The organism is Paenibacillus sp. sgz302191, assembly GCF_057749925.1.
Map to the genome: position 1 here is coordinate 1 of NZ_JBYLHY010000025.1, position 54,082 is coordinate 54,082.

74 protein-coding genes and 2 pseudogenes (1 of these 76 cut by a window edge) are annotated in these 54,082 nt (G+C 45.0%); 11 read left to right on the forward strand and 65 right to left on the reverse strand.

What is annotated here, in order from left to right:
- A partial coding sequence (locus tag AC3G2T_RS27795) for a hypothetical protein (protein WP_488437576.1) occupies nt 1–238 on the forward strand: 238 nt, incomplete at its 5' end.
- A gap of 390 nt (nt 239–628) precedes the next feature.
- The gene (locus AC3G2T_RS27800) at nt 629–1,378 is read left to right on the forward strand and encodes a YdcF family protein (RefSeq protein WP_488437577.1); all 750 of its coding nucleotides are present in this window, start codon (nt 629–631) and stop codon (nt 1,376–1,378) included.
- 176 nt (nt 1,379–1,554) lie between these two features.
- On the opposite strand, the pseudogene AC3G2T_RS27805 reads toward AC3G2T_RS27800, so the two are convergent.
- The 5 genes and pseudogenes from AC3G2T_RS27805 to AC3G2T_RS27825 form a co-directional block, all read right to left on the reverse strand.
- A pseudogene (locus AC3G2T_RS27805) lies at nt 1,555–1,905 on the reverse strand (manganese catalase family protein); the annotation flags it as partial.
- A 139-nt stretch (nt 1,906–2,044) separates the two neighbouring features.
- Entirely contained in the window at nt 2,045–2,743 is a 699-nt protein-coding gene (locus AC3G2T_RS27810) for a hypothetical protein (RefSeq protein ID WP_488437578.1), read from the reverse strand.
- Entirely contained in the window at nt 2,700–3,284 is a 585-nt protein-coding gene (locus AC3G2T_RS27815) for a phage holin (protein ID WP_488437579.1), read from the reverse strand. The genes AC3G2T_RS27810 and AC3G2T_RS27815 overlap by 44 nt, the downstream gene beginning before the upstream one ends.
- Nucleotides 3,285–3,453: 169 nt before the next feature.
- The gene (locus AC3G2T_RS27820; RefSeq protein WP_488437580.1) at nt 3,454–7,044 is read right to left on the reverse strand and encodes an LPD38 domain-containing protein; all 3,591 of its coding nucleotides are present in this window, start codon (nt 7,042–7,044) and stop codon (nt 3,454–3,456) included.
- Nucleotides 7,045–7,055: 11 nt separating this feature from the next.
- Nucleotides 7,056–8,483 (reverse strand): hypothetical protein, encoded by a 1,428-nt coding sequence (locus tag AC3G2T_RS27825; RefSeq protein ID WP_488437581.1) that lies wholly within the window; start codon nt 8,481–8,483, stop codon nt 7,056–7,058.
- A 304-nt stretch (nt 8,484–8,787) separates the two neighbouring features.
- On the opposite strand from AC3G2T_RS27825, the gene AC3G2T_RS27830 reads away from it, so the two are divergent.
- Nucleotides 8,788–8,868: a putative holin-like toxin gene (locus AC3G2T_RS27830; RefSeq protein WP_488437685.1), complete on the forward strand. Its 81-nt coding sequence runs from the start codon at nt 8,788–8,790 to the stop codon at nt 8,866–8,868.
- 175 nt (nt 8,869–9,043) lie between these two features.
- Here AC3G2T_RS27830 and AC3G2T_RS27835 read toward each other — a convergent pair whose 3' ends face one another.
- The 3 genes from AC3G2T_RS27835 to AC3G2T_RS27845 all read right to left on the reverse strand — a co-directional run bounded on the left by AC3G2T_RS27835 (nt 9,044) and on the right by AC3G2T_RS27845 (nt 10,490).
- On the reverse strand, nt 9,044–9,259 hold the full coding sequence (locus AC3G2T_RS27835; RefSeq protein ID WP_488437582.1) for a hypothetical protein: 216 nt from the start codon (nt 9,257–9,259) through the stop codon (nt 9,044–9,046).
- A gap of 328 nt (nt 9,260–9,587) precedes the next feature.
- Entirely contained in the window at nt 9,588–10,232 is a 645-nt protein-coding gene (locus AC3G2T_RS27840; protein WP_488437583.1) for a BRO-N domain-containing protein, read from the reverse strand.
- Nucleotides 10,233–10,286: 54 nt separating this feature from the next.
- Nucleotides 10,287–10,490 carry a helix-turn-helix transcriptional regulator gene (locus tag AC3G2T_RS27845; protein ID WP_488437584.1) on the reverse strand — a complete coding sequence of 68 codons (204 nt, stop codon included), beginning with the start codon at nt 10,488–10,490 and terminating at the stop codon, nt 10,287–10,289.
- A gap of 78 nt (nt 10,491–10,568) precedes the next feature.
- On the opposite strand from AC3G2T_RS27845, the gene AC3G2T_RS27850 reads away from it, so the two are divergent.
- Together AC3G2T_RS27850 and AC3G2T_RS27855 are read left to right on the forward strand one after the other, a co-directional pair.
- The gene (locus AC3G2T_RS27850) at nt 10,569–10,928 is read left to right on the forward strand and encodes a helix-turn-helix domain-containing protein (RefSeq protein ID WP_488437585.1); all 360 of its coding nucleotides are present in this window, start codon (nt 10,569–10,571) and stop codon (nt 10,926–10,928) included.
- A 36-nt stretch (nt 10,929–10,964) separates the two neighbouring features.
- A complete protein-coding gene (locus AC3G2T_RS27855; protein WP_488437586.1) occupies nt 10,965–11,183 on the forward strand; it encodes a hypothetical protein in 219 nt (72 codons plus the stop codon).
- 18 nt (nt 11,184–11,201) lie between these two features.
- Here AC3G2T_RS27855 and AC3G2T_RS27860 read toward each other — a convergent pair whose 3' ends face one another.
- Nucleotides 11,202–11,804, reverse strand: coding sequence for a stalk domain-containing protein (locus AC3G2T_RS27860; protein ID WP_488437587.1), 603 nt, complete (start codon nt 11,802–11,804; stop codon nt 11,202–11,204).
- Between the two features lie 142 nt (nt 11,805–11,946).
- On the opposite strand from AC3G2T_RS27860, the gene AC3G2T_RS27865 reads away from it, so the two are divergent.
- Entirely contained in the window at nt 11,947–12,162 is a 216-nt protein-coding gene (locus AC3G2T_RS27865; RefSeq protein ID WP_488437588.1) for a hypothetical protein, read from the forward strand.
- Here AC3G2T_RS27865 and AC3G2T_RS27870 read toward each other — a convergent pair.
- The 47 genes from AC3G2T_RS27870 to AC3G2T_RS28100 form a co-directional block, all read right to left on the reverse strand.
- Complete coding sequence (locus AC3G2T_RS27870; protein ID WP_488437589.1) at nt 12,159–12,329, reverse strand: hypothetical protein; 171 nt, start codon at nt 12,327–12,329, stop codon at nt 12,159–12,161. The two genes, AC3G2T_RS27865 and AC3G2T_RS27870, sit on opposite strands and share 4 nt — an antisense overlap.
- Before the next feature lie 27 nt (nt 12,330–12,356).
- On the reverse strand, nt 12,357–13,028 hold the full coding sequence (locus AC3G2T_RS27875) for a hypothetical protein (RefSeq protein WP_488437590.1): 672 nt from the start codon (nt 13,026–13,028) through the stop codon (nt 12,357–12,359).
- A 58-nt stretch (nt 13,029–13,086) separates the two neighbouring features.
- Nucleotides 13,087–14,502: a hypothetical protein gene (locus AC3G2T_RS27880; protein ID WP_488437591.1), complete on the reverse strand. Its 1,416-nt coding sequence runs from the start codon at nt 14,500–14,502 to the stop codon at nt 13,087–13,089.
- Entirely contained in the window at nt 14,499–15,065 is a 567-nt protein-coding gene (locus tag AC3G2T_RS27885; protein ID WP_488437592.1) for a phage adaptor protein, read from the reverse strand. The genes AC3G2T_RS27880 and AC3G2T_RS27885 overlap by 4 nt, the downstream gene beginning before the upstream one ends.
- A gap of 29 nt (nt 15,066–15,094) precedes the next feature.
- On the reverse strand, nt 15,095–17,119 hold the full coding sequence (locus AC3G2T_RS27890) for a glycosyl hydrolase family 28-related protein (RefSeq protein ID WP_488437593.1): 2,025 nt from the start codon (nt 17,117–17,119) through the stop codon (nt 15,095–15,097).
- A complete protein-coding gene (locus AC3G2T_RS27895; RefSeq protein ID WP_488437594.1) occupies nt 17,106–17,792 on the reverse strand; it encodes a phage adaptor protein in 687 nt (228 codons plus the stop codon). Before AC3G2T_RS27895 ends, AC3G2T_RS27890 begins: the two co-directional genes overlap by 14 nt.
- 17 nt (nt 17,793–17,809) lie before the next feature.
- Nucleotides 17,810–18,520, reverse strand: coding sequence for a hypothetical protein (locus AC3G2T_RS27900; RefSeq protein ID WP_488437595.1), 711 nt, complete (start codon nt 18,518–18,520; stop codon nt 17,810–17,812).
- Nucleotides 18,510–18,698, reverse strand: coding sequence for a hypothetical protein (locus AC3G2T_RS27905; protein WP_488437596.1), 189 nt, complete (start codon nt 18,696–18,698; stop codon nt 18,510–18,512). Before AC3G2T_RS27905 ends, AC3G2T_RS27900 begins: the two co-directional genes overlap by 11 nt.
- 58 nt (nt 18,699–18,756) lie before the next feature.
- A complete protein-coding gene (locus tag AC3G2T_RS27910) occupies nt 18,757–18,951 on the reverse strand; it encodes a hypothetical protein (protein WP_488437597.1) in 195 nt (64 codons plus the stop codon).
- Nucleotides 18,951–19,286 (reverse strand): hypothetical protein, encoded by a 336-nt coding sequence (locus AC3G2T_RS27915; protein ID WP_488437598.1) that lies wholly within the window; start codon nt 19,284–19,286, stop codon nt 18,951–18,953. The genes AC3G2T_RS27910 and AC3G2T_RS27915 overlap by 1 nt, the downstream gene beginning before the upstream one ends.
- Nucleotides 19,287–19,313: 27 nt before the next feature.
- The gene (locus tag AC3G2T_RS27920; RefSeq protein WP_488437599.1) at nt 19,314–20,285 is read right to left on the reverse strand and encodes a phage major capsid protein; all 972 of its coding nucleotides are present in this window, start codon (nt 20,283–20,285) and stop codon (nt 19,314–19,316) included.
- A 16-nt stretch (nt 20,286–20,301) separates the two neighbouring features.
- Entirely contained in the window at nt 20,302–20,736 is a 435-nt protein-coding gene (locus AC3G2T_RS27925) for a hypothetical protein (protein ID WP_488437600.1), read from the reverse strand.
- 12 nt (nt 20,737–20,748) lie between these two features.
- A complete protein-coding gene (locus AC3G2T_RS27930; RefSeq protein ID WP_488437601.1) occupies nt 20,749–21,669 on the reverse strand; it encodes a hypothetical protein in 921 nt (306 codons plus the stop codon).
- A gap of 91 nt (nt 21,670–21,760) precedes the next feature.
- Entirely contained in the window at nt 21,761–21,949 is a 189-nt protein-coding gene (locus tag AC3G2T_RS27935) for a hypothetical protein (protein WP_488437602.1), read from the reverse strand.
- On the reverse strand, nt 21,942–24,128 hold the full coding sequence (locus tag AC3G2T_RS27940) for a portal protein (protein ID WP_488437603.1): 2,187 nt from the start codon (nt 24,126–24,128) through the stop codon (nt 21,942–21,944). The genes AC3G2T_RS27935 and AC3G2T_RS27940 overlap by 8 nt, the downstream gene beginning before the upstream one ends.
- 37 nt (nt 24,129–24,165) lie before the next feature.
- On the reverse strand, nt 24,166–24,381 hold the full coding sequence (locus AC3G2T_RS27945; protein WP_488437604.1) for a hypothetical protein: 216 nt from the start codon (nt 24,379–24,381) through the stop codon (nt 24,166–24,168).
- 9 nt (nt 24,382–24,390) lie between these two features.
- Nucleotides 24,391–25,917, reverse strand: a complete 1,527-nt coding sequence (gene terL, locus AC3G2T_RS27950; protein ID WP_488437605.1) for a phage terminase large subunit — start codon at nt 25,915–25,917, stop codon at nt 24,391–24,393.
- Nucleotides 25,889–26,422, reverse strand: coding sequence for a terminase small subunit (locus AC3G2T_RS27955; RefSeq protein ID WP_488437606.1), 534 nt, complete (start codon nt 26,420–26,422; stop codon nt 25,889–25,891). Before AC3G2T_RS27955 ends, terL begins: the two co-directional genes overlap by 29 nt.
- A 299-nt stretch (nt 26,423–26,721) precedes the next feature.
- Nucleotides 26,722–27,186, reverse strand: coding sequence for a sigma-70 RNA polymerase sigma factor region 4 domain-containing protein (locus AC3G2T_RS27960; RefSeq protein WP_488437607.1), 465 nt, complete (start codon nt 27,184–27,186; stop codon nt 26,722–26,724).
- Between the two features lie 89 nt (nt 27,187–27,275).
- Complete coding sequence (locus tag AC3G2T_RS27965; RefSeq protein WP_488437608.1) at nt 27,276–27,551, reverse strand: hypothetical protein; 276 nt, start codon at nt 27,549–27,551, stop codon at nt 27,276–27,278.
- A 2-nt stretch (nt 27,552–27,553) separates the two neighbouring features.
- The gene (locus tag AC3G2T_RS27970) at nt 27,554–28,597 is read right to left on the reverse strand and encodes a hypothetical protein (RefSeq protein WP_488437609.1); all 1,044 of its coding nucleotides are present in this window, start codon (nt 28,595–28,597) and stop codon (nt 27,554–27,556) included.
- Nucleotides 28,598–28,706: 109 nt separating this feature from the next.
- Nucleotides 28,707–28,895 carry a hypothetical protein gene (locus tag AC3G2T_RS27975; protein ID WP_488437610.1) on the reverse strand — a complete coding sequence of 63 codons (189 nt, stop codon included), beginning with the start codon at nt 28,893–28,895 and terminating at the stop codon, nt 28,707–28,709.
- Between the two features lie 298 nt (nt 28,896–29,193).
- Nucleotides 29,194–29,547 carry a RusA family crossover junction endodeoxyribonuclease gene (locus tag AC3G2T_RS27980; protein ID WP_488437611.1) on the reverse strand — a complete coding sequence of 118 codons (354 nt, stop codon included), beginning with the start codon at nt 29,545–29,547 and terminating at the stop codon, nt 29,194–29,196.
- A gap of 5 nt (nt 29,548–29,552) precedes the next feature.
- Complete coding sequence (locus AC3G2T_RS27985; RefSeq protein WP_488437612.1) at nt 29,553–29,681, reverse strand: hypothetical protein; 129 nt, start codon at nt 29,679–29,681, stop codon at nt 29,553–29,555.
- Between the two features lie 96 nt (nt 29,682–29,777).
- Entirely contained in the window at nt 29,778–30,302 is a 525-nt protein-coding gene (locus AC3G2T_RS27990; protein WP_488437613.1) for a replicative helicase loader/inhibitor, read from the reverse strand.
- Complete coding sequence (locus AC3G2T_RS27995) at nt 30,280–31,077, reverse strand: hypothetical protein (protein ID WP_488437614.1); 798 nt, start codon at nt 31,075–31,077, stop codon at nt 30,280–30,282. The genes AC3G2T_RS27990 and AC3G2T_RS27995 overlap by 23 nt, the downstream gene beginning before the upstream one ends.
- An 11-nt stretch (nt 31,078–31,088) precedes the next feature.
- Nucleotides 31,089–31,487, reverse strand: coding sequence for a YopX family protein (locus AC3G2T_RS28000; protein ID WP_488437615.1), 399 nt, complete (start codon nt 31,485–31,487; stop codon nt 31,089–31,091).
- Between the two features lie 157 nt (nt 31,488–31,644).
- Entirely contained in the window at nt 31,645–31,860 is a 216-nt protein-coding gene (locus AC3G2T_RS28005) for a hypothetical protein (protein ID WP_488437616.1), read from the reverse strand.
- Complete coding sequence (locus AC3G2T_RS28010; RefSeq protein ID WP_488437617.1) at nt 31,857–32,120, reverse strand: hypothetical protein; 264 nt, start codon at nt 32,118–32,120, stop codon at nt 31,857–31,859. The genes AC3G2T_RS28005 and AC3G2T_RS28010 overlap by 4 nt, the downstream gene beginning before the upstream one ends.
- Before the next feature lie 105 nt (nt 32,121–32,225).
- Nucleotides 32,226–32,384 carry a hypothetical protein gene (locus tag AC3G2T_RS28015; RefSeq protein ID WP_488437618.1) on the reverse strand — a complete coding sequence of 53 codons (159 nt, stop codon included), beginning with the start codon at nt 32,382–32,384 and terminating at the stop codon, nt 32,226–32,228.
- Between the two features lie 47 nt (nt 32,385–32,431).
- Entirely contained in the window at nt 32,432–32,713 is a 282-nt protein-coding gene (locus AC3G2T_RS28020) for a DUF7352 domain-containing protein (protein ID WP_488437619.1), read from the reverse strand.
- Between the two features lie 18 nt (nt 32,714–32,731).
- Entirely contained in the window at nt 32,732–33,037 is a 306-nt protein-coding gene (locus tag AC3G2T_RS28025) for a hypothetical protein (RefSeq protein ID WP_488437620.1), read from the reverse strand.
- Between the two features lie 23 nt (nt 33,038–33,060).
- Nucleotides 33,061–33,648, reverse strand: coding sequence for a BC1872 family protein (locus AC3G2T_RS28030; protein ID WP_488437621.1), 588 nt, complete (start codon nt 33,646–33,648; stop codon nt 33,061–33,063).
- 281 nt (nt 33,649–33,929) lie between these two features.
- The gene (locus AC3G2T_RS28035; RefSeq protein ID WP_488437622.1) at nt 33,930–34,199 is read right to left on the reverse strand and encodes a hypothetical protein; all 270 of its coding nucleotides are present in this window, start codon (nt 34,197–34,199) and stop codon (nt 33,930–33,932) included.
- Nucleotides 34,183–34,350: a hypothetical protein gene (locus AC3G2T_RS28040; RefSeq protein ID WP_488437623.1), complete on the reverse strand. Its 168-nt coding sequence runs from the start codon at nt 34,348–34,350 to the stop codon at nt 34,183–34,185. The genes AC3G2T_RS28035 and AC3G2T_RS28040 overlap by 17 nt, the downstream gene beginning before the upstream one ends.
- A 57-nt stretch (nt 34,351–34,407) precedes the next feature.
- The gene (locus AC3G2T_RS28045) at nt 34,408–34,704 is read right to left on the reverse strand and encodes a hypothetical protein (RefSeq protein WP_488437624.1); all 297 of its coding nucleotides are present in this window, start codon (nt 34,702–34,704) and stop codon (nt 34,408–34,410) included.
- 226 nt (nt 34,705–34,930) lie between these two features.
- Nucleotides 34,931–35,338: a hypothetical protein gene (locus AC3G2T_RS28050; RefSeq protein WP_488437625.1), complete on the reverse strand. Its 408-nt coding sequence runs from the start codon at nt 35,336–35,338 to the stop codon at nt 34,931–34,933.
- A 12-nt stretch (nt 35,339–35,350) separates the two neighbouring features.
- A complete protein-coding gene (locus AC3G2T_RS28055; protein ID WP_488437626.1) occupies nt 35,351–36,163 on the reverse strand; it encodes a hypothetical protein in 813 nt (270 codons plus the stop codon).
- 501 nt (nt 36,164–36,664) lie between these two features.
- Entirely contained in the window at nt 36,665–37,249 is a 585-nt protein-coding gene (locus AC3G2T_RS28060; protein ID WP_488437627.1) for a hypothetical protein, read from the reverse strand.
- Complete coding sequence (locus AC3G2T_RS28065; RefSeq protein ID WP_488437628.1) at nt 37,246–37,578, reverse strand: hypothetical protein; 333 nt, start codon at nt 37,576–37,578, stop codon at nt 37,246–37,248. The genes AC3G2T_RS28060 and AC3G2T_RS28065 overlap by 4 nt, the downstream gene beginning before the upstream one ends.
- A 9-nt stretch (nt 37,579–37,587) precedes the next feature.
- On the reverse strand, nt 37,588–38,256 hold the full coding sequence (locus AC3G2T_RS28070) for an ERF family protein (protein WP_488437629.1): 669 nt from the start codon (nt 38,254–38,256) through the stop codon (nt 37,588–37,590).
- Nucleotides 38,240–38,482 (reverse strand): hypothetical protein, encoded by a 243-nt coding sequence (locus AC3G2T_RS28075; protein WP_488437630.1) that lies wholly within the window; start codon nt 38,480–38,482, stop codon nt 38,240–38,242. Before AC3G2T_RS28075 ends, AC3G2T_RS28070 begins: the two co-directional genes overlap by 17 nt.
- A gap of 45 nt (nt 38,483–38,527) precedes the next feature.
- Nucleotides 38,528–38,668 carry a hypothetical protein gene (locus tag AC3G2T_RS28080; protein WP_488437631.1) on the reverse strand — a complete coding sequence of 47 codons (141 nt, stop codon included), beginning with the start codon at nt 38,666–38,668 and terminating at the stop codon, nt 38,528–38,530.
- Between the two features lie 247 nt (nt 38,669–38,915).
- Entirely contained in the window at nt 38,916–39,182 is a 267-nt protein-coding gene (locus tag AC3G2T_RS28085; RefSeq protein WP_488437632.1) for a hypothetical protein, read from the reverse strand.
- A 270-nt stretch (nt 39,183–39,452) separates the two neighbouring features.
- The gene (locus tag AC3G2T_RS28090) at nt 39,453–39,599 is read right to left on the reverse strand and encodes a hypothetical protein (protein ID WP_488437633.1); all 147 of its coding nucleotides are present in this window, start codon (nt 39,597–39,599) and stop codon (nt 39,453–39,455) included.
- 58 nt (nt 39,600–39,657) lie between these two features.
- Entirely contained in the window at nt 39,658–40,476 is an 819-nt protein-coding gene (locus AC3G2T_RS28095) for a phage antirepressor KilAC domain-containing protein (RefSeq protein WP_488437634.1), read from the reverse strand.
- A 36-nt stretch (nt 40,477–40,512) separates the two neighbouring features.
- The gene (locus AC3G2T_RS28100) at nt 40,513–40,719 is read right to left on the reverse strand and encodes a helix-turn-helix domain-containing protein (protein WP_488437635.1); all 207 of its coding nucleotides are present in this window, start codon (nt 40,717–40,719) and stop codon (nt 40,513–40,515) included.
- Nucleotides 40,720–40,887: 168 nt separating this feature from the next.
- Between AC3G2T_RS28100 and AC3G2T_RS28105 the strand changes: the two genes are divergently transcribed.
- Nucleotides 40,888–41,268, forward strand: coding sequence for a helix-turn-helix domain-containing protein (locus tag AC3G2T_RS28105; RefSeq protein ID WP_488437636.1), 381 nt, complete (start codon nt 40,888–40,890; stop codon nt 41,266–41,268).
- A gap of 204 nt (nt 41,269–41,472) precedes the next feature.
- The gene (locus AC3G2T_RS28110) at nt 41,473–41,682 is read left to right on the forward strand and encodes a helix-turn-helix transcriptional regulator (RefSeq protein WP_488437637.1); all 210 of its coding nucleotides are present in this window, start codon (nt 41,473–41,475) and stop codon (nt 41,680–41,682) included.
- 341 nt (nt 41,683–42,023) lie between these two features.
- Here AC3G2T_RS28110 and AC3G2T_RS28115 read toward each other — a convergent pair whose 3' ends face one another.
- Nucleotides 42,024–42,311, reverse strand: coding sequence for a LytTR family transcriptional regulator DNA-binding domain-containing protein (locus AC3G2T_RS28115; RefSeq protein WP_488437638.1), 288 nt, complete (start codon nt 42,309–42,311; stop codon nt 42,024–42,026).
- A gap of 115 nt (nt 42,312–42,426) precedes the next feature.
- Between AC3G2T_RS28115 and AC3G2T_RS28120 the strand changes: the two genes are divergently transcribed.
- Both AC3G2T_RS28120 and AC3G2T_RS28125 read left to right on the forward strand, forming a co-directional pair.
- The gene (locus AC3G2T_RS28120; RefSeq protein ID WP_488437639.1) at nt 42,427–43,290 is read left to right on the forward strand and encodes a hypothetical protein; all 864 of its coding nucleotides are present in this window, start codon (nt 42,427–42,429) and stop codon (nt 43,288–43,290) included.
- A gap of 243 nt (nt 43,291–43,533) precedes the next feature.
- Nucleotides 43,534–45,123, forward strand: coding sequence for a recombinase family protein (locus tag AC3G2T_RS28125; protein WP_488437640.1), 1,590 nt, complete (start codon nt 43,534–43,536; stop codon nt 45,121–45,123).
- Nucleotides 45,124–45,141: 18 nt separating this feature from the next.
- Here the strand turns inward: AC3G2T_RS28125 and AC3G2T_RS28130 are convergent.
- The 3 genes and pseudogenes from AC3G2T_RS28130 to AC3G2T_RS28140 form a co-directional block, all read right to left on the reverse strand.
- Nucleotides 45,142–45,372, reverse strand: a pseudogene (locus tag AC3G2T_RS28130) (manganese catalase family protein); the annotation flags it as partial.
- Nucleotides 45,373–45,392: 20 nt separating this feature from the next.
- A complete protein-coding gene (locus AC3G2T_RS28135; RefSeq protein ID WP_488437686.1) occupies nt 45,393–45,647 on the reverse strand; it encodes a spore coat protein CotJB in 255 nt (84 codons plus the stop codon).
- 5 nt (nt 45,648–45,652) lie between these two features.
- On the reverse strand, nt 45,653–45,877 hold the full coding sequence (locus AC3G2T_RS28140; protein WP_474679753.1) for a spore coat associated protein CotJA: 225 nt from the start codon (nt 45,875–45,877) through the stop codon (nt 45,653–45,655).
- 306 nt (nt 45,878–46,183) lie between these two features.
- Here AC3G2T_RS28140 and AC3G2T_RS28145 point away from each other — a divergent pair, with 306 nt between their 5' ends.
- Nucleotides 46,184–46,867 (forward strand): C40 family peptidase, encoded by a 684-nt coding sequence (locus AC3G2T_RS28145; RefSeq protein ID WP_488437641.1) that lies wholly within the window; start codon nt 46,184–46,186, stop codon nt 46,865–46,867.
- A gap of 761 nt (nt 46,868–47,628) precedes the next feature.
- Here the strand turns inward: AC3G2T_RS28145 and AC3G2T_RS28150 are convergent.
- The 5 genes from AC3G2T_RS28150 to AC3G2T_RS28170 form a co-directional block, all read right to left on the reverse strand.
- Entirely contained in the window at nt 47,629–48,327 is a 699-nt protein-coding gene (locus AC3G2T_RS28150) for an HAD family hydrolase (RefSeq protein ID WP_474679755.1), read from the reverse strand.
- A 21-nt stretch (nt 48,328–48,348) separates the two neighbouring features.
- Complete coding sequence (gene ytvI / locus AC3G2T_RS28155; RefSeq protein ID WP_474679756.1) at nt 48,349–49,395, reverse strand: sporulation integral membrane protein YtvI; 1,047 nt, start codon at nt 49,393–49,395, stop codon at nt 48,349–48,351.
- A 23-nt stretch (nt 49,396–49,418) separates the two neighbouring features.
- The gene (locus AC3G2T_RS28160) at nt 49,419–50,744 is read right to left on the reverse strand and encodes a hemolysin family protein (protein WP_474679757.1); all 1,326 of its coding nucleotides are present in this window, start codon (nt 50,742–50,744) and stop codon (nt 49,419–49,421) included.
- Between the two features lie 25 nt (nt 50,745–50,769).
- Entirely contained in the window at nt 50,770–51,903 is a 1,134-nt protein-coding gene (gene yfkAB / locus AC3G2T_RS28165; protein WP_488437642.1) for a radical SAM/CxCxxxxC motif protein YfkAB, read from the reverse strand.
- A gap of 119 nt (nt 51,904–52,022) precedes the next feature.
- A protein-coding gene (locus AC3G2T_RS28170) for an MMPL family transporter (protein ID WP_488437643.1) crosses the window boundary here: on the reverse strand, nt 52,023–54,082 show its 3' portion. 160 nt of this gene lie beyond the right edge of the window; the window shows 2,060 of its 2,220 coding nt (coding positions 161–2,220); its start codon lies beyond the right edge, outside the window — the gene reads right to left on this strand; the stop codon is at nt 52,023–52,025.

A 54,082-nucleotide genomic window follows, 5' to 3' on the forward strand; every position in this document is an offset into this window, starting at 1 on the left:
GTTACCCATGCTGGTCTCCTTTGTAAATGGAGTGGGTAACACGCCCTCTACATTCACAATAGGAGATTTTTTAATGATCCACCAGATAAAAGTATCAATAAAATACAATTTTAGGAACATTTTGAAAAAAAATTTTCATGTCAGGTTTGTTGCAAAGCTAGTGGCACTTTTGCAGGAATTCAAGCTGCCAGGCCGATTATCTACTTTTCAGACAAGCGGAAACCACCGTTTCAGCTAAGTCAGCTACATACTGCATACGCCAATACGTCTTCTCAAAACACAGAAAACTCCCCCGTTAACACCTCTCTGACCAACTTCCCACGCTAAAAAGCTGCAATAGTACATCTCGCGAAAGTTTGGTGTTCGGGGTTCGGCGTTCAGTGGGGGTTCGGGGTTCGGGGTTCGGGGTTCGGGGTTCGGGGTTCGGGGTTCGGGGTTCGGGGTTCGGATTCCAGGACAACAAGGCTCCGGTTTCCAGGGTTCGGGTTTCAACCGCTCAGGTGCTTCATAAGCACTTCACCTCCCCGGGCGAACATTTCAACGTTCTTGCAGGATTGGTGCGAATGCCGTCGAAGTTAAGTAGTCGACCGATGCTGTTTTTTTAATCGCAAAGAAAGGAATTTTGCCCATGCTTTACGTGATCAAAACCGCATATACGCTGCTGTTTCCTCCCGGCATTATTATTGTGCTGCTTGTCTTCACCGCCCTTTGGCTCCAGCAAAAAAAAGAGCTTATGAGCTCTTTTTTGGTCGGCTTCGCGGCTTTGCTGCTCTATGCATGCTCGACGCCTTATCTCGGCAATTCTTTTTTGCATACGATTGAAAAAAGATATTCGCCTCCGGCCGAGGTGGCCGGCGATTCGCTCGTCATGCTGACCGGCGGTGCGGTTGCGGGCACTCCTGATCCTTTGACCGGCGGCACCGGCCATCCTAGCCCGAGTACAGCCGCACGCGTGCTTACCGTCGCCGAGCTGTACCGGCAGACGAAGCTGCCGATTGTGCTGTCCGGCGGGCAGGTTTTTGCCGATACGGGCAACGAATCGCAAATCGCCAAGCGTCATTTGATCGCCTTGGGCGTGCCTGAGTCGGCTATCAAGCTCGACGATACGAGCTGCAATACGGAAGAAAACGCCGCCAATACGAAGGCGATTTTGGAGCAAAACCACTGGAAAAAGCCGATTTTGGTCACTTCCGCTTTTCATATGGCCCGATCGGTCAAACAGTTTCAAAAGCAGAAAATCGATGTTCTGCCCTACCCGACCGACTATCAAAGCAGCGCCGACCTCCAGGCGTATGCCTATGCCTTTATTCCCTCCTACTCGGGATTGTCGGCTACGGCTTTAGCTCTGAAAGAGTACCTCGGCATCCTCGCTTCCTAGGAGTCTGTCTGACGGAGTTACTTTTGTGCATACCCACTGAATAATAACTGCATATATTGCCGCTTACGCTGCATAATTACTGTCATTTTGTATATATACCTCTGGTCAAACTCCTAGCTGAACAAAGGCTGTCCGCGGCAGCAGTTCGACCGCAGGCAGCCTTTTCTTTACACTCTTCAGTAAAATTTCTTCTGCTCCCTGTCCTCCTTCAATATTTCCACCGCTTCCCGGAACCGCAGCGAATGCACGATTTCCCGTTCGCGCAAAAATTTCAGCCCATCCTGCAAATCCACATCGTCGGTCATGTCGATAAGCCACTGGTAAGTTGCCCGCGCTTTCTCCTCTGCGGCAATATCCTCGTACAAATCGGCAATCGGGTCGCCTTTTGCTTGTATGTAGGCGGCAGTCCAGGGCACACCTCCGGCATTTTGATAGAACAGCCCCCTGTCGTGGGAAACGTAATGATCGGCCAATCCCGCTGCTTTTAGCTCCTCGATTGTGGCGTCTTTTGTAAGTTTATTAACCATTAATTGATATCTATTTTTTATGTCCATTTTATGTCTTGATACAACACAAACAAAAAAAGCCTTGCAGGATACTTTCCCACAAGGCTCTTTGACCGATGCTTTCGGATAGGTATATATTACCATACGTTTCGGATTCTGTCTACACATATCCTTTTTCTTTCATCACATCATAAAGGATCATCTGCTGCTCTACAGCCCATTGGGCATTGCCGTCAGCGGGGCCTTGCTTAACCAAATCGTTGAAATAGTTAAATTGGTTAACCATCTGTGCAATCTTCGTTATTTTCGCGGCCCATGTGTCCTGCTGCTGCATCTTCATTTGTATGTTCTTGATATCCGATCGTACTTGATTCATATCAATACATGGACATGATGTGTTATTCTGCGGATACTCGTTATGACCTTTCACATTCTCCACAGGAATGCCGAAAATGCCCATTAAAGTTAGAATTGTAGCATACAAACAGTTTCGTTCATCCGAGGTAAGATGGCGTTTAGAAAGGTCACCAGACACGCTCACAGACACCGTATACGAGTTGTTAGATGATGTATGATAGGAAAAGGTGAGCAGGTCGTTGGTCTGGTAAATTTGATCCCCTTTTATGACTGTATGGTAACTGATGTGCGCCCATTTCTGAACGTTCACATGGTAGTCTGCATAGGATTGAATCGTTGCGCCTTCGACGGCTGAATGATGCACAGCAATGTGTGTAATTTGCTCTTTCGTACGATATGGCTCGGGATCGGGCAGCCGGCTTGGTAATGTATCGGTAATATCGATGATTTCCTTTACATTAAACGGCAGACCCTGAATCACCTTTATATTGCGTAGTGTCATTGGAAGTATCTCCCTTCGCTTTACTGAAATGGTCCACTAAAATTCCTATGAATACTGCGACACCAGAGACGCCATTTGCGAAATTGTTAATCTGATCATCAGTAATGATGCTTAAGTCTAGGCCAAAAGGTTGTAATATAAGCTTAATAGCTCCAAAACACGCTGGTATCAGCGTCACCCATTTAATGCTTCTCCAATCCACTTTTTCCACTCTCCTTTGGTAAATTATGAGTCTGTTTGCAAACTGGGCAATACAAAACCCCGCCGAGAAAGATATAGAGATACCTTTGCCTAGCGGGGCTGAACGTTTTTTTGTAGGAATCGAGGTATTTGCACATTGTTCCTTCACTCCTAAATGTTGCTTGATCGATTGGATATCATCGTACATTTCAATTGCGCGGCGCTCTCGGCGCTTCTTCTCGCGCCATTTCAGCACCATTGTGGCTATCGTAATGACGGGTACGGCCCACTTCACGAGCCATGGCACTTGATTTTCAATATGCCGGAACAGATCGCGCAGAGCTTCGAGGACTTCGACCATGGATCACCCCGCCAATGGGAACAGGACCCGGCAGCAATAGCGCATCCTTGACCGCGGGGCCGTATGTCTCTTGGATGAAGCGCAGGTGATCGTCAGTGAAGTCGGATTCGAGATACATAGATTCGTCGAATTCAATCATAGGTATTCCTCCAATGCAAATACCACTCGTTTACCGAGTGGCTTGTAGTTGTTCTAGTGCTTGCTTTTGCAAATCACTAATCTGTATTTGTAAATCTTTCAATTGAGCTTTTTTCTCATCTTTTGATAAGGAATCATCGTTTTGTACATAGTCCATAAGCTTTCTAATTCTGGATATCTGAGTTGTAACTTTAGTAAAGTATTTCGTCAGGCCGGCATCTTCAGACACATCACCCTGAGACTTCGCATCTGCCTTTTTGGTATCATACTTGGTTTTCTCGTCGTAGAAGTTACGGGATATATCGTTTGAATATGTCGGATCGGCAGTTACTTGTGTTCTAAGTGTATCCGCTATTGAACCAGTTTTTGTTGTTAATGGAATGCCTAATTGTCCCAATATACCAGTGTAAGACTTGGCAAGATAATCGAGTTGCTTAGGAGATGTGTTTAAAATATTGCCGATAAATTTAGCCGGTTCGCTTGTTTTATCATCATATTGAAGTCGTGGTGAAAGCTGAGTTAGATCCTGTGGGACAATAGGTCGATTAGCGAAGTCTTTATTTGATGCCAAACTTTGAATAGGCCCCGCTATTGTGTCTCCTATCATTCCCGGGAGTACGCCAGTTACTCCTTTTGATTCAAGCCCTTCAATTGCTCCCCCAATACCAGGAGGAGACATATTCTGAATAAAATTGTGAGCAAAGTCCTGGAATGCTCTTGGATCATCTTCATTCCACGATCTCAGTATTCGCTCTAATGTCGTGCTGAACATCATCCCAAGCTCCCGCGCTTTAGGAACCTTTAAAAAGGTACCATCCCCTTTGGGTATGAGGAAGTTATTATCCTTTACAAAGTTGCTTAGTTTTTGATAATCAGGATTATTATAATTCAAGACATACATTAGTATCGTAGGGATTGTGACGGCTCCAGCAGCCTTAATCGTAGACTGAACGGGATTATCCTTGATTACCCTAACCGTCTTGTCTAGTCCCTGTACAGCGGCGTTTAAATAAGGGAAAAGAGCATCGGCTTGTTTTGTGTTGTTACCAAATTTATTGAAGTTGGTGGTAACATCATTGGCTTCAAATAATCCTTTAATCTTGCTGTCATATGTGCCATCTTTAGAAAGTCGTTTGAATTCACCCAGACGTGGCGCTACTTCTAAAGTGTTGTTTAGGTTTTCTAAAGCATGGTATGGCTTTGTAATAAGATTTCTTTTCAATGTTTCTCTTACGCCTGATGATGGTAATAATGTTTCTTTACTTTGTGCCAATAGATTACGATCAGCAGCAATCGAACTTGAGTGTCCGCCGCCTACATTTTTGTAGGTATTATACAATTCACCCTTCTTCTTCAACCAACTTTGCATGTACTCAGGTAGTTTTCCTGATATTTTGCTCCCTGACGCTGTGTCTGCCATTACACTCATTACAGAATCAAGCAAATCAACTCCGAACCTAATAGGATTGTTCGTTGATTTTGAGTTAACGAAAGCTGTAGGTATATCACGAGCAATATTTCTCGTTATTCCGAATACCGGATTAACTCCAGTTGTTAAAACTTTCATGGTTTTTGTTATTTTCCCGATGGCATCCATGACAAAATGTTGTCCTTGAGGACTCAGGCTTGTTATGGCTTCCAACAACTGCGGATCGTTTACTTTTAAATGGACTCGCTCTCCGTCGACGAAGGCACTAACGATATTACCTTTAGTTAAATCGGGCTTATTCAATGCGTTGTCAAAGGACTTCGCAACCTCATCAATCAAACCTTCTGGCCCATGTTCATCTAAGATTTTGCTGGCATCATCGGAATTTTTACCGACTATCTCTGCCCAATCTTTAAATTTCTCTGGATCTTTTTGAATGTTTCGGTATAAAGCCTGCATGACTTCATTTTGCTTGGCTGTTTTAACGTATTTAGCAGTGTTTTCGATGGTCGATTCTATTGGATTTACAATTTTCCTTTGAGATCCTTCTGCTGCTTTGACTGGAGAAGTTTGATTTGCAAATCCTCCATTACTACCAAATTTACGAGACTTTTCTAGATCGCTAAATATCCGTTGATTAGGGACGTAGTTTGGATTAGCCTCAAGGTATCCATCCCATTGCTTTTGGCTAAGTAGTCCTGTGTCGACCAACCAAGTCTGTCCTAATTTACGATTGTAATCATAATATTTTTCTGCTGCTTGCTTTAATTCAGGATGACTTCGTTCATACTCATCCACTTTCGCCTTTGCTTTCTGTATGGTCATATTAAGTTCATCTTTATATACTTTTTCGCCGCGGCCCATCCTAGTTATAGAGTGCTTAGCAACAATATAATCGTTAAACTGAGCTTCCTTACCTTTAGGAATGCTTTGAGCTACATCTTTGAGCGATCCACCGATAACATTTCCTTGCGAATCAACTAAGTTTTTCTCGAGAATTTGTCGAGATACCATGTCACTACCGCGAGAGTTTAACCCGAGTTTGTATGAACTCTCTGAAGGATTTAAAGATTTTCCGGTTACTTCTGCTACTTTTTTATCAAATTGGTTAACACGATGTAAGTTGTCAACGCCTTTGATGTAAATATCATTCGCTCTTTGTGCGAGTAATGGTTTTTCAGCGACTGTCTTCGATTGAATTTGTCCTATCGTGTCAGGTAATTCTCCAAGATTGTCTGTAGTTTGTGAAAATTTATCAATACGTTCATTACGTGCAATTTCACGTGGAGTAAGACGTATAGGTTCGCCTGTTGGATCGGCGTGCAGTACCGTATCCTTTGGTTCTGCCACAACAGGATTATTCTTTCCTCTTCCACTAGACAACTGAATGTTAGAGTAGTCGGGTAGTGGGGGCTCTTTAGCGCCGGCTATTACATCTTTCATGGACCGCAAACCAGATTTCAACAAGCTTCCAGCTGCGCCAAATGCACCACCAAATGCGCCCCCTACAAGTCCCTGTTCTAACACATTCTGAGGTATATCCTGTAAATCACCGCCACTGTTAAGCGTCTGAAATGGTGCATATGATGCTGCTCCAATAGCCCCACTTGTCGCACCTTCTGCGAGTTTATTCGCAACTTTACCTTCGAGTGTTTGGGTAACATTTGATCCTGTTAACTTTGCTAATCCACTATTTATTAGATTTCCAACTTTACTTGATGCTTTGTTCACCAATGGATTATCGAAAAAAGTTTTACCTACGTTTTGTTCAAGTTGAGAAGGATTAACAAGGTACCCTGCGCCTTGACCGACAAAGTTTAGAGTTTTATCTAGCGCATTACTACCAGTCGGCTTAGCTGTTTTCATTAGTTCAGGCGGTACACCCATTGCCCTACCAGCTGCATTATCAAGTGAACGAACGATTGAAGAATTGGCCAAATAACCAAGATCATTAAGGGGATTGAAGTATCCTCCTGGATAATCTGTTCTAAAATCGCTGTTGTTTTCTTGCTGTTTGGATTCATTTATTTTCTGCATAAGTGGTGATTTCTCTATGTTTATAAAATTGGTTGGAGTTGTATTGGTTAAAGGTTGATCATTTGTGGAACTATCTGTTAATGAACTCATCGGAATCAACCCACTAGGAGTCGATTCCTTTTTCTTATTAATATCGCTCATTTTAACAAGTGCCATGGTATCAACTCCTATTTATAGTAGGCTTCGTACTCTTTTATCAATGCCTGTTTGTCTGTCTTTGGATTATCCCATCTCAAGTCTTTTTGAGCAGCGGCGATTGCCTTTTCGCGGGAAGTTATTTCTTGCTTATCCGAAGGAGTAACTTTGTCATACTGAGATAAAGCATCATTTTTAATTTTCGTGAATGCGTCAGAACCTAATTGTTTTGTAATTTCCCCGGCATTTTGATTGAAAAATTTGACAACATCATCACGGCTTGTGGCTTGTGCTAATTCATTTTGTACATCTCCAGCAAATGCTCTTTGGGTTTTTGTGAGATTGAATGCTTCATCGGCTCGTGCATTATCTGCTGCCATATTAGCACGACTTGCAGCACCATTTGCCGCCGACGTATTCGCATTCTGCTGACTAATGCGAAGTTGACCCATCTGGACAGCCTGCTGCAAAGCATAATCAAGACCGTAGCGGCGCACGTCCTCATCAAACTTTTGCTGATACTGTTGGTCCGCGATTGCATCACGAGCTTGACGATATTCAAACTCATGCGTGGCCATATTTTGATTAAATGCTTGTCCCTGCTCCTGCAATTGTTGGTTTCTTGTTTGCAATCCTTGATTGAATGTCTGAGCTTGAGCGGCCAGTGTAGGCGCGCCGGCGGCTACGTTTTGTAATGCTTGGTTGTAATCAGACTCATATCCAACAATATCTGGATTAACACCTGTGAGCGCCAGTTTCTGACGCAATGCATCGGCTTGACCTTTATAACCACTCATTTGATCAGCATTAACATTCGGCTGTTCCGCTTGACGTTTCAGGTCAAGGATTTGGTTTATATAATCCTGTGCGACTTGTGGTAGTTGCATACGTCCAGTCAATGTTGCGTCAGCTCGTGCGTTCTCGATGCCCTGTTGCTGAAGCGTGTTGTATCCTTGTCCCACATTCAGCATGTCCAGCATATTTTGCCTATCCGTGTTCTGATCGTTCAGGTACCGGTTATACGCCTGTTGTTCGTACTGTGGTCGGATAGTATTCGCAATGTTCTGTTCGGCTGATTGGGAGATTTGATTCGCCACAGCTTCGGAATACGATGATCTTCCCTGACCCCCCGCACGTAGACGTGCATTTGTGTTAGCCATTGAAGTTTGTACGTTTCTACGGGCTGCATCAGACGCGGCTTGAAATGATGTATCTGTATCAGGGTTATAGGTGAACTGTTGCCGCGGCTGGCTCAGACGTTTCGCCACACTATCCAGCACGGATTTATAGTCAAACGTTGGTTGATTCGTTGTGCCTGCGTAGGCATTCGCCATTTGCGTTGACTTCGGCATCGTGGGTGATTGTGTCTGTGTTGGCGACGATATGGGCGTGGTTGCTTGGTCGTAAGAGATTTTTCCGTGTACGTAGTCCTGATATTTTTCTGGGATGATTCCGGCCATGCTTTCAACTCCTTTGTGGTAAAATACAGTAGGGTGATTGTGTGGATCGTATAAAGATAATTCAATACATGTACTTTCTTAACATTGGCGGGGTCGTTGCAGGCGTATATCTCGTTATATTGTTCTTGCTATTAGGTGAAACAAAAAAAGCAGCTGAGCAATCCGCTCACACTGCTTTTCAATTAGTTGCCACTTTATGGTTTAGAAAAAGATTCGATCTATGGCCTTAATGTGATATACTAGATTCACAATAGAACGGCTTGCAAGGGCGGTTGGTTCATCTCCTATGAAGGGAGGTGATTCCATGAAAGTAAAGGATGCATTAGCGCTGATGTTTATGTTCGGAATGTTTATCCTTGCGTTACTTTCCTACTTAAAAAAGTAGACCTCCCTTGTGATTTACGGTCCAAGGAGGTCTACTCTCTGTAAACTGTTCAGTTCGCCACCGCCATTAAAAGCGGCTATTGTGCGGGGGAGTCGGCTGTAACCGGCTCCTTTTGTTATTTATAAGCATATCATGACCGTTTCATACCTGCAAGTTACTTTTGTTTAATTATTGTTTACTGATTAGTCAGCAGTTTCTTAATAAGCTTAATATCCGTTCCTTGATCCTGGACAGTTGCTGCCAACTCATGCACGGTTGATTCAAATTCGGTGTTCTTCGCTACTTGCTCGGTTATCGCGTCAAGTTTATTTAAAACTTCAACCCGAAATGATTCTGCATCATTGTCCATTTTATCCAGCTTACTCAGTACTTGTTTCAGCAGTTCTTCCATGGTATCACCTCACTACAATTATAACATAGGTGGTTCTTTCATAAAATCACCCTTTCCTTAAACTAAAAGAGCCCCGTTAGGAGCCCTCTTGTATGCTTATGATGGTTTCTATAAGTTCTAAATGATTTACTCCAGCTAATTCAATGATTTCATTTGCAATCTCAAGTATGGCTATTTCAAGTTCACTCATGCTTTCCTCCATTTGGAGGGCATAGCCGTTTCGTGGATGTATGTGCTATACTATATGTATTGGGCTATGCCCTGTGTTGTGATCCTCTCCTTGTCCGCCAAGACTATTTAGGAGAGGTTTTTTCATTTTTAATTATTATCATATCGTTATCTCATTTCCATTTACATATTTTGAGTAGATCGTATCACTTATTGATATACCTAGATCAAACTTAGCAGTCAATGACATAAGATCAACTGTATCGTCAAGAATTTGTTGACGCTGCACCAGCATACCTGGTGTCATAAGTTCCTTTTTCAGCATTTTGGGATGACCGTTCATCGAGGAAACAGCTTTGTTTGCTATTGTATTTGCTTTTATAAAATCAACACGAACGGGATCAATTAGACTGTTTTTAAGTTTGTTCATGGTTTCTCGCTGGTGTTCCTTATCCAACATCCGGAAGATTTGAAACCCTTCGAGCCCCGATAATTGACGAAACTGTTTGATCATTTGTTTGACCCACTTTTTAAAGTCCTTAGCTTCATCAATCTCACTCTTAAAAACTGCTTCGTATATACCCGTTTCAGAAACAATAACCATTTTTTGCGATCTACCGATGCTGTCCGTTAAACGGACAGCGTCTTTTTCCTCTTCATCGATCATACGGACCATGTGCGGAGCGTGTTTGTATTTTAATGCTTTAGCAATATCTTGCGCTACTCCCCACCAATCTCCTGGCGTTTTCTCGACAAACCTAATTTCATGACCCATCCAATTTTCGACTCGTATTCCTTTGCTCATTCCCTATCCTCCTTGTGTTTATAAAGTTTTACTTGTAAAATAAATAAATAGTTGTTATGAAACTTCGTCAATAAGATCGTCGATATGTTCAACATTTAAAATAGACTTCAATTTCCTTGCCATTCCAAGAGATAAATTGTCTGGATTTCTCTCTAGTTTACAATAATATTGTTGAGACATTTCCAATTCAGCAGCTACTTCTTTTTGGGTTAAAAACATAACTCTTCGTAAATAAGCGATCTTACTTTTAGGCTTCATATCACCCCTCCTTTCTATGTTTATAGCAGTATAATATCGTTAATAGCAGTAAAAGTCAATGTATAGAGGTGATTTTATTTGGATATTTTTTCTGAACGCTTACGCCAAGCCCGTGTTAATAAGAACATGACACAAAAAGAACTTGCTGAATCCATTGGAGTTTCTCAACAATATTACAACCAATTCGAAAAAAATAAAGGTGAACCAAACTTAGAAACATTGGCTAAAATAGCGACCATACTGGAAGTAAACTCTGATTATCTTATAGGTCTAACTGATACACAGGAAACAAGAAAAAAAGCCGAAAGTGAATTTGACAGAAGAATCAGCGCTCTTGAAAGTACGATGGTTGAAATATTGTTTGGACTTAAAGACAAGTACCAACCTAAGAGTGATGATGATCCTGTCGAAGTATTTAAGAAAAAATTAGACTCATAAACAAAGGAGCCCAATAGGGCTCCATGGGAGGTAAGTATGAAAGATAACAGTGTATTGATTTCTGGCATTATAACATTTTCAATATGCATGGTTTATTTATTTTACAATAACTACATTAATTCTATTGGAGATTTTTTAATTTTTTCTTTCCTTTCTTCTATTGTAGTAATGATTGTTGCATCAATTTTTGATGGTAGCATCGGTGGCGGTTCAAATGGCGATCACTTTGGCGGTTCTGGAGGTCATTTAGGTTAACTTGGTGTAATCGACCTCTTACTTCGCCTGCAATTCGGTGATTTGCTTCTCGTAGTCGGCTATGCGCTTTTCGTTGTCTGCAATGAATCCAGCATACATATCTATAGCTTTTTGCACAGATTCTTTTGGTGAATTTTGATCCTTATAGATATTTTCGTTAGCCTGTTTTAAAGCTTTATTAGACTCTAATGAACGTTTTTCATCTTCCAACTTAAGTTTCAATTCATCAATCTGCGCCTGTACTGAAACGGCGGGAGAAGAAGTAGCTGAAGGCGTTGCGGTGGTTGCTGGTGTCGCGGTAGCTACAGGAGTAGCCACAGGCGTTACTGTTGGTTGTGGTGTATCTGTCACTGTTGTTGCTCCTTTCTCTTTCAGTTCTATTCCGAGATCGGCGTTAAACGAGACGTCCATGTTCAGGGCTTCCCCTACTGCCCGTACTGGAAGGTAGCTCGTACCATCAACGACCGCGGCCTGAGTGTCGAGCTGCTTGCCGGATATTTTCACCGGGAACTGTCCTTGAATGGTCTTACCCACAATGCTGTCCACAATATCGTCCGCGTATGCTGTTCCCGCCGCGGTGATGATCACGCCTGTTAGAAATCCGATTGCATATTTTTTCATGTAATATCCCTCATTCCGAATAGTATTTTCTTTAGTATACCATATGAAATGAAGCTTGTTGTAGAAAATTGTAAAAAACCTCCAAACCTATTAGAATGATAGTTGGACGACTGTCACTTTTTAGGATAGGAGGTGTAAACATATGGATAGGGATCAAGTTATTCATGATTTGACAATGTTATTCTTGCAAAAAAATGCGGAAATTTCAGACCCAGAACTACTTGCAAAAGAATATTCGAAAATCCACAGTAAAATTAGATTAGCATTCATATCGAAAGATGTTTCGGAAAAAAGCGCAAAAGAAGTAATTAATGATATGGATGAAGATGAAGAACAAGAGATTAGATATCAGTTTTAAGAACTTATTTTTTCAAGAGTTTCTTCAATGTACTGTTTCCGTTTTTCTTCATCTTTGATGTATTCTCGAGTTGAATGTTTAGTTAATTCAAAAAGCAGAAAAATAATTTTGTCCATCTTTCTTTCTAAGGCCGCTACATCAGCGGCTTTTTCTTTTAACTCTTCCATATCAATTCCTCCTATTATACCACATTATTATGTTGTACGTATGCCTTTTGTGAAAGTAATCGGTATATTTGCTACGCCTCCGGGTGTGGAGGATACGTAGACGGTGCCGGTTTGGCCTGTTAAATTGTTTATTTTAAGATTACCAGGAGCGGTTAAATTCAAATCAGTTGCCGATTGTAAGTTAATAGACCTGTTATTAAATGTAGTTAATAGCCACCCTGATCCGGTTGCCAGTTGCATATACGCATTTGGGCTACCGCCTTCTACCCATACTATTCCCGGAGCCCCCCCAGCAGAAGGAGTAATATCGACGTGGTTATTAGCATCAGAGAAAGCTTGCATAATGTTGCTATTTAAATTAAATGAAATACGTGGGTATCCAGACGACGAAGCAATAACAGCCCCTGTAGCAGAAAGTATGCCCGCTTGTGTGACTCTGAATGGGGCGTTATTCTTATCAGCACTGCCAGACCAGAACCTAATGGCATTCGGATTAGCAGCATCACCGCCGTTCATGCCAACCACTCCGCTTTTATGCTTCAATTCGGTTTGCGAGACGTTATATCCTGAGATTTCCCGAATGTTTGAACTATCGATCGTCCCTCCATTGATGATGAAGTCCAACGCCTTTTCCTGCATCGCCACGATATTCGCAAGCTGCGCTACATAATCGCGTAATACGCCTATATCGTCAGTCATAGGAGGTTCTTCCATCCTCGTTGATACGTTTGGCCAACTACCCATATGATCACCTCTCTCAATACAAAGGAATGTTGCGGAACTGCCTCGTTAATCCCTGAATAGTAATGGGTCCGGTACCTTGTATTTTTATCCTGTACACTTCCACATTCGCCATAGCGGTCACTGGAATGATGTACCGTGATCCCTGTTTGTATGCCGTTATTTCTGTCCAGTCCGAATCTCCAGAAGAAGATGGGCTAACGAAAATCTGTAACGTGCTGCCTGTTGGGACTGTCGCGTCAAACCATATCTTGTAGAGACGTTGTTGTTGTGATAGCGCCTGATTGTTGAACGCCTTCGTAACGGCTTTCCATGATATCTCCGTACCGTTATCCGTCGTTCCCCCGAGTTTCAGTACGCGACCTGTTGCATCGCCAATGTATAGGTCATTTCCCATCTTGGCAAAGCATGTGGGGATAATACCGTTCCATACGTTCCATATTTTCGCTATCTGCCGAGAGTCATAAACCAGGATGTTATCCGGTTGGATGAAGAAATAAACATTGTCTCCATCAGATCCCGCGCATGACTTGCTGTCAATCAACGGGAAATACTTCTTTACAATATCCGACCACACTTTACTTGGAATCGTACCACCCGAGTATTCGAATATTCCCGTTTGATGAAGGAAGCGCATAATACCAAGGTTCGTTACGGCGCTTTGATTATTGACGAATCCTTCATCTTCGGTGATCAAGTGTGTGTTGAAGTCCGAAGGGACGCCCCCATATAGTTCAAGCACCGCACCAGGCGTTCCGATCGTGAGTTTGGTTAGGCTGCCAGATAACATATTTATTGGCAACCCAGCCGTAGTTTCTATGTCTTTGGCGTAGCTCGCTTGATCTCCGTAAGTGACAGGGTCGAATTGGTTCCATTTGTCTGGTTGATCCAAGGAAGAAGCGCGTATTGTCACTTTAGAAGATCCCCATAGTCTGTTCTGATAGACCGTTATATAGTTCAGGTCCGCAGGGGCATCGCCAAATGCAACTTGACTTGTTCCGTCCCATTTACGCAGGCCATTTACACCGTTTGTCATCCAGAGACATATATCAAGTTGGTTCCCCTGGAAGTTGGTAAAAAAGGCTGCCGCTGTTGTGCTTAGTCCTAATGCGACTATCTGCCATGCACTGCCGTCCCAATATCTCCAACTCCCATCATTTAGCACAGCGTGTAGTTGTTGATTCTTCCAGACACCAAGGCCGAGTACCTTTGTTTCACCAACAATCGTCCCACCAACCTGCGTATATCCCGGACGTGTTACCGCCGCTGGGTATTGAGTTGACATGAGGTTGGACATTTCGGAGAAATAATCGTCGGCAATCGTGAGAGCATCGTAGGTATTGATGCCTTTCCAATCCCTGATGCTCACTTGCGATTGCATCCCGGTCACTGGCTGGTACTGAATTGGTTTCATTTGAATTGGCTTTCTCATGACGCTGCACCACCAGGAACATAGTTCTGCGCTGCCAAATTCCAAGATGCAGTATATTGTGCATTAAAGCTTGTTGATTTCGGATCATCCATTGCAAGGCAGATGTATTCGCATAACGCTGGAATGTACGTGTACTGATACTCGTCAGGGGCGTCAGGAACGGCGTTTAAGTTCGAACTTGTATAAGTCGTCGTCGCTATTCGATGATAGCGTATAATACCCGTTAAATCGCTCTGATAGGGTGCAGGGTTTAACGTCAGTGTTCTTGTTGCATCATCGAACATCCACCAATTCTGAGTAGGGACAACGCCATCCTCATCCAAGTTGCGATACTGAACCAGCCCTGTTTGCACGAGGTCAATATTTTTTTGCCTAACGTCCGTCGTAAGTGTGTACGTCGTAATCCCCTTTGTTGTAGTGAAGTTGGATATCCTGGGAATTTTAACCACGTTAAAAAAAGCTTGATTGATATTATTTATCCAGTTCACCAACATCGCTGTTGTGAATTGATTCGGCACAATAGTACTTGCTTCGTCGATAATTTGTTGTAGTGTTAATGGCATGGCATCCAATCACCTCTATACACTTGTACTTATGTGACTATATTGTTTGCGTTATTGTTTCCAGTGCCTAAGTTTGTTAAGGGTGTAGAAATGTTTGTAGGATTGATGATGTTTCCAAGGATATTAGACTTATTGGCTGTTGTATCGATGTAAATTCCATAAGTACGATAACCATCTATGTTATTGCCTTGAACATTAAGTCTATCTGATGCAATAGCATATATACCCATATACCCAGTTTGTCCGCTTTCATTGTAAATGACATTGTTGTTTACATTACTGCTAGTAACTTGATTAAAATGTACTCCGTATCTTGTGTTTACAAATGTGCATCCCGTAACAATGATGTTTTTTGAATTATTCAAAGCCTTGACAGCATAGAAATATAAACTACCACCGGACAATTGATTGAATTGCACGCCTGATATGGTGACACCTTCTGAGTTATCAATATAGATACCGTCCGTTTCTGCACCATTATTCAAAGGATTGATCCATCCACCTTGAATTAAAACCGAAGATGCGCTTTTAAACCCTCTTAATGTTATTCCCTGTGCATGGCTTCCATCTATTATCGGGTTGAATATCTCAATATCGGTTGACCACGTAGAATTTGTTGCATCTAAAATCATCGGAAATTTTACACCGGCAAATTGCGGAGAGTTAAAGGTATAGTCATTTACATAAGATCCAGAACATTCAATTCCAATTGTAGATCCCGTGCATCCCTGCATATCCATCCACACATTTGTAAATACGCTACTCACATTTCGATCAACACAATTCATTCCAATAGCATTAGCAGACCCACTACTAAATGTAACGAGAACCCTTTCTAACAATGTATTATTTGCGTTTTGCATATACATACCTTGTAGAAAATCAGCTATTTGGATATCTTCAATTTTCGCAACAGCCGTGTAACTCAATAATATCCCCGTGCCACCTATTCCCGGGGTTATGTTTCGAAATATGCCCAGACCTTTTATTTTAATCATAGATATACTAGCGCCCAGAGAACCGACGACCCTGATCGCATCATTGGTGTTTGAATTAACTAATATTCTGCTATTGTTTGTTCCTTTTCCTATTATGTTAATGTAGCTTGATGATATTGATAAATAGTCACTAATCATATAGGATCTTGCTTGTAATTCAACTGTGCCCCTGTTAATTAAGCTGTTTAATGCGTTTTGGATTGCAGTTCTGTCATTTGTTGAACCGTCTGCCTTCGCACCCCACCATTCGGGATATACGGTTGTACCATAAGTGAAGATAACAGTACCAAGACCTGTAAAAATTTGATACAATAACGCGCTAATAGGTCCGTTAATTGTTACAACTACGCCGTTATCGATAGATAATTTCGCACCGTTTGTAAATGATAATGTGACATTAGAAGGCACTGTAATATTGCTCGATAATCTGAATGTTCCAGGTGAAAACGAAATAGTTCCACCCGTAGCCGAAACAGTAGTAATCAGCGAGGCAATCGCGGGCGCATCATTCGTTACACCATCATTTAATGAACCATAGTCCGTAGCAACATAGATCGGGTGCATGTAAGGAGCCAGTCCATAGGTGGACTTTAGCCGAAACCCACCACGCGGAACGGCCGTATCCGTGATGGTATCTACATTACCAGTGGCATTGGTTGTTACGGTTGCAAGCGTAAGGTAATCCGTTCCCGCCGTTCCTGTAGGATGAGCCGTATCAACCCAAAAATCGCCTTTGTAGAAGTCAACAAAGTACGTAGAGTTTGTATTTTTAAGCTTTATTCCTGTAATGGTATCTCTTACCTCAACGTTGTCCTCGATGCTGGCAACACATTTTGATATATCGATTTGATCATTTCGAGTGATATTTTTAGTGACTAATCCACCACTAACTACATAAGCGATCAGGAAATACCCTACATCCTCGAATTCATTGATTTTTTTCCACTGGAGATAGGTCGCTTCTGTCTGCTTTGCTATCGGCGCACTCGTTGTCGGTGCATAGGGCGCTGTCGCCCACGGATAAGGACCGTATGACATTGCTTCACCATCTTTCATTGACTGTATAGCGTTCCCAACCGCTATTAGCCATCTGGTAGTCATAACTCCACTGCTTGTACTTCTCTTGATACTCTGTGGACTGTGCTCCGCTCACAATGTCTTTTAGAACGCCATAGACAAGTACCATATCAAAGTTCGGATCGAATCCGGTAGGACCATTTAAGCCGTCTACAGTGAGTGGAACAAGTACAGGAATGTGGAATATCTTTAGACCTCCTGGAACGTCTTGGCATGGATTTGGAACAAGTCCAATCGTACCGCTGAGGAAGTAGTAGTAAGGCCCATAATAGTACTCGTCAAACTGACGGTATGGCATCCTAAACCAGCAATCAGGTATCATTGGTATTATCGTCGTGCTGGTTATCGGATACGCAGGAGGTTGCACCCAATTGTCTGTACAGTCACATGGTCCATAGCCGCCGTATAAGCCCAGCCATAGCCCTTTAACGTCCACGTTTACCACATTTCCCGGTGGACACGGCAGCGGATATTGCGCCTTATCCTTGAGCAAATCAATCTGCGTCACAACTGCATCGGATTGTTGCTGTGCCGGACCAAAATTGCGAATGAGATCGTCTCGTACATTGGTGATTTTACGAATAATCGATTGTACAGATAAAAAGTTCGGCGATTTCTCTTGAATTTCTTCGACTACATCTTGAAGGTTCATGTTATCACCACTTTCGATTATCCTTTACCTGCAATTGTGGCCGTAATAGTGGCAGCAGCTGACGATTTTAAGCGTACATACCGCGCACCAATCGTTGTAGACAATGTGAAATTTCCAGCCCCGGATAATACCTGTGTAACTTGAGTATCGTAGAAATTCGTATTATCCTGAGAAACTTGCAAAGTTATTGTTGTTGCAGCACTTGCATTACCAAATGCACTGACGTTCGATGTATATTGACAGTCAATGGCCGTTGACGTTCCAGCAGCTGATACAGCGGCAGCACTCCACGCATTTGCATGGGCGCCCACAGTAGGAACGCTAGAAACTGCAGTGGATGTTAAGAGGTTGCCATTAGCATCTATCCGTAATCGATCAAATGTAGCACCATCATACGCCGTTAAACGGGCATTCACCCACAGTGCAATCGTGGCAGCATCGCCGTTGTCTGATGCCAAGTTCGATGCTGCTATTGGGATAGCATTTGTACCGTTTGAACCCATTAACCGAGAATTTACTTCAAGCCCGATATCTGATGCTGGCTGATTTGCATAAGCAGATGTTTTTGCGTCGCCGCCACTTGATGTGATATTTACATCCTGTGCTGTTCCGCCGCCGCTTGCTGCTGTAGTTACAAGCGGGTTTGCATTCGTGCCAAGTGCAGTTGCGTTTTCGTCCACCAAGTTTACATATGCTGGATTGCGTTTACTTGTAAAATTAGCCGGCATTTTTGTTATCCCTCCTTGTGTAATTCCGTTTCTTAGGTTTATTGGTTATCGGCTGCATAGGTTGTACCGTTGTTTTCGTATCTGATTTATCTTTAATTAATTGCTGTAACAGTTCATTCATCTTCTCAAGCTGCACATAAATAGCATTCAGTGCTTCAAGTTCACCACGTAATTTCATTGTTACACCCCCATATACACGAAAAAGGGGAAAGACTCGTAAGCCTTCCCCCTCGTTCTCACTTCTCCAACATTAATCCAGCCTCAATCAATTTTTTCCTCATGTTGTTGTAACGGCGAATAAATTCCTTCTGACCTTCGTTTGCATCTTTGTCAACCTTGAATGCCTCATAATGTTCAAGCGGGCTGACAGGAGGTTGCTCATTTGTTACAACAACGTTCTGCGCTAGGCGTTGGTATCCGATGTTTCCCATTACGCTTTCACCACCTGCAATTGCCATGTGCCCGAGGCGAGATCAACTGTTGCTCCGCTGAAGTTGAACAAGTTAATCTTGACCAAGTTTGCCGCAGTGACACTACCTTGTACGATTACGCCGTCTGTAGCGTATGGCGCGAATATGTTCACGCGGTCACCTAGTGCTGCTCCTGGTACACCTATAGCCGGTGACGTTGTTCCGGTCATGGTTGCCATGGCCGGCGGGTCATAGTTTGCAGTGGCGTTGATGACGCCGCTCCAATAGCGCTGCGGTGCCTGACGAATTGCTTTGAAACCAACTTCTGTTGTGTATGAACCTTTGGTTACAGGCATGTTATTGCTCCTTTCTTGCACTATCTATTAGGAGGTAGTTGTTCCGTCTGATCCCATAAGTGACCAAGGTGAATTCCATCCAAAACTCCAACGCCCGACTACTTTAAATTTAGACACTTCCGTATCGAAATCCGTGATCGTCCCATTCTCAGGCTTGCGGCGCCAAAACCATTTCACGTTCTGCTTTTGTCGTGCCGAATCAATCGCAAACCAAGCTTGTTGCGACTTGAGGAAAGGGCACACAATAACTCGCACATTCCCCTCGTACATGTTCACATTGAAGTTATTCGATCCCGGCTCGTATCCTTGCCCCTTACCGTCGATCCCAGCGATCTGGAACGCTACCCGCTGATTGTACGGATGAACCAATAGCGTATCCGGCATAGCAGACATGAGCACGCCACGGTCATCAACCCATTGGGACATGTTTACTGTAGCCTGATCCCACGAATCGATAGAAAGCTGGGCCGTCATTTTGTTGGACTGAACATCGACTGTATCCGTTGGCGAATACGGATGATCTGTAACGCAAAGTGCTTTACCATCTGGTCCAGTAGACACATAGGTATTTCCGATGTAGTTCGTACCAGCTGCGTTAAATGCGTTGTTGAATGTCTGTACCGCTTGATACTGCTGGGTTTTATATACAGCATCAGCCATATTAACGATGATATCCTTGAGTTGTGATACCTTCAGGTCATCGATAAAGTCGCGGTAAATCTCACGTCCTAGCGAGTACTTAATGTGTGTGTACGTCGCTTTCCAGAGTTGTTGGACTTGTCCATATGCTACCTGATTGTTTGAGTCAGCCCATGGCACCATCAACCCTTCACCACCAGCGCCATCGTACATTTCTAGCGCTTTGTCCGATCCTTCCACGCCATACAGTAGCGGAATAAAGTCCCGTTTCATCTTCGCATCCATTTCATTTTGGTAAATCCCCCGGAATACAGGCTCAAGAACCAGCGGGTCCCACTGTAAATACGACTGAACTGCCATGTCTGTTTACCCCCTATTAGCTAAATTGGCGAAGCTTAAAGTATACGTTCGCCGTCTGATTGGTAGTGTTGATGTCCTTGATGGCGACCGCGCCTCCTGCAACCGTAGCGGAGTTAACGGATAGGCCATCTGCAGCAATTGCAACGGCGTTTGCTCCCTCTTGGAATCCACCGGCCGGAGTACCCGTGTACTTAACAGTGAACACATCGCCCGGACGGATGAGGAACACGTCACACGGTTGATCTGTACCTGCTAATACGTCTGCAACCAGTACACCGCCTGGAACATCCAAGGCGCTCGCCTTAGTCCAACGACCATTGACCAGTTTAACCGTCTCTCCAGCCTTGCCCGCCTCGGCGTTCGTGAATAATTTATTCGTGATTCGCGTTTCGTCTTGATGTGCATCGTTGTGAATCCATTGGAACCCGGGCCCAAAAAGTGCTAATGGCATGTGATTGCCTCCTTAACGTTTCGTCATATATTTTTTAGCTGTCTTCGGATCAAGTCCGAACATAGCAAACGCGCCCTTGACAGCATCAGGAACGTCATCGTCCTGTTCTGGAGCGACGTTCTTCTCTACTGCGGCGCGTTTATTCAATCTTTGCTCTTTGATAATCGATTGGCGCAAGGTTTCGCGCTCTTTGGTAAGAATCTTGTCACGGTTGACGAGTTCGTAAGCATCTAACGGATCGTATCCACGCTTGAGCCTTGCATCCAGTTCTGGCGTAAGCCACTCAGCATCGTCGGATTCGGCAAGCTCTGGGTACTTTGCGAACAGTTCTTCCCACTTCTTTTCAAGCGCTGTGCGCTCACTGGATGCTTTGTTCTCTTGTTCCATCTTCTCACGGGCGGAAATGGATTCTCGAGCCTGCTTCATGAGTGGATGGTTCTCAAGGAACTGTTCGACTCGATCCGGATCTAATCCAGCATTCTCGGCGTCTTCGCGTATCTGCTGTTTGAGCGCGTCAAATTGATCTTTTTCACGCTGTTTTGCCTGTTCTTCGAGTTTGTCAAGGGATTTCAGATATTCCTCATGCGAGTCAAAGCCTGCGAGTTTGGCAGCTCGCTGTAATGCTTTCTCGTACTCCGATTTTCGCTCCCTTTCCTTCTCAAGGGCGAGTCCCCGCTGTAGGTATTCGTCAATCTGATCCTCAGCAATCTCGACCATGGCCTTATTAAACTTAACTTTGCGGACATTCGGTTGTTCTGTGGCAGGAACTCCCTCTCCATCCTCTAATTCATCGTCTGTCTGCTCTTCTGCAGCTTCCTGTGGCGTCTTTTGGCTGTAGCCTAATTCCACCATTATTTCCGCGTATTGCTCATTTGTAAGACCTTTTTGTTGTTCTTGAACGTCTTCGCTATGGCTGGCGCTTTGTTCACTCATGGGTATTTCCTCCTTATGCAAATCCGGTATGGCAGCCGGCAGAATAAAAACAATTTAAAAGGGCTACCGATGCACTTCGATAGCCCCGACACTATTTATTTCTTGCAGCACGTTTACGACCAGTTTGCGCCATACGGTTCATAGCAGCTGCACCATGTGTTTTTCTTCCAGCGGCGGCAGCAATCGCTGACGCTTGCTCCTTACTCATACCCTTGCTTTCAAGCGACTGTGTAAACTTTTGGAACCGTCCGCCTTGACCTAACTTCATCCCTTTAGCCATTTGACATACCTCCCTGATTTTGTAGTGAAACATGGTCCTGAACCATCTGTTGCACCGTCTGCGCCTCTTTCATGGACTGTTGCCGTTCTTGCATCTGTTGATTAAAGTGTTGATGTTGAAGGCTTAAGAGTTGATTGTTTCGTTCAAGGTCCATCCGCTCATTCTCCATCTGCATCTTTTGACCATCAACCGCTGATAGTTCTTGCTGCATTTGCTGAACCTGTTGCTGTAACTGTTGATTCTGCATTTGAAGCTGCACGACTTGCTGCTGTTGTTGCGCTTCTCCTTGGATGCGTTGTTGCACGATATCCATATTCTCAAGGCGACCAGTTTGAAGGACATACTGCACGCCTTTGGCGTCCATCAATGGTATGCCTGTAATCGGATCAGCCATTTGCATGAGTTGCATAGCGAGAGATAAATTATTTTGCATGTCAGTTGGTTTCTCTGCGGTAATCTTAACGACGATATCGAAGCATGGCACGTACTCTTCCATGACAGGAATCTGCGCTTGCTGACCGTCATCTATCGTATTTTGAACAGTTGTGGGAGCATAGGAAATAAGGGAATCTCGCCCCATACTCACGTTCATGCCAGTTACTCGGGCAATACGCTTGTCCGTGTAGAACTGGGCGATCAGCTCGATGTACTGGGTAAACACGTCGCTGAGTGCGTCGCTGAGAAGGTCAGACACGGTGTTAAGCCGCGTACTGGCTGCGGCAATGAGTGCTTTCGCTTGCTCGCCGCTTGTGACATTAGCATTCGGCTGACCGTTAGACGCATCAAACTGTCCCGGAATCTTCTGCAGAATGTCCTGATAGTATTTGAGCATGTTAAAAACAGTTTGTGGCGCGTTCACACCTTGAAGCTCTTTCCAGTCCTGTATACGCCCAGTGTTCACGGGAAGCATAGCGCCTTCCTGTGACCTCTGCTCTTTCCACGTAGCAACCTTAGTTATAGCGCCTTCCTCATATACGATCGCAGAGTTGCCACTCTTCGCCATTGTCTCGATGGAAATTTCAGCGTACTTGTTGAGCATGATTTGCGGCTTAATCATGTCTCGCATGAATCCTTTACCCCACACGTTGCGTCCGTTTGGGAACAGCGTACGAGCTGTGAATGGGTACTGACCATGGTCGTACACGTAGGACTTGTGCTCAAGAAATACGCCGCTTGTCGCTATATAAGCGCAGTGTACGCCCTCCATCGTTCCCTTTGCCTTGGCTAGGCATTCAGAAGGGTCTTTACTTTGTAGAAGTTTCTCATGCGCCATTTCGTTAAACAGTTTCTTGTCCTCGGTTGTCATCATCTTCGGCAGTCCACGGTACCAATACTCGATTAGACCGGCTGTATTTGTTTGTGTGGATGCGTCCCACGGATACCATGTAGTATCCGTGAAGTTGAATGTGTTCTGTGCCATGCCGTAGTTCGGGTAATTGAATATCTGCACGTCCTGTGCCTGGTTGTCCGGCTGCACCTTCTTGCCTTGTTCGGGCCATCGTTCCTGAAAATATTCAAGCGTTTTACGTGTGTTGATAATGACCGCGCCCATGTCCTGCAAGTACAAAAAATCAGTGATACGCGGATCAGGAAAGAAGCTTCCCAGTTCCACCGGAATGATATCGTTTTGACCGACGTACCGGTTCATTCCTCTTCCGCCCTCGACGTTTGGGTCGTAAATCGTCTTGACGATGAACGGTCCGTGTATCACACATTGTCTAACCGCACTAATATACTTTTGTTTAAACTTGATCTTTCCGAGTTCATACGGCATAAACGCATTTAAATCCTGTGCTTTCGGCTCGTCTCCTGGCTCCTGCGCTTGAAAGTCAGGCCACGGGTCCCATCCACATAGTTTGCCTATGATCGATTCAATTTGCGCCCATGCGATGTTATCGACACTGTTAGGTCGTAAACGTGATACATTAGGCGAACGTAGTCCGTACCAATGATCTCCTTGGTAAAATCGCATTTCCTCACGCCATAACGGCTCTACCATCTGCCTAGCCGATTTGAACACGGTATAGTCTTGGTAGATGTTATCGTAAAATAGCTGCTGTTCTGGCGTATTGATAACGAGTGCTGAATTGTCTACACCATCCGATCCAGAAAAGATAGTTTCGAGTTTGTCAGCCATTTTGTTGTACGCGTTTTTGGCTTTGTCTAAGACCGTCGCCACTCAATCGCCTCCTTTCGGTGAAAATAAAAAAACACCGTCATTGTACGGTGTCATCCTCAATATCCGGGTCATCGAAATAGCTCATCGCCTTCCTGCGCTTCCGTTCCGGCTCTTCTGGCTTCGGCTGCATAGAAGTGTATTCACGATAATCTCGAGCCATGAGCTTATCTGTTAGCGTGTCAATTGTATGCTGCTGACGATACATGATAAAGCCCATGATTGCGGCTATGGCTACGAATGAAATGTATTCCATGGTTTCACCTCACCAAAACGTATTTGCACTTACATTGTCGTCGTCATCGTCTCTGTCGAAACGATTGCCCAAACTCCGTACTCGTTCTTCTTCCATCGGTAGCGCAAGTACGTGGACGATCTCCCCGGCCATTGACGCAGTATCGACCACATCATCATGTTTTCCCCTTGGAAAGCTAAGAAGTTCGTCCTCTACATCCGTCAAATTCAGCATATTTTCACGATGCCACACTTTACCAACTTCATAACGCGCAGCAATAACGAGTGATCGTGTCACCTTGTCTTTGTCAACCTTGATCGGTCGAATACTCATACCCTCACGCTTGCATTCTTGGATCAGGTTGGTGCCGAATGTCTTGTCCTCAATCGCCTGAAACCGCGGCCTATACCGGTACGCCATCTCCTTCATTAGCGGCTTTTGGTCAGGTCCGGTTACATGCGTACGGTATGCGTCGTACCATAGTAGGTCATGGTCGGGGGTGACGTACCATGTAGAAACGACAAAGTAATCATTGATCGTCTTCTCGCTATTGGCTGTATCCACCGTCTGAAACGCCCAGCATTTATCCTTGTCATATCGTTTTTCGCCTACGATGAAGTACGGGATGCTGTGAATCATTTCCTCTCGGAAGTAACGGAAGTGCTCGCGTTTGAAGATCGTTCCGCCCGCAGCATTCGGACGCTGTTGGTAGAGTGCATTTGCCACGTATGAACCAACGTCAGAAAATATTTGTAGCATCCGCTCACGTGTGAATCCAAACTCGGGCCATAGCGCCTCGCCTTCAGCGCGTCCGAGGTAATCGCCTTCTTCCGCAAGAGCCGGGAAGTTAATCACTGTCCAGCGTTCACCTACATGCGTGCCAGTTTCGATTTCTTCGCGCTCTTTCTTGAGCAGTCGCCCAACAAGGTCGTCTTCATGCCAGCGTGTCATAACAACGATAATCCGGCCATCAGGTGTTAATCGGGTGTATAAGGTTGATTGATACCAGTCCCATACTTTCTCACGCATAACTTCGGAGTTGGCTTCCTCCGCATTCTTGACCGGATCGTCAATGATCGCTATTCGTGCACCCTTCCCTGTGATTGGCCCACCTACGCCGGCAGCAGTCACACCCCCCCTGTATCCATCAATGCCCCACGATTCAGCGGATTGATTGTTCTTGTCAACGCTCACATCAAAAATGCTTGTATGGCTCATCAACGTGTCTCTCGCAATACGAGAAAAGCCCCGACTCAGGTCAACCGAGTATGAGGCTAATATAATTTCATCGCCGGGATTGCGTCCCGCATGCCATGCAGGGAACTTTTTCGACACTCGCTCCGATTTGCCATGGCGTGGCGGCATCGTCACAATCACTCGGCGCAATTCTCCCACAGATACTTTCATTAACGTTTCGTCTAGGACATCTAAGTGTTTACCTTCTGCGTCTCTAAACTCGCTATCATAGTCAATAAAATATGAAAAATCACGCCTTGCCAATTCATAAGTAGCTTGCTCTTCAATCAAATCAAGTTGTTGCTGACTTAGTTTTAGCATAGGCCTTCAATTCCTCTACACTTAATCCACTCATATCTATCTTATTGGTCATTTGACCAGAGTGTTCAATGTCTTGTTTATCAGTCCAATGACCATAGTTGTTTTTGAGATTGAATATGATTCCGGTCATGTTTCTTGCGCCTTTATCAAACAGTTGCTCCTCAGTATAATTCTCGATACGAGCTTTCGCATGTTTTATCGTGTCAGAAAATCCATCACGATCTTCATAATCGAGAAGCGTTTCCCTTGTCGTTCCGAGATATACTGCTAGTCCAGATATTGTAAATGGTCTAACTTGTTCACGCATTATTATCCCATATCTATCCAATCGTGGATGCCACTCAATCTCTCCATCTTTATCTGCTCTAGAATCCCAAATTTCCTCAAAACACGAATTAAAATATTCGTCAATCCTTACCTGCAATTCGGCAGCAGATTCAAATTTTAGCGGCCTACCAACGGAATTGTTGGTTTTCCTGCGCTTTTTATCCGTGGTATTCGCCATCCTATCCACCACCATTCATAGTTTTATGCACAAACAAAAGTATAAAACCAATTTTCTTCTCATTTCACCGCATTTTTATTCACACAAATGTATAAAGTGTCACTCATCATTTCCACGCACAAATAAATAAACAGCAAAAAGGAAGCAGAACACGGATAGCGTGCTGAGCGCTGTATCCATATTCTCACTTCCCCTATGTAACGATGAGTAGTGACGCAAAGGCTGATCATGCGGCCGCCCTACGTCATCACACTCTCGATGATGTAAATATACCATGGAATGGGGTGCATGTAGGGGTGCTAAAAAGTGCACACCCTTTCATGTGTTTCAATTTCTGGCACTTTCGTGAATCTCAGCGCATCAGTTAGCGTTTTGAGTCCCATTCTGTGATGACGCTTGACTGTATCCAGGCTGCAAAATCTGATCGTTTGAATCTGTTTCAGCGTCATTCCCTTGAACCATTTGTTTCGTATCACGGTTTGCTGATCATCAGTCAAAAGAGCGATCGCTCCTTCGATCTCTTCGACTGCAGCTTTGTATTTGAGATAGTCGATATGATCATTCGTGCTTGTATACCCCATATCAGCCGCCTTTCCGACGATAGCGAAGAATCTCTCCGGCGCTCCTGATCCACTCGGCATGGCACTGTAGTTTGCAATACCTGCACTTGGAACGGGTTTATGGCGTTCGTAGACATTTACCGCGTATTTGTATGCTGGGTATTTTGTCAGTAGTTCTGTTACTTTGTTTTTGTCTATGCTCATGTATGTTCACCTCACATAAAAAGATTTTATCCGGCCCCCGCTGACGCTGGGTAATGCGGTCGAAACGGAGGCCTTCGGCCAAACCCATACTAAAGTTCCTTAACCACTACTGGAGACTCAGGCCATATACTTTCATACGTCGCTTCGAAAATATCCGGCTTACATGGATAGAATTCACCCTTCACACCTTTGATAATCCAATCATTCAAACTAGCCTCCATCACGCCTTCTAGTGTCGGTATCAGTAACTTTTCACCTTGACGATCAAGATATTCAGTACCCATTAAATAAAGCACTTGGTGTGGATTGTCTCCCTTCCACTGAATGGCCTCAATCACAACCGGCTTTTTTCGATAAAATCCCATGACTATGCCACCTGACCTTTCACCAATCCGTACTCGGTCGCAAATTGTGCGAGTCTTTCTTCAAGCTCTGCTTTCGTGATTCCCTGATCCGAGCTAGTTTCAAGTTGTCCGGTAGCCAATCCAGTTTGTATGGACGGTATGGACGATTCAGGTGCTTCGGCTGCTGGGATGATGGGAAAGGTAGACCCCGTTACGCTGGTTTGATCCTCAGTAGGCGTTGTAGTGCTATCGCTATCCGTTGTTGGAGTGGCAGTTTCGGTAATCCCATTGTCTTGGCGAAACTGGCTTACCTCGGATTCCTGAATGACAATATAACTTTTGATTGCATAACTAGGAATCGTAATCGTTTCGCCTGTGGCCGCAACAACCGCGGTGTAAGAACGCACATAGAATTCATTATCCGGCTTCACATCGTACACCGTGCGTTCCCTTCTGATCTTTGTATCTGTCTCTTCCTTCATGCGCTTTTCTTCTTCGGTATTCGTTGTTTTAACGCCCGCACTTGCCGATTTAATCTGCTCTTGCAGTTGTGAAATCGTTTGGTTCGCTTCTTCAAGCAGGTTTGCTGCATTGTCCCGAGCCTGCGCCGTGTATGTGTGTTCCAGGCGTTCCTGGTTAAGTTGATTTGTAACGGATTGAAGTTCCGCATTTGCTTTTTGATATCTTGCTGTTACGTCACTGATTTCCGTCTGCGAATCAGCAATTTGTTTGCTCAAATCATCAACTTTGGCTTGGAAAAAACCTTTGATTGCGATTGTAGCAGCCTGATAAAACATTTCGTCGATCATCACATCACGTAATCTCATTCCGTTGCTCACAATAAGGTTTTCAAGCTCGCTATTGAAATCGTCGATGGTTTGGGCAACCCTATCCTCATGAGCCTGCTGAATCTGCACCTGTGCAGCCTGTTCCTGCTCAAGATCACGTTTGGCCTCATCGAGCGCCGCCGACGTTTGCGAAATGGACGTTTCATTCCTCGGACTTTGTGCATTGAGTGCGTCAAGTACAGATTGCAATCTTGCGATTTTTTCCTGATTAGTTTCCATGTTTCAGCCTCCGAAAAGTCATATTTTTCTATCTTAATTATACCACATTTTTCAATTCGATAACAGCTAATTTTCTTTGTTTTTCGTCCATTTTCTTCTTTATTCTTCGTTAATCACCACCTTTAAAAACTCGTTTTGGTGATGCTATATCAAGGGACACAGCGCCCGGGTTTTGGTAGAATCCAATAGCATTTGTCGGCTGCTGCTTGCTTTCCAGTGCCTCAACTCGCTGCATGAGTTGGACGATGTATTTCTTTGCTATCGGGCATTCTATCATTGCTAGTTCTGATAGATTCATTTTCACCACCACCTCTCCAAACCGATTTAACGGCGTCTGTGACGCGTTTTGAATCACGTATGAATATTTCATCGTCCGACACTATAATCACGCCTGTATGCCTCCCTGAAAGACTCTGAACGGTGCTTATGAATGATTCCATGCTATCATGCCTTCCTTTCGAGAATTTGTGCTGTTTGTAACATCGCCAGGAGTATGATTCCTGAGACTATAGCATCCGAAGTCCTGTCTGATAGCCAATGGACCAGCAACATAAAAAATTGAGCGATACAGATTGCGTAATAAACATACTTGATTTTCACACGCTCACCTCAATATCAATTTCTATCCGCGGGTTCTGCTTGTCCACGCGAAACCGATGGGTAATATCTCCGATGTTGTTCCATCCGTCGTTGCTTAGCATGCCAGCCTTCACCAGTCCGTCGAATATGAACTTCTGGCCGCCCATCACATTGTCTTTGTCTTTACGTCGATCCGGACAGTACCATGTGATTGTATAATCGGCCGGCGGCAGTTTCGGAAGTTTGGCCTGTTTAGCAACGATAGCGATAAACTGCGTATACGATTTCTTCATGTCATTGTACACATGCCGGTTATTGTTGCTGGCGCTCAATATCTCGTTGGTTCCCGGTAGCGTTCCTGGAATGATCATTCGCATCACATCACCCGTTTGACCACAATGTTCTTGAAACAGGGCACCAACCTTCTTAGGTCAGCTTCAGCAAGCTCTCTGGTCAATTGCGGCGGCGTCAACTTTCGGTTTTTGTAGAATACTGTGTATCTCATGCGGCATCACCTCCTCCGCTTGGTTTGGGGAATACGATGGGGCGGCGCGGTTTCTTTTTGGTTGGTTTCATGGTTCGTTCATCTCCTTTTTTTCGTTTAAGCACCATCTTGTAAAAGCATTTTTTCACTGTGTAGCTTTTGCATTAAATCTTTCGTGCTTTGCAACATCAAAGCATCATCCCGATCCCTTTTGGCTAACACTTCATACACTTTCAAAAAATGTGCTCGGTCTGCCATTTCATTTTCAGATCGACATAACGTAATGAATCCAATGGAATCAACAACTTTTCTTGTAATTCTGTCTAACGAATTCATAGCTTTCTCGACGTTATAGCTCCCGTATTTTCGGATTGCGGTGCAGACATCACCCCAAGCTTCGATTGCCGTTTTCTCACGGAACACTGTGATATCCACAATCCTCGCCCGAACATCTGCAATGGTTGGAGGGTACACGGATTCAGCAATAAACTTTTCAATGGCTGCTTCTGCGATATAATATTCTGTGTCCGCGAGCATTTTAGACCAAAGCGAAATTGTCAGTTCTTCTTTATCTTTTTCAGGCCAGTTACGATAATTAACAGAACATAATGCTATAAGTTTAATAACTTCCGTTTGCTTCACGCCTTTCCGCCTCCTCCGCCTGTCTATAAAGTTCTTGAATTTTATTTACAGTTGATGGTTTGCTTTGAGCTTGTCCGCCATTAATAACCGTGAGTCTCTTTTTTTCGAATTCATCAAACACCCATCCTATGAGAACGTGATAGTCTGAAGTGTATTTCGTTTTCTTAGAGCATTTATAGTTGTTCAGCTTTTCGATGCCCCACTTCACTCCTTCCTCGTTTCCGTACTTCACAATTAATTTTTCGTACTCTTCTTTTGTGAGGGTCACTTTATCAGCGTATATATCTTTAATTACTTCTTTTTTTACCTTCTTTACCTTAATATCTTTCTTTACATTATTATTATTGTTCCCCGACTGTTCCAACACTGTTCCAACACTGTTCTGATGTTGTTCTAAGTTACGTTCCAAGTTATCAGTTTTGTAATTACCAAAACCTTGATATAACTCGTATTTCAACACCGTGAAAACCGTTCCAAGTTCATGCGATTTCGTGCATATCCTTTGCTCACGCTCTAACTTCTTGATGCAACGGTTTATCACGGAGGTTGAGTATGTTTTGACTTGCCGATTTTCGATGTAGGTAAGATCTTCTTGTAACTTTCTGGTCGATCTTAACCATTGACCGCGTTCGAGAACTAAATCATCTGACACCCTAACTCCTTCTTCTGAGAAAACGGCATTACCGTATATCAGGAAGAATAATCGAAACTCGACGATGTTTTTCCAAATGGGATTCCCGAATAATTCCCGGCTGGTTAAGAATGCCCCATTCACCTCTATCCCTCCTACTCTAATAGTTCTGGATGCTCGTATATCGAACCAACATATTCGTAGTCATCGTATGCTGCTATCTCTCCCTGCAATAACCCTGGCAAGACATGGCCACTCTTCAAGCTTCTAACAGCGAAACCAAGACTATGTTGAAACCACTCAATTACATAATGTCGATTATCTTGCTTGTACACATCACCTTCATACATTTCCCGACCTTTCCCGTTACGGTCGTGTAGGCCGGTGAATTGCATGAGCTCAAAGTCAGATAATCGAAGTTTATGGAATCCCTTGTCCTCAATCGGCATATAAACTCCTATAACCTTTGTATCGAAATTAATGCTCTCTACCATTTCGCTTGGTACCATTATGTTAAGTGGCTTGAAATATGCCCTAAACTTAATTTGTCTCATGCCAGCACCCCACAGTATTTAAGTATCTTCTTCCCGTACCTATAGAGAATAGGCCAGTGTAAGTCCTTTAGGACGATCATATGTGCTTTGATGGATATAAACTTCGTCTCCATCTTCCCGAGCCTCTGCGCGGCTCCTTGTTCGTCTGGATGGATGTTCATTGGATACCTCTTTTTAATGCTGCAATAGTTTCTGGGTGCCCGATAATCGTGTTTCTCATAACGAACAAATCCTTTTTCGGTGTAATGGTGAAGCCGTAGCGTTTGGCCCATTTCTTATTTATGCGTTTCTTCCGATGCTTGCGGTTCTGATTTTTGTTGATCATGTTCTTGTCTTCGATTATCTTCATTCCTTTGAAGTATCCGTTGTTCATTCCTCTTCATCCTTCCTTTCCACTGGTCCAATTAGCTCCCATCCCACATATGATTGATACCCTTCTTTATAGCTAACATCAAGGATTGCGCCAACTTTTGGAGCCATTGCTGGATTGATGATAGAGCCCATTGAAAGTACCTTATCGACTCGTAATTTAAATTTGTTCATGTCATGCACTTTTTCATAGTTAATCAGTGTCACCAACCACTCGCAGCCCATTTCCAAGTAAATGTACTGTTTATAGATTTCATATTTCATTTAGATTCCTTCCTTTCCAGACCTTATTAGACCTTATTCGGCCTCCGCTGCGCTAAGTATTGCGGTCGAATCGGTGGCCTCCGGCCTATGAGTTAACGTCGTTCATTATCCGAAGTAAACGCGGAATCGCTGCAATGGCGTAAATAGTTCCAAGTGCATTAATTTCCTCTTGCCTTTGCCAAATAAATAGGCAGTCGAACCAATGTGCAGACAAACATTGCAATTTTTTGCTTGCGTATGCATACAGTCACGAATAATTTTCATATAAGTTCCTCCCTTTGTGATCCGACCGAATCCTCCGGCCAGTTAAGTTACTTAATATTCAGATCTGTAAAAATGTGAAATATTATATCGCCATTCTGTAAGCTAACTGTCCCCAAGAACCGATATGTATCAATATTCTCGGGTAATTGATGACCTGTTCCAAACACTAAAATTACTACCTTCTCTGTTTGAACTTCCAGACTTTCAACCAGTGCATAAATGTTTATCCAGCCTCGCTGTTCTTGCACTGAAATGATTCTCGATCCAAACGGCAATTCAAGTAGCTGTGATGTCTGCGGCAATACAGGGAATTTGTAAATTGTTTTCATGACTTCCTCCCAAGTTCTTTAATATTCAGTTTTAGGCTGTTCTGGGATAATAAGTGGAGTCCAATGTGTGTGATAGTCCGGCCAATCTGCGTAAAGCGGCGATCCGCAATACGGCGGCTCTTCAATCGGGAATGTCCACCACAACACATCGCCATAATCTTCATGCCATTCATCAATCGGGCGCGGGACCGCTGGACCGAAGAGGGTTCGCATCCTTTCCGCAATATCCGATGCATTGCACAATAGTCGAAGCCGGACATTACTATCACCCTCTAACTCAAAATCATGCGTTATAGCCAAACTTCCGACCATAGTCCACTTCATACCAACACCTCCTAAAGATTGTTTTATTTCCCTTCCATTACTGCTAGTAGAGCTGCTTTACAGATCCTTTCCGGATTTACAAACCAAAAGACATCTGGCCATGCAACCGTTGCTTCATTGGTTCCGATATATTTTGTAAGTACCTGAAGATTATCAAGGAATAACCGTCGTTTACTGAATAGATGATCTTTCATCTTCTCTACTACTTCCCATGCTGCTGATATGTCGGTGGAGTAATGCGGTATATCAAGCCACACACCATCATTCAAGTAAATTGCAAGAGATTCCCATGCGCCCTTACGATAATCGACTTCATAGCCGAGCGCCTTACATATCGCGACATCCAACTCTCGCCCCGGCACCATCGCCAATATATCCTCTCGGGTAATCCTTCTTCCCTTCTCCCGTTCATATTCATCATGTGTCTTGAATTTGAAATCAGGATTTTTACACTCGCATGTTGCAAACCACTGCGACCAGTTAGTTTTTCCGCATTTCGCACAAAACAATTGTTCTTTTTGTGTCATCGTTCTTCTTCCTTCCGGCTTAGTATAGTGGCAGTAACAAGTTTCATCGTCATCAGGGCATAGTTCGCATCTTTCAGTGCTCATTTGGTTTTTCTTCCTTCCCTTGTGATATATAAACCTTATACGGCCTCCGTCCCTTTGGGACTAAGTAGTTCGGTCGAATCGGTGGCCTACGGCCTATTATGGACACTTGCAGTATTTATCTGGTCTTTTGCAGTAATCACACATTTCAACCAATTCCATTTGTGGATCATCACCCTCACACTGTTCGCAATAAACCTTAATTGGGTATCCGTTATCATCTTTCATTGCATCACGTTCCGCCCAACAGCATTTAGTCAAAAGTCGTTGCATGGTCATTCCTCCTAGTTATAGATCTTTAATGTTTCTCCAGAACCGCCGCAATTATCACAAACCGCATCATAACCAGTTCCATAACCAGAAAACCCACATCCTCCGCACGTACCACATGTTTCAGTTTCATGTTGCAATTCATCAATGTCATGCGTTGCAGTCCATTTCCAACCACTCCCCATGATCCAAGTGACTGCTGCTTTGTTGCCGCAAACAAAATCAACTGTGCCCGGTCTAGTATTTTTTGTTCCGATCGGCATAACCTTATCGCCCGTTTTCATAGCTATTCCTCCGTTCGTTAGCTGCTCCGGTTTCCCATGCAAGTTCGATGTATTCTTTTATAAAGTTGATTTCGTATTTTTTAAGTCCGCTAAGTTCTTTCTCAATACGCTGAACTGCATTGTTTATCCAAACGTCTTTAGTCTTTATCATTTGTTATTCATCCTTTCTTCGAATCGACCCGAACTACCCAGCGTAGCGGCAGCCGTATCAGGTTTCTTTCCCTTGTATTTGTTGGAGGGCAGTTTCAGCAATTTCAGATATGTCATCAAGGATATGTGCAGTTGTTTTATCGCCGTTTGATCCATAGCCATTTGCTGCTGTTGTGAGTTCAAAATCGATCCGTTCCAACGCCTCTATAAGCAGTTTATTTTTCTGTTGGAGGGTGCGGTTATCCTCAATCAGCTTCAATGCTGCATTTGCTGCATATGTGAAAGGTGACTGATAGCGACCGCGGTATGGTTCGTATTCATGTTCCATCTTCTTTATCTGTTCTTCTGTTAGCATTAGGTATTTCACTCCTTGAAAGCAAGTTTAAATGCATTCATTAACGTCTTTAAGCGGAATGCTTCTTGTTCCTCTGTTCTTTTCGTTGGACGTTCTATGGCTCGAATTTCTGCGCTGTTACAAGCTTCACAAATCGGCTTACTGAACTTTGTTGTTATGGATGGAGATTCTTCACAGTAGTAGCAGAGCAATGGTTTCACTCCTTTTGTACGGCCCCCGTAGGGGCCTATTTATTTATCGTAAGATACATCGCCAAGCATCTATCAGCAGCAGAGGCATGAACTAATGGTGCCAATGTCTTGTAGGTGCCTATCGTCGCTCCTGTAATGTCCATGAGGTTATGGATGTATGTCCCGACCACATCACCCATTTGCATGATCTTTTCTTCTGCTTCCATAGCCGCTTCAATTTTGTCGAATTTCGTATACAAGGGTTTTTGATAGAACTTCCCACGGAATTCGACTCCTCTCGGTTGTTCATGTACCCAATGAATATGTTTTCCTTTAACCCCAAAAGAAGATGGATACAGCCACCAATTTAATTCGCTTGTTGGTATGTAACCCATAATGTTTTCACATATCCAATCATCTTTCTGCCCTTGCGACATTGCTTCCCAGGCTTCTTGGTTAGTCATCTATTGTGCTCCTTAGATTATTTTTCCACCATGTCGCTGCGGCCGTGTTGCATTGTACGCCATCTTTTCAGCGATAGCCCCTTCAAGATCGATGCCGTAACGACCACAAGCATCAAATACCCGAATTACTACGTCAGCCAGTTCAGAAGGAATGCCGCATGGTTTCCATGTTGGGTCGGGCTGGTGACGACGCTCTTGAAACGTTGTTTCGTCCTTCTTCTCATACCAGACTTGCGTAACCGCCATCCCGTTTCGGTAATCTTCCAGGGCTTCTGATAACTCCGAATGCATTAAAGCGATCAGTTCACCAAACGATCTTTCTTCTTGCCACCAGCCTTTGGACACCGCATTATTATGGGCTTCTGAAACTAATTGGTTGATGGTTTTATTTCGTTCCCACAGAATCAGTTTACCGTCCTGATAGTCGTCAGCGTACTCCCCGTTTAGTGCCAAAGCCAAAATACAGAACGTTTCATCGTCGCCGGCGTTTTTAATTTCTTCTTCTGTGACTCCGACCGCAAGGAGCTTGCTGCGATTCTCCTCATTATTTTCGACAAGGATATAGGCATCATCTCCCCCTTGTTGATCGATTACCTCCAGGCTGTTAAGTACGTCTAATACTGCTTGTTTGTTCATAGTAAATCCTCCATTTTGATTATTTTTAGGTAAATGATCAAGGCATAAGAACTGATATGGCGGATCGTTTTCGGCTGAGTAAATAACGGCTGGCTTTCCACACGCACACCAAAACCTCGAAATATCGTCTTTTAATTGGCCGTCTTCACCACGAACTACTTTTCCATGTCCTTGCTCTGGAATATCCATGATTTTATGTCCTCCCTTGTATTTGATTATTTAAATGGTGTTCATCAGAACAAACTTAGCTGCCGTTCAGCTTGTTCCCTCTACTGCAGGTGTTTTGCTCGCCTGTCAAAATCCCTAAAGGCTTGCTTTCGGTAAACTCCGCTATTGATCCAATCCCTTAAAGCTCGAACATGAAACGGCTGTGGCTTGCCTCGTCCATCCACTCCTACACGCCCATTCAAATCCCGGTAGAGCATTGGATATATCTCGCAGCCGAGCGATCGGAGACATTCAACCCTTGCAAGGTCCTCTTCTTCCGTCGTGTTGTATCCTATCAGCATGTAAAAAACCAAATGATGCGATGGTATGCCAAAATCATTAAGCAGCTTCACTTTCTCGGGAACCACAATTTGTTCTTTCCCTCCTATGGGTGAGAGGATAATGGTTTCCTCAGAAAATATTGTATTCGGCCACCGCTATGCTGAGCATATTCGGTCGAAACGGTGGCCTCCGGCCTTGTAGTTACGATATTTCTTCTAATTCGACGCTTTTCTCTAACACTGATTCAAAACGTAACTGAATGAACTGAACAAGAACTTGATACTGCTTTGCAATTGGATTATCGGTATGTCTCCGCAGAACGGCTTTCTCAAACTCTGCCAATGAACCTCGGAAGCAACCCCTCGTCACCTCGATAGTCTGTTCTGATGTCACATAAGCGGTTAACATGCCATATTCAGAACCCACAGATGAGAACCATGCGACATGTTCTCTGGAAATAACCCGAGCATTGCCGGACACCCGAGCATCGCCGTACACCCGAGCATCGCCGTACACCTGAGCATTGCCGGACACCCAAGCATTGCCGTACACCTGAGCATTGCCGGACACCCGAGCATCGCCGTACACCCGAGCATCGCCGTACACCTGAGCATTGCCGGACACCCAAGCATTGCCGTCGTGATCCAGGTTCTCTTCTTTCTCAATCCAGCCGCCAAGCTCACCTTCTTCGATGTCGTGTTCATCAATGGAACGAACGGCCTTGATTTGATAGAGTGTGACACCAAAGTAATTTTTCGTTGTTTCGGTCAATACATATTTTTTCATTTCGCTTCCTCCTGTAATTTCCGTTTATATTTAATACCTTCCGGCGTTTCATCCAGCCATTTGTGGCAATTTAAACAACTATCTAGCAGATCAGCAGCAGTCGTGCGATGATTCAATTTCTTCCTACCTGTGATATGTGCTTGCTGTACGGCAGGAGCGCCGTTACAACGCTCCCTTACCTCACATATGCCACCAGATCGCAGCCGCACCTCTTTCCTTACCTTGTCGCTGATATCGCCCATTTGCTTCTGTGTGGGCTTCACGCGCTTCCTGTACGTCTGCTTCTCTTTGGTATACTGCCGTACTGGTTCTTGTGTTAGGTTTATCATGGATTCACCTCATACAAGAACTGCTTCATATGCATTTAGGAAGTTGATAAATTCACTAGCCTGCTTTTTTGTCAATTGCTTGATATCTGTATTTCCTTCGCTATTTTCAGCGATAATCCGTTTGAAATCTTCTTCTGTAATATGTTTTTCACCCTTAAGCTTATGTGCGTATCTAACCTGAGCATCAGATATTCCGCCTATAATTCCTGTGGCCAAATGTGATTGATATTGAGGAGGATTTGTAGGTTGTGCCTGTCTCGGCTGTTCATTTCGTGCCGGAGGTTGAGAAGCACTGTTACCATCATCATCGTCGCCCAATGACAAGGATAGTGCAGCTGCATAGCTATAGCGACGTGCATAAGTAATTGCCGATCCAGCCCCTTGAGGATCAAGTTTCACTGCTTTTAGTGTCAATGGTTCAGATTCTATCCACTCGCCAGACTCGTGTAGAATCATAGTTCTTACGGTTACTTTCTCTCCATCACCGCCAGGAAATTGCATTATGGTTAATCCGTGTTTATTAAGCAAAGGCTTGGTTTCATCGATCATATGATCAAGCGTTGTATATGATGATTTGAAATGGGGATTTGTCCCATCTTTTTCAATGGCCTTCACTTCTCCGCTAAACGCTACAAGTGCCGCCGAAATTTTACCGATCGTTTCACTCTTGTTGCACATTAGGCTCATCCTCCATTTCTTCTTTCGTTACTTTGATCCTGGCGTACCGATAGCATTCTTTATCTATTGGTGCATATTGATTGTTTAACAAAAATTCGCTAGCATCTGCCATATCTCGGAATGTCATAGCATTATCTAAATCTGTTGTAAGACCATCGCTTCTTCGGTTGATATAGGAACCCTTGTACTCTTTATGGGCTATGATAATTCGAATTTTTGTTTGCACACTTCCCACCTCAATGTGATATAATAAGAACCAATTTAGATTTACTTATGCGCTGACTACTTTGGTCAGTGCTTTTTTATATTCCAACCGGTATACGATCATGCGGCAATAAAGGCGTAATGTACGTTCATTCTCTGTAATAGCAGTAAGTCTGAATAAATTACGGATTTGCTCATCGATATTCATCTTTCACACCTCCTTCCTCAGTAGGTGCCATATCGTCATAACCTTTGCGCCGCTTACGCGGTGTTCATGTTCGGTGCAAGATAATTATTTCTTCATGGACTTCGACGGTATACATTCTCTGCTTCCTCCTCCGTGTAGAAATCGAATTGGAAGTACATTTCACCCGCGATTTTCTTTGTTAGTTCTTTCAATAGACCGAGTGACTTTGCCGCCAAAATGAAGTATCCAATTGGAGCGTTGTTTGTCATCATGCCGGCACCATCACTTCCGTAGCTGCGTCCAATTCAGCATTCAGGATCATTTGCTGATCTGGAATTTCATGTACTCGATTTCTTGAAAGGTATTGCTGAATGGCATACGCAATTTCTTCGAGTTGTTCGTCGGTGGCTTCGATCCCGATTTCAGAGCCGCCAGACATTAGTTTCAAGAATGCGTTGCGTAGATACGTAGTTTTTGGATCAACTTTGGCCTCAAAATAGCCGGCTGTGATATCAATGGTCATGTCGGTTTTCATAGTCATTACTCCCCTTTATGCAACCTCTATAATTTTTTGATCACGTTGTTTAGCTTCCCATGATTCAATATCAATGACTTCCGTAGGAACACTGCACATTGCGTCAAGCATGCATTCTGTACAATGTGGCTGTTTATGTGTGAATACGAAATACCTTGCTTCATTTGAACACCCAGCGCATTTCATCGTTTATCGCCTCCATGTAAACTTTAGTAAACATTTATAGTTACTTGTGGTAGAATGATTTAGGCTTGTCCATTCTGGAAAAGGCTAGCTAGCCTCATCCATTTCGTCACAAAGTGTCCAGAATGCATCTGTCAGCATATCTTCATCAATTTTCACCTGTTCCATTGTCCGTGATTCTACGTATGTCCAGTCGATTTTGATGCTCGTATTGCCGATTCTCATTTCCTGCATCTGTATCACCTCCGGTATTATGTGTATGCTTGGGTTGGAGTGGGACTAACCTTGTTTTTTATGCCGCAGGAAGTTTGCCATGATCTACAAGCAATTTGTGTATGAATGCCATACCCTTGGCTGTGACGAGCGTCTGCTGTTTGTTTTCGATTCCACTTGTTGCGTGAGTGATACTGTATTGCCGTACATCGAAGTATCCGCGGTCAATGTACTCTTGGTATGGAAGATTGTTTATGCGAAGTACTTTCTGCTCTCGTAAGAAAGCGAACAGTTTATTGCGTCCATATCCGATAGTTTTGGATACGCGTTCCATCGTCATGTTGTTTTTGGCATTCATGGCTACGTCATAAAGAGCAACTTTTGGGGCTTGGGTTGTCAATTGCTGTTCTTGATATGAAGTTTGTTGAAGAAGTAATCTTTTGTCATTCTCCAAACTTTCATTTTTCTCTGCCAAGTCAGCAGCTAATCGCAAAGCTTCAGGTAATGTTTGTGGTAGGTTGAATTGTGGTTGGGTCGGTTGAATACTGTATGATCCTGTTCTACGGACAGAAGGAAGAACTTCACCAGTAACCCAACGTTTGAATTCTTTTGCCTTAGCTTTAATTTCAGGGTTATTACCTTGTTTAGCAGCGCCGAAGATTAGACTGTAAAGGCCGGATTCATTGGTGAACTTCTTTTGTTGTTTTCTTCCGAGAGAATCGATGACTCCGTAGACGGCGGAGTCATCCTCTTCAACATGATTCGAAACAGCATCATGCGGTTTGTTGAACCCTAATGAAGTAGCTGCTTCCGTTGCGCCAAACCATTCAACTCCATCGACAATAATTACTGGAAGCTCACCAAAAATCGGATGTTTAAATAATTGAGGCTTGTTCATTAGTACTCACGCTCCTTTTTATTTCTATTTTAGAAATCATGCAGCCAAAAAAATTTCTTTTAATTTTAGTTTCAATTTTGTTGCTAATACTGGCATGTGTTCTGCGCGAAATTTGTATGTCCCATTCTCATACTTGTAATAAGTTGATGCATTTTTTAAACCTAGTGACGCAGCCATTTCAGCCAATGTAAGTTTCATTTCTTTTCTTCTTTGTTTGATTAAAACATAATTAATGTCTTTCATTTGTATCACCACCTATATTTCTATATTAGAAATAACTCACACTTTTAATATACATTTCTATTTCAGAAATGTCAACAACTAAAATTCCAATATAGAAATATAATTTTTCTTTTTTAGAAATTTGACTTAAAATTTATTATATGGTGCTTGAAAATGGAGGTTGCCAAATTGAAGACTGGTGATAGAATACGTAAACTTCGTGAAAGAAGGGATTGGTCTCAAAAAAAACTAGCGGATATGGTGGGGATTAATACAAGTGTTTTTAATCGTATTGAAGCTAATACCCGAAAAGTTAGAACTGATGAGCTCGTAAAGATAGCTGAAGCATTAGATACTTCTGTTGAATACCTTTCATGCAAAAGTGATGATCCGACTCCATTTATCAATGAAAACAAAGCATCTAATGCCCTTAATCGTGATAACAAAAATGAAACGATACTCCGTGAGATCGTAAATAAATACAATGTGGACTTGTCTATTCCAGGAACAAGAGAAAAACTAGAACAAATCATTCATCTTGTTCTGGATGATCATTCGAAAAAGAAATAATAAAAGTACACAATTCTTCAACGCTTACATTTAGATTGACTTGTGCGATTAATTCTTCAATTTCTTTGTTAGTATCCACCATAAGCGCACCTCGATCTTGTTTAGTAATTCAAAACAACTTGTTTTTAATATTCTAACACGAACACGCGTTTGGTTAAAAGGTAGATAAATTCCAGAAATCAAAATAATTTAGGGTGAAGAACATTGCGTCTCCGAATCGGGAGATGCCTTCTATCAAAACTCCTTAAAGAAGCTAAACTCACGCAGGCCGAACTAGCAGACAAGATAGGAATGTCGGAGTCAACGATATCCCATTACACAAACAAACGTAGGATCATGTCTCTAGAAAGCGCCAAGGTCATAGCAGACGCATTACGTGTGAGAATAGAGGATCTTTATGAATGGATTGACTAGAAGGCGTGAGTAGGTAACTACTACTCATCCCCGGCGGAAACTTTACTAAAGCGTAAACTTTTATTTAATACAAATACACGTTGATAAAGATGACATCATGGACCGTTAGGTCATCGCGTTGCCTTTGTCCTTAATATGGACGAAGTAATCATTACCATAAAATTCGTTGTATATATATTATTTAAGTCCATCACCTCTAACTTTCTATGTAAGCTTTATCTTTGTAAGATAGATCATAACACAAAAAATCGAATTATGTTGTCGATTTATCGGGAAGGATTGAACAGATTGTGTTACACTATCGGTAACGACTTCGACAAACATGTCTAATTATGTCGAAATTAGTCGAAAAACTGCTTAAGGTGCGATCTCGAAACCGGGCAGAACTTCGTTTTTTCTTCATCAAAATACACTTTCCGCGCCTTCCGATCCCTAGAAACTATTTTGCCAACCTGTACAAACTTGTTCGAATCTGCTCGCTCAAAGCCGAACTGGCCGAGAAGTAGTTCAAGCTGCTTTGTCAACGGTCCGATATGCGTTTCCTCTGTTGTATGTATTACGATTCGACGTTTAACGACCTGGACATATAGAATGTTATTTTCCAATATAATCGCCTCCAATATCATCATTGCCGCGGGACGATCATATATACATGATTCGATTTGTGTGGTAAAATTTAGGCAATTTGTGCATGTTTATAAGCAAATACCACAGCCGATGTGGATTTACTGAGGATGACTACAAATGAGTGAAGAAGACTGGCGAAAAAGGCCTATGATTATTGAATATTGGCCGGATAACATTGACTATGTTATGGGTATGGATGAGAGTGGATCATCAGATTTAAAGTCGATTAAAAGGAAGTTAATAAAAGGTGAAAATGTCGATCCAAATGATAAAGATTTCACTCTTACTGGCGTAATACTCGATGCAGAAAGATATACTAAGCTGAAATCAGATATGAATGATGTTAAGTATACTTTTTGGGAAGATGGATTGTGTGATTATAAAGGAACCATGAAGCGTGTATGCTTTCACTCAAGGGAAATAAGAAATAGAAAATACCCATTCAACACCATAGACTACCCGTCATTTATTACAATGCTTTCCAAAGTTATCGAGGAAACAAAAACAACTGTAATATCTTGCTATGTTGATAAAGAAAAGCATTATAAAAAATACGTGAATCCACACCACCCATACCATATTGCAGTTAGATTTATACTGGAACGATACTGCGAAGGATTAAATAAAGGTAATAAAAAGGGAATTATTATTATCGAATCTCGCGGTAAAGCAGAGGATAAATTTGTATTAGACCATATCGTAGAAATAATTGGAGAAGGTACTAATCAAAATAATAAATACCATTTCAGGAACCTTGTGGGGGTTTATTTCAATCCTAAATGGTGGAATTTAGACAATAGTCAATCTTCTTTTGTTATACTAGAATTAGCTGACATTATTTCGTTTCCTATCCATAAGTACGCAAGGAACAATTGTGAAATTGAATATAGAGACAAATCATTTGATGTCATAGAAAGTAAGTTATACAAATACCCTGATTATATTGGTTGGGGGCTTAAAATTTGGTCTCCAAAAAAATAAAAGCCGCCACAGCTTTATGCTGGACGGTCGACCGCGAAACCACGATCCCTATATTTATAATATCGTATTTATTTATTACTGTCAATTTCAAAGACGCAAATTTAATGTGCGAGCACCACATCTAGAAATCATTTAAAACCCTTTAGAATCAAGGTTTTTTAGGTGCGAGCGGTTTGTTATTCCAATAGCCGAAAATCTGTTTTACAATAGCCCTATACAGGGCTTTTTCTTTTAGGAGGACATATGGTTAAAGAACATTCAATGCCAAACGGCGAGTACTGCCTATACCTACGTAAATCTAGAGCTGATTTAGACGCGGAAGACCGCGGCGAAGGGGAAACATTGGAGCGTCATAAACGGATGCTCCTGGCGCTTGCTAAACGCCTCAAAATAAACATCACTCACATATATCAAGAAATCGTTTCTGGAGACCGTATTTCAGATCGTCCGGAAGTCATAAAGCTTCTGAATGATGTAGAAGATGGCAAATGGAAAGGTGTACTTGTTGTTGAAGTGGAGCGTCTAGCTCGTGGTGATACTATCGATCAAGGGGTCGTTGCGCAAGCATTCAAGAGCAGTTCGACATTGATTGTGACCCCCAACAAAACATACGATCCTAACGATGAATTCGATGAGGAATATTTCGAGTTTGGACTATTCATGAGCCGCCGCGAGTACAAAACGATTAAGCGTCGGCTACAGCGTGGCCGTGAAGCTTCTGCATCAGAAGGGAATTACATCGGAACTCGGCCTCCTTACGGCTACCAACTTGCTTATAACGAGCGTGAAGAGCGTTACTTGGAACCTCATCCAGAACAAGCTAATGTCGTTCGCATGATATTCGACTGGTATGTTCATGGGATCGAAGAAAATGGACAACTCATTGATATGGGGGGAGTTAAAATTGCTCGCCGGTTACAAGAGATGGGCGTTCCGACTTATCGCCAAACTACAAATTGGAACTTTAACGTCATTTTGCAAATTTTGAAGAACGAAGTTTATATTGGCCGTATTCAATGGAAAAAGTTGTCGCGTACCAAATCAAGCTCACCCGGTCGAAAATATGTAACAACTCAAAAGAGCAAAGAGGACTGGATAGACGTTCCTGGAAAACACGAAGCCTTGGTTAGTACCGATATATTTGAACGGGCCGCGGTAAAACTCAAGGAAAATTTGAGCAATCCGGTAAAAGAAGCGTACAAAATTGTAAATCCAATGGCTGGACTTATTTACTGTGGCAAATGTGAAAAAGCCATGGTTCTTAAACCATTCCCGAAATATCGTAAAACGCCTGGATATTCGATTATTTGCAACAATAAATTTTGTGATTGTAAAGGATCCAATTTCGATATCGTTGAAGAACGTATCCTCCAGGCTATTGAAGCATTACTGAAGCAATACAAAAAAATCGGGCAGCGTAAAACGAAATCAGATTCGAGCGACCAGGTTTATGAAACTGTACTCCAAAATCTGAGAAATGAACTTGTCCAATTAGAAGGCCAAAAAAGTACCCTGTTTGATTATCTAGAACGGAAGATATATGACGAGGATACATTCTTTGAGCGCTCTAAAAACCTTACTGAGCGCATTAAGAACACACAAGAGAAAATCAAACAAGCCGAGTTACAATTAACTGATGTAAAAAGTAAGGAGAAGACTCAAAAGGACATTATACCATCAATACAATTGGCCCTGAAAATGTACAGAAGTTCTACGGATCAGCAGCGGAAAAATGGAATTGTGAAGTCAGTACTATCTAGAGTGGAGTATGTAAAGGAGAAGCATCAGGTCGGGGATGATTTTGAAATTAAAATAACGCCTAGATTAAAGTAGATATCAACTTATGGTTTACTTGTATACCATTGTGGCAATCATTTCCAAATGCGCAAATTCCTCCGTACCGATGTCCGTCAGCAGCCCGATCACTTTGTCGGGTATGGAGTACCGCTGATTCAAGTACCTGAGCGCCGCCGCCAGCTCCCCATCCGCTCCGCCGTACTGTTCAAGCAGCAGTTTTGCCATATACGGATCGCATTTGCTGACGCGAACCGGATATTGCAGTTTTTTTTCATAAATCCACATCCGCTAAACCTCCTCACCCTTCAGACCTGCCATGGCCAAGGCGCTTCCACCCACTGCCACGGGTATTTGGAGAAACTTTGGCCGTACGCCTTTAACGGGCCGAATTCCATTTCAAAATGTTGGACGAGATGCATTCTTTTTTCCGCAAACTGATTGTATTGATGAAGTGCGTCATAATCGTCCGGATGAGTGTCCAAATACAGCGTCAGTTCGATCAGTACAAAGTCCACCGTTTGCAGGTCATGAAGCTGCCTGTAGTATTCGTCCGAGCGCATTTGGCTCACGTTGGCTCCCTCCCTTCGACCATTTTCGCTTCATAAGGTCCGTACAGAGCCGGCCACAGCGTTCCGATCCTGAGAGCTTCGTAAGGACTGAACTGCGGCAATCCCGGGGGCTGAAACGTCATATATAGCTGAGGCGGCGTATTGTAAAATTTGGTGCGAATCGGCGGACAAGGATCAAAAGGGCCGACAAACGGATAGTACGCTTTGAATTGCGAATGCATGTGTATCCTCCTCTTTGCAAGCAAATTCGCATCGCTCTGCCCGCATCGGCAGAGAGGCCTATATAGAGGATATATGCGGAATAACTTGACCAAAATTCACGTTTTTCCAACATTTCCATATTGTTCGATCCATAGATTGGCCGCTACAATAAAACCATTCCATACTTGGAAAATGTTTATGACGAGGTACTGGGAGTCCGCCCGGTGAACCTGAGGTGTTTATGCAGCGTGAGCGGCACAGTAAATAGTCGTGCACAAAAGCAACTCTACCCGTCAGACTTCCAGCACAAGGAGGAGACCGCAACGATGATCGCACGCAAGCTGATTCTCGCTACAGCCGCAATCCTTATAACAGCATCCGCCGCAAATGTTATACCCGCAGTTCCCGCCTTCGCCGCGCCCACGGCATCCGTTTCCACGCTGACGCAAGGAATGAGGGGCGACTCCGTATCGACGCTCCAGCAAAACCTGAAAACGCTCGGCTACTTCACTTATCCAACGGTGACCGGCTATTATGGCGCGATTACCGCCGATTCGGTCAAAAATTTTCAAAAAGCGTACGAATTTCCCGCAACCGGCGCTGTTGACGCCGCCACCCGGACGGGTATCGATCATGCGCTTGTCAAAAACGCGTTGCTTGGCGATGCAATGAATTTTTTGCACACGCCGTATGTGTGGGGAGGCGCGGCTCCGCAGGGCTTCGACTGCTCCGGTTTTGTATACTACATGTTCAAAACCCATGGGGTTAGCATGGACCGCACGACTTCCAGCGCGCTCTACCAAATGGGAGCTCCGATTACAAAAGCCAACCTGCAGCCGGGCGACCTTGTCTTCTTTTCCGTTGCCGCCCCCGGCGCCGTCGATCACGTCGGCTTTTACATGGGAGACAACCGGTTCCTGTCCGTCACCCGCTCCGCAGGAGTTTACGCTCAAAGCATGGACAGCACCTACTGGGCACCCAAGTATGCCGGAGCGAAGCGCATCTACTAAGCACAAAAGCTAAATAAGCCCTTTCGGCCGCCAAAAAAATCCGAGTCGCTGCCGAGCGCGTTTGCAGATTATTTTTCGCTCCGACTGCCGTTGTCATCTTGCTGCGCTGAGCTTCTCCGCAAACTGCAGTGCCGTTCGTTTCGTTTAGCGGTTAGCAGCCCGAAAAGCCTGCGAAAGTGCAGGCTTTTTTCGTGAAATCAGCTCATTTTGGCAAAAAGCCTGCGAAAATGCAGGAATTCCAAGTCAAAATGGCTCTGGACCCTACTTAGCGCGGAAAAGCCTGCACAATTGCAGGAATTTCTCGCAACAAGTGTCTAAACGAGCAAAAACCTGCACTTTTGCAGGTTTTCTACACACTGCTGCGTGCTGTTGCGGCCTTCACACGCACCGCAGGCACTGCTGCGTGCTTTTGTAGCCTTCGCACGCACCGCAGGCACTGCTGCGTGCTTTTGCAGCCTTCACACGCACCAGCAGGCACTGCTGCGTGCTTTTGTAGCCTTCACACGCACCGCAGGCACTGCTGCGTGCTTTTGCAGCCTTCACACGCACCGCGGGCACTGCTGCGTGCTTTTGCAGCCTTCACACGCACTGCCGGCACTGCTGCGTGCTTTTGCAGCCTTTCCACGCACCGCAGGCAGTGCCTGTGGAGTGGCGTCCCCAACGCTATGGGTGTTTCGCAGGCTTTCCCGCCATTCCGGCCGCGGCTGCACCCGGCAAAGAAAAAGACCGCCCCTCCCCACAAAAGGTGAAGGGCGATCTTTTTACAATAAAAGATCGATAAGTTCATTCAAATGAGCAATGCTGGCCAATGGGACGGCGTCCTGCCCCTGCTTTTTGCCATATTTGTTCAGCCATATCGCTTTCATGCCGATCCGGATCGGACCGGCGACGTCCGCCTCCCACGAATCTCCGACGAATACGGATTCTTCGGGCTGCACTTGAAAGCGGTCAAGCGCCAGCCTGTAAATGCGCGGGTCCGGCTTGGCCACTCCGACCGCATTGGAGATCCACACGCTGTCCGCCGGAAACAAATCCCGCAAGCCGAGCTTGTCGAGCTTCCTTTCCTGCATATCGTGCGGGCCGTTCGTGACGATGCCGAGCCTGTACCGTTCCCCGAGCCGCAGCAGCAGCTCCCTTACACCCGGGTCCGGCTTCAGGCTGAGCAAATACCGGTCTACGAATTCGCGGTTGAACGCGTCCGCCTCCTCCGTCCGCATCGCGTATCCGTGATCGTGCAAAGTCTCGATCAGCCTGCGGCTGCGGTACTCGTCAATCGAGCAAATTCGCTGCTCATACAAGTGAAAGAGCTCGTCGCTTTTCTTTTGAAACGCGGTGAAGAAAGCTTCCGTCTCGTAGCGGCCGGTAACATCGTGCTCCGCAAACATCCGTTTCAGCACGACGTTCCACGTTTCCGAGAAATCGAACAAAGTATCGTCCAAATCGAATAAAATCAGCTTCATGCCGGAGACTTCCCCCCTCCTCTACTCCAATTTGATGTTCAGCTTCAAAAGGCCGGCGCGGCGCATAGCCTGATAAATGATGACGACGAGCGGGCCGAGAAACAAGCCCTTGATGCCCATAAGCTCAAAACCGACATACAAACTGATCAAAGCGGCCAACGCATTGATGCCCACGGCGTCGCTCAGCACTTTCGGCTCGACGATCCGGCGGAAAATCGTCAAGACCAGGAACAGCACAAGCAGGCTGATCCCCATCGCCGTATGCCCGACCAGCAGCTGATAGCCGAACCAGGGGATAAACACCATTCCCGTACCGATTACGGGCACGAATTCCATCACCATCACGACGAGCGAAATGGCGAGCGGATAGTCGGCACGCAAAATCAAAAGCCCTATGAATGTGACCATGTACGTCAAAACCGCCATAATAAGCTGGGCGCGGATAAATCCGAAAATCGCCTGCCGCAGGTTGATCAGCACGTTCTCCATTTTCGTTTTGGACTGTTCCTCGAACATCGACAGGAATGCGGCTTTCAGCTTGGGCAGACTGAACATGAACAAATACAAGGCGATGACGAATACGATCAGCCAAACGAACATGTTCGGTATTTTTCCCGCCAGACTAAGGAAAAAGCCGGAAATGCCCGTCAAAAGCTTCGTAAACGCCTGCGTCAAAGAGGTCGTGCTGCTTTCCAGCCAGCTCTGCAGTTGATCGGCGATATCCGACGGCAAGGATTCGTAAAAAATCTGCGTCTGCTTGACCGCCTGATCGACGTAACGGTTCACTTCGTTCATATAGCTCGGCGCATTGCGGGCCAGATCGATAAGCTCGGTCACGACGTTCAGCCCGATAAAATAAAACAACGCAAGCGTCAGCAGCGTGAACAGCGTGCAGACGACCGTCGCCACCGCGACCCGGTTCAGCCGCACGACGCGCATCAAAAGCACGGTGACCGGGTCCAAAAATATGGCCGCAACCAGCGCCAGCAAAAAAGGCAGCCCGACCGTAAACAATCCGTACAAAAGCAGCATTCCGAGCGCCATGATTACTACGGTTTTTAAAGACATGTGAACCCTCCGCCTATTCCGTTCTATGCTTCGCTCAGCTGAGTGTATATATGTATCCGTATGATCCGCAAGCGGTCGACTTCGGAAACCTCAAAAATATGTTTGCCGAACTCAACTTTTTTCCCTTTGACGGGAGCCCCTTCGAGCTTCTTGAACAGCCAGCCGCCGATGGAGTCGACTTCATCGTCCTCGATATCCAGATCCAGCATATCGTTCAAATCCTCGATCAGCACCCGGCCGTCGACCGAGGTGTACGTATCCTTCACTTCGATGCCGGGCCGCTCGTCGGTGTCAAATTCGTCGTGCAGCTCGCCGACGATTTCCTCCAAAATATCTTCAAGCGTCAAAAGCCCCGCCGTGCCGCCGTATTCGTCAATGACAACCGCAAGCTGGGAATGCTTTTTTTGCATAAGCTTGAGCACCCGGCTCACTTCCATGGACTCCGGCACGTTCAGGATCGGGCGAATGAAAGTTTGCAAATCCTGCTCCTCGTCGGGGTCGGCCGTCAGCAAATCGGCAATATGGACGAAGCCGACGATCTGGTCTTTATCCTCCACCCCGACAGGGTACCGGGTATGCTTCGTTTCATGCACGATTTGCAGGTTTTCATAAAAGCTCAAATCGAGAAACAGGCAGTCCATATCCGTGCGGGGCAGCATAACTTCCCGCGCCATCCGTTCCGAGAATTCGAAGATGTTGTCAAACAACGCCATTTCGTCTTGGTCGATATGTCCGCTTTTCACGCTCTCATCCATTAATATCCGGATTTCTTCCTCCGTATGCGCGGCTTCGTGCTCGCTCGCCGGCTCTACGCCCAGCCATCTCAGAAAAGCGTTCGCCGCCCCGTTGAGCAGCCAAATAATCGGCCGGAATATTTTATAAAAAAACAACAGCGGCGCGGATAGCCAGAGCGAGGTCGTCTCCGCTTTTTGGATGGCGAGCGATTTGGGCGCAAGCTCTCCGAGCACGATGTGCAAAAAAGTAATAATCGCGAACGACACGACGAACGACAGCGTTTGGGTGTACACGGACGGCTCGATATGCAGAGCATACAGCAGCGGCTGGATGATCAGCTCCGAGACGGCCGGCTCCCCGACCCAGCCGAGTCCCAGCGAAGCGAGCGTAATGCCGAGCTGGGTGGCCGACAAATAAGTGTCCAGTTGGTTCGTGACCGCCATCGCGTATTGAGCCCTGTTGCTCCCTTCATTGACAAGCTGCTGCAGCCTGGACTGCCGCACCTTGACCAGCGCAAACTCGGCCGCTACGAAAAAGCCGTTCAGCAGCACCAGCACGAGCACGAGCGCCAAATTTAAGAATATACGGTCGGGTTCGAACGAAGTATGTTCCAACGAAAAGGATCTCCTTTAAAAAAGATTAAATGATAGCTTTTCGGCTTTTGAAATCCACGTTCCGGTAATACGATTCCGCCACCAGCAAATTCGGCCCGCAGCAGTCGGCGGCGCTGCAGTAGCAGTTGACGCGCAGGTTGAGCGGATGGCTTTCCCATCTGGCGAATATCGTATCGAGATCGTCCCGGTACACGCTGCCCAGCGGCGGCTCATTGGCAAAATCGGTGACGTACACGTCTCCGGTGAACAAATTCACGTTCAGCCGGTTGCGGCCGTCCGGGTCGTTGCGCATCGTTACGTTCGGCTCGCTTCTTAGCCTTTGAATCAGCTTGCGGTCCTGTTCTTCCTCGTTGCAAGCAAAGAACGGCAAAGTGCCGAACAGCATCCAGAGCTCCTGATTCCGGCTGTCCAGCAGCCGGTGTATGGCGCCGCGGAGCTGCTCAAGCGACAGCATCGGCAGATGCGCGGCAAAGGAGCTCGGGTACATCGGATGAACCTCGTGGCGCCTGCAGCCCATCTCTACGATCAGTTTGTGGATATCGGGCAATTTTTCATGCGTCCGGGTATTGATCATCGATTCGGCGGAGACGTACAGCCCGCCTTTGCTCAGCGCGACCGTATTTTCGACCATCCGCTCATACATCCGCGAAGCCGTCTCTAGACTGACCGGATGGCTGCTGTTCACGAACCCGACCCGATGAAAATCTTCCGCATTCAAATAATTGAACGAGATATGCATCACGTCGAGATAAGGAGCGATCAGCTCGTATCTGGCCAAATTCAGCGTCAGGTTCGAGTTAATCTGCGTGCGAATTCCCCGTTCGCGGGCGTATTTCAGAATCGGCAGCATGTACTCTTTGACCGTTTTCTCATGGTATGACGGCTCTCCGCCGGTTAGACTGATCGTCTCCAAATGTTCGACCCGGTCGAGCAGCCTGAGCATCTCGGCAACCGGAATTCGCGGTCCTTCCGTCATCGTCAGGGAATCCCCGACCGCGCAGTGCTCGCAGCGCATATTGCAAAGGTTCGTGATCGTTAACTCCACGCTCGTCAATACATGTTTGCCGTACTTTCGATACGACCGCAGCGGATCCCACGGATCGTACGCCGGGGACAGCTCCGGCAGCAGCGGGCTGGCCGCTTGTGCATTTATATTCATGCTGTTTACACCTGACCTATCGTTTCCTTGATTTAGCCGGCATCTTATTGTGCCTAATTCTATGACCTATATTGTAACTTATGCAAAGTAAAAAGTGAAACATGCCTCCCTCGCTCGCACTAGCCCCCGCGCTCCGAAATCCTGCGCTTTTTTACCCAGCGGGGCGCCCACCAGTTCGCTTTGCCCAGCAGCTTCATAAGCGCGGGCACGAGCATGACGCGGATGACGGTCGCATCGATCAGGACGGCCAGCCCGAGACCGAGCCCCAATGCCTTCATAATTTCGATGTCCGTGAAAATAAAGGAGCCGACCACGACGACCAAAATAAACGCCGCGCTCGTAATCAAGCTTCCGGTTTTTGTCAGGCCCGCGGCCGTGCTCGCTTCGTTGTCTCCGGTGCTTTCGTACTCCTCCATAATCCGCGAAATAAGAAACACCTCGTAATCCATCGAAATCCCGAACACGATGCAAAAAATAATGACGGGCAGCGTTGCGCTGACATACCCGATGGAAGTAATCCGCAGCATGTCCGACAAATAGCCGTATTGAAAAATAAGCACGACGATGCCCAAGCTCGCCCCCAGGCTCAGCATATTCATGAGCACGGCTTTAAGCGGAAGGAGCACCGAACGAAAAGCCAGCAGCAGTACGATATACGTAATGCCCATTACAAAAGCCAGCACTTCGGGGATGCGGCTCTGAATCCGGTCGATAATGTCCAGACGATACGCGGGACCCCCGGTTATCTCGATATCCAGGCCGTCCGGGTCCAGTTTGCGCAAATCCCTGACAAGCCCATCGGTTGCAGGGTCGTCCGGGTCCTGCCGGGGGGTTACGACCATGAGCGCGGTATGCGCTTTTGCCAGCTTGCCCTGTTCGATCGGCGCCCTTGCAGACGGTGAGGCCAGCACCGCCGCCAGCTCTGCGTCGGAAAGCCGGCCAAACGGGCTGATATAGCTGCTCACCTCCCGGACGCCGGAGATTGCCGCCACTTTGCTCTCCAGTCCGCGCACCTGCCGAATCGCCTCCTCCTCCCAAACCTCCGCTCGCGTGCGGATGAGAATCTGGATCGGATTCAGCTTCCGTGAATCGTACGCCGTCTTCATCAGATCCGATCCGTACCGGGATTCGTAGGCCGGAGGAAGCACCTCGGCGTTCGGCACGCTGAGCTTCATCGAGCCGATCGGCGTCATCGTGTATATGAGCGCGCCGCCGACAACAACGATCAGCAGCAGCGGGCGTTTCATGACGCCGTACGCCACCTTCTCCCAGAAGAGGGAAGTCCTTTCCTTGCGGAACCGCCGGGGGATGATCTGCAGGGCGTTTATTTTGTGCCCCAGGACGGCAAGCAGGGCGAGCAGCACCGTATTGGCGGCGATGACGGAAATGGAAACGACGATCACGCCGCCAAGGCACAGCGAGCGAAAAAAAGTGAGGTCCACGAACAGCATGCCGAGCAGACCGATCAATACCGCGATGCCGGAAAAAAATATCGATTTGCCGGCCATATGGCAGGTCATGGCCACGGCTTCGGCCACCCCGGGCTGCTTGCCCAGCTCCTCCCGGTAGCGGCTCACGAGAAACAGCGCATAATCGAGGCCAACCGCCAGCCCCAGCATCGTCACCATGTTCGGTAAAAAGTTGGACAACGATTGATGCTGGGCAATAAAATAAGTAATTCCAAGCGTCAGCGTAACACTCATTATGCCTACGACGAGCGGGAGCATCGCCGCCACCAAAGTGCCGAATACCACAAGTAAAACAAGCAGCGCAATCGGCAGACCTATCGCTTCCGATTTGGCGATATCGCGTTTGCTGGCTTCCTGCATATCGTACAGAATGGCCGGTCCGCCGGTGACATACACATTCATTCCCGCAGGCGGGATGACTCTTTGCTTGATCTCCGGGAATTTTTCCAACGCCTCGTTCGTTTCCAGATTGAGCGGCACGGCTGCGGCCTGAACGTCGCGACGACCTTCCAGACGCGGAACGCCGGATAAGCTGATTTGTCCGACATAGGGCAGCTTGCCGAGCTCTTTCAGCGAGTTCAGAACCGCCTGCTGATTCCGCTGCTCCGTGAAATCGTATCCTTTGCCCGTATATACCAGGTTCAGCAAAGTGACGGGAAGCCCCAGTTCCTGCTGTAGCCCGGCGAGCCCGCGGTCGGATTCGCTGCCTT

Excerpts from the sequence above, each read along its gene's own strand:
- AC3G2T_RS27825 (WP_488437581.1), bottom strand. The coding sequence starts at position 8,483 with ATGGCCGGAATCATCCCAGAAAAATATCAGGACTACGTACACGGAAAA.
- AC3G2T_RS27965 (WP_488437608.1), bottom strand. The coding sequence starts at position 27,551 with ATGGGATTTTATCGAAAAAAGCCGGTTGTGATTGAGGCCATTCAGTGG.
- AC3G2T_RS27835 (WP_488437582.1), bottom strand. The coding sequence starts at position 9,259 with ATGGAAGAACTGCTGAAACAAGTACTGAGTAAGCTGGATAAAATGGAC.
- AC3G2T_RS27930 (WP_488437601.1), bottom strand. The coding sequence starts at position 21,669 with ATGAGTGAACAAAGCGCCAGCCATAGCGAAGACGTTCAAGAACAACAA.
- AC3G2T_RS28150 (WP_474679755.1), bottom strand. The coding sequence starts at position 48,327 with ATGAAGCTGATTTTATTCGATTTGGACGATACTTTGTTCGATTTCTCG.
- AC3G2T_RS28100 (WP_488437635.1), bottom strand. The coding sequence starts at position 40,719 with ATGAAAGACATTAATTATGTTTTAATCAAACAAAGAAGAAAAGAAATG.
- AC3G2T_RS28135 (WP_488437686.1), bottom strand. The coding sequence starts at position 45,647 with ATGCGCTCGGACGAATACTACAGGCAGCTTCATGACCTGCAAACGGTG.
- AC3G2T_RS27845 (WP_488437584.1), bottom strand. The coding sequence starts at position 10,490 with ATGAAGCCTAAAAGTAAGATCGCTTATTTACGAAGAGTTATGTTTTTA.
- AC3G2T_RS28000 (WP_488437615.1), bottom strand. The coding sequence starts at position 31,487 with ATGAGACAAATTAAGTTTAGGGCATATTTCAAGCCACTTAACATAATG.
- AC3G2T_RS28085 (WP_488437632.1), bottom strand. The coding sequence starts at position 39,182 with ATGAAAACCGACATGACCATTGATATCACAGCCGGCTATTTTGAGGCC.
- AC3G2T_RS27880 (WP_488437591.1), bottom strand. The coding sequence starts at position 14,502 with ATGAGAAAGCCAATTCAAATGAAACCAATTCAGTACCAGCCAGTGACC.
- AC3G2T_RS27975 (WP_488437610.1), bottom strand. The coding sequence starts at position 28,895 with ATGAATCTATCAGAACTAGCAATGATAGAATGCCCGATAGCAAAGAAA.
- AC3G2T_RS28140 (WP_474679753.1), bottom strand. The coding sequence starts at position 45,877 with ATGCATTCGCAATTCAAAGCGTACTATCCGTTTGTCGGCCCTTTTGAT.
- yfkAB (WP_488437642.1), bottom strand. The coding sequence starts at position 51,903 with ATGAATATAAATGCACAAGCGGCCAGCCCGCTGCTGCCGGAGCTGTCC.
- AC3G2T_RS27830 (WP_488437685.1), top strand. The coding sequence starts at position 8,788 with ATGAAAGTAAAGGATGCATTAGCGCTGATGTTTATGTTCGGAATGTTT.
- AC3G2T_RS28065 (WP_488437628.1), bottom strand. The coding sequence starts at position 37,578 with ATGATAAACCTAACACAAGAACCAGTACGGCAGTATACCAAAGAGAAG.
- AC3G2T_RS28080 (WP_488437631.1), bottom strand. The coding sequence starts at position 38,668 with ATGAATATCGATGAGCAAATCCGTAATTTATTCAGACTTACTGCTATT.
- AC3G2T_RS28145 (WP_488437641.1), top strand. The coding sequence starts at position 46,184 with ATGATCGCACGCAAGCTGATTCTCGCTACAGCCGCAATCCTTATAACA.
- terL (WP_488437605.1), bottom strand. The coding sequence starts at position 25,917 with ATGCTAAAACTAAGTCAGCAACAACTTGATTTGATTGAAGAGCAAGCT.
- AC3G2T_RS27920 (WP_488437599.1), bottom strand. The coding sequence starts at position 20,285 with ATGGCAGTTCAGTCGTATTTACAGTGGGACCCGCTGGTTCTTGAGCCT.
- AC3G2T_RS27985 (WP_488437612.1), bottom strand. The coding sequence starts at position 29,681 with ATGAGATACACAGTATTCTACAAAAACCGAAAGTTGACGCCGCCGCAA.
- AC3G2T_RS28060 (WP_488437627.1), bottom strand. The coding sequence starts at position 37,249 with ATGAAAAAATATGTATTGACCGAAACAACGAAAAATTACTTTGGTGTC.
- AC3G2T_RS28005 (WP_488437616.1), bottom strand. The coding sequence starts at position 31,860 with ATGAACAACGGATACTTCAAAGGAATGAAGATAATCGAAGACAAGAAC.
- AC3G2T_RS27915 (WP_488437598.1), bottom strand. The coding sequence starts at position 19,286 with ATGCCTGTAACCAAAGGTTCATACACAACAGAAGTTGGTTTCAAAGCA.
- AC3G2T_RS27970 (WP_488437609.1), bottom strand. The coding sequence starts at position 28,597 with ATGGAAACTAATCAGGAAAAAATCGCAAGATTGCAATCTGTACTTGAC.
- AC3G2T_RS27935 (WP_488437602.1), bottom strand. The coding sequence starts at position 21,949 with ATGGCTAAAGGGATGAAGTTAGGTCAAGGCGGACGGTTCCAAAAGTTT.
- AC3G2T_RS27840 (WP_488437583.1), bottom strand. The coding sequence starts at position 10,232 with ATGAGCAAAGGAATACGAGTCGAAAATTGGATGGGTCATGAAATTAGG.
- AC3G2T_RS27955 (WP_488437606.1), bottom strand. The coding sequence starts at position 26,422 with ATGGCGAATACCACGGATAAAAAGCGCAGGAAAACCAACAATTCCGTT.
- AC3G2T_RS27815 (WP_488437579.1), bottom strand. The coding sequence starts at position 3,284 with ATGGTCGAAGTCCTCGAAGCTCTGCGCGATCTGTTCCGGCATATTGAA.
- AC3G2T_RS27800 (WP_488437577.1), top strand. The coding sequence starts at position 629 with ATGCTTTACGTGATCAAAACCGCATATACGCTGCTGTTTCCTCCCGGC.
- AC3G2T_RS28125 (WP_488437640.1), top strand. The coding sequence starts at position 43,534 with ATGGTTAAAGAACATTCAATGCCAAACGGCGAGTACTGCCTATACCTA.
- AC3G2T_RS28020 (WP_488437619.1), bottom strand. The coding sequence starts at position 32,713 with ATGAAAACAATTTACAAATTCCCTGTATTGCCGCAGACATCACAGCTA.
- AC3G2T_RS27925 (WP_488437600.1), bottom strand. The coding sequence starts at position 20,736 with ATGCCATTAGCACTTTTTGGGCCCGGGTTCCAATGGATTCACAACGAT.
- AC3G2T_RS27820 (WP_488437580.1), bottom strand. The coding sequence starts at position 7,044 with ATGGCACTTGTTAAAATGAGCGATATTAATAAGAAAAAGGAATCGACT.
- AC3G2T_RS27810 (WP_488437578.1), bottom strand. The coding sequence starts at position 2,743 with ATGACACTACGCAATATAAAGGTGATTCAGGGTCTGCCGTTTAATGTA.
- AC3G2T_RS27900 (WP_488437595.1), bottom strand. The coding sequence starts at position 18,520 with ATGCCGGCTAATTTTACAAGTAAACGCAATCCAGCATATGTAAACTTG.
- AC3G2T_RS28095 (WP_488437634.1), bottom strand. The coding sequence starts at position 40,476 with ATGAACAAGCCTCAATTATTTAAACATCCGATTTTTGGTGAGCTTCCA.
- AC3G2T_RS28040 (WP_488437623.1), bottom strand. The coding sequence starts at position 34,350 with ATGATAAAGACTAAAGACGTTTGGATAAACAATGCAGTTCAGCGTATT.
- AC3G2T_RS27910 (WP_488437597.1), bottom strand. The coding sequence starts at position 18,951 with ATGGGAAACATCGGATACCAACGCCTAGCGCAGAACGTTGTTGTAACA.
- AC3G2T_RS28030 (WP_488437621.1), bottom strand. The coding sequence starts at position 33,648 with ATGAGCACTGAAAGATGCGAACTATGCCCTGATGACGATGAAACTTGT.
- AC3G2T_RS28115 (WP_488437638.1), bottom strand. The coding sequence starts at position 42,311 with ATGATGATATTGGAGGCGATTATATTGGAAAATAACATTCTATATGTC.
- AC3G2T_RS28045 (WP_488437624.1), bottom strand. The coding sequence starts at position 34,704 with ATGCTAACAGAAGAACAGATAAAGAAGATGGAACATGAATACGAACCA.
- AC3G2T_RS27875 (WP_488437590.1), bottom strand. The coding sequence starts at position 13,028 with ATGACTGACGATATAGGCGTATTACGCGATTATGTAGCGCAGCTTGCG.
- AC3G2T_RS27905 (WP_488437596.1), bottom strand. The coding sequence starts at position 18,698 with ATGAAATTACGTGGTGAACTTGAAGCACTGAATGCTATTTATGTGCAG.
- AC3G2T_RS27855 (WP_488437586.1), top strand. The coding sequence starts at position 10,965 with ATGAAAGATAACAGTGTATTGATTTCTGGCATTATAACATTTTCAATA.
- AC3G2T_RS27865 (WP_488437588.1), top strand. The coding sequence starts at position 11,947 with ATGGATAGGGATCAAGTTATTCATGATTTGACAATGTTATTCTTGCAA.
- AC3G2T_RS28035 (WP_488437622.1), bottom strand. The coding sequence starts at position 34,199 with ATGAAAACGGGCGATAAGGTTATGCCGATCGGAACAAAAAATACTAGA.
- AC3G2T_RS27980 (WP_488437611.1), bottom strand. The coding sequence starts at position 29,547 with ATGATCATTCCAGGAACGCTACCGGGAACCAACGAGATATTGAGCGCC.
- AC3G2T_RS28050 (WP_488437625.1), bottom strand. The coding sequence starts at position 35,338 with ATGACTAACCAAGAAGCCTGGGAAGCAATGTCGCAAGGGCAGAAAGAT.
- AC3G2T_RS28055 (WP_488437626.1), bottom strand. The coding sequence starts at position 36,163 with ATGGATATTCCAGAGCAAGGACATGGAAAAGTAGTTCGTGGTGAAGAC.
- AC3G2T_RS28090 (WP_488437633.1), bottom strand. The coding sequence starts at position 39,599 with ATGCAGGAAATGAGAATCGGCAATACGAGCATCAAAATCGACTGGACA.
- ytvI (WP_474679756.1), bottom strand. The coding sequence starts at position 49,395 with ATGTCTTTAAAAACCGTAGTAATCATGGCGCTCGGAATGCTGCTTTTG.
- AC3G2T_RS28010 (WP_488437617.1), bottom strand. The coding sequence starts at position 32,120 with ATGAAATATGAAATCTATAAACAGTACATTTACTTGGAAATGGGCTGC.
- AC3G2T_RS28120 (WP_488437639.1), top strand. The coding sequence starts at position 42,427 with ATGAGTGAAGAAGACTGGCGAAAAAGGCCTATGATTATTGAATATTGG.
- AC3G2T_RS28015 (WP_488437618.1), bottom strand. The coding sequence starts at position 32,384 with ATGAAAATTATTCGTGACTGTATGCATACGCAAGCAAAAAATTGCAAT.
- AC3G2T_RS27895 (WP_488437594.1), bottom strand. The coding sequence starts at position 17,792 with ATGAACCTTCAAGATGTAGTCGAAGAAATTCAAGAGAAATCGCCGAAC.
- AC3G2T_RS27960 (WP_488437607.1), bottom strand. The coding sequence starts at position 27,186 with ATGAGCATAGACAAAAACAAAGTAACAGAACTACTGACAAAATACCCA.
- AC3G2T_RS27870 (WP_488437589.1), bottom strand. The coding sequence starts at position 12,329 with ATGGAAGAGTTAAAAGAAAAAGCCGCTGATGTAGCGGCCTTAGAAAGA.
- AC3G2T_RS27945 (WP_488437604.1), bottom strand. The coding sequence starts at position 24,381 with ATGGAATACATTTCATTCGTAGCCATAGCCGCAATCATGGGCTTTATC.
- AC3G2T_RS27890 (WP_488437593.1), bottom strand. The coding sequence starts at position 17,119 with ATGAAAGATGGTGAAGCAATGTCATACGGTCCTTATCCGTGGGCGACA.
- AC3G2T_RS28070 (WP_488437629.1), bottom strand. The coding sequence starts at position 38,256 with ATGTGCAACAAGAGTGAAACGATCGGTAAAATTTCGGCGGCACTTGTA.
- AC3G2T_RS27885 (WP_488437592.1), bottom strand. The coding sequence starts at position 15,065 with ATGCCATTAACACTACAACAAATTATCGACGAAGCAAGTACTATTGTG.
- AC3G2T_RS28025 (WP_488437620.1), bottom strand. The coding sequence starts at position 33,037 with ATGAAGTGGACTATGGTCGGAAGTTTGGCTATAACGCATGATTTTGAG.
- AC3G2T_RS27860 (WP_488437587.1), bottom strand. The coding sequence starts at position 11,804 with ATGAAAAAATATGCAATCGGATTTCTAACAGGCGTGATCATCACCGCG.